The following is a 57671-nucleotide window of genomic DNA, read 5'->3' as shown; positions in this document are numbered from 1 at the left end:
CAGCCGTCTCGACGAACCGCGCATGCAGGAGTTCATAAAGAACTTCGCGGCCTACCGGCTCGACGAGATCATGGGCGACTGGAAGCCCTATGCCGACGTCGTCCACAACGCGCTCGAGCGCGCCTGCAAGCGCAACGGCGTCGCTTTCAGCGCCGAGGACGCCAGAATGGTCTATGAGCGTGTTCCGACCTGGGGGCCTCACGCGGACGTTCCGGCCGGCCTGGCGAAGGTCGCCAAGGAAATCCCGCTGGTCATCCTCTCCAACGCCATGAACGCGCAGATCATGTCCAATGTCGAAAAGCTCGGCGCGCCATTCCACGCCGTCTACACGGCCGAACAAGCGCAGGCCTACAAACCCCGCTTCAGGGCGTTCGAGTATATGTTCGACATGCTGGGCTGCGGCCCGGAAGAGGTGCTTCACTGTTCGTCTTCGTTCCGCTACGACCTGATGTCGGCACACGACCTCGGCATCAAGAACAAGGTCTGGGTCAACCGGGGCCACGAGCCGGCCAACCCGTATTACGGCTATGTCGAGATCGCCGATATTTCGGGTCTTCCGGACGTGGTTAGGCTTTGAGACAGACAGGATGCCGATGAAGTTGGTCTCCTACTGGCACGACACCGCCCCAGTCTTTTCCGGCGGCGCGCAAGGCCCGGTCGAGGGGCACTACGACGCGGCCATCATCGGCGGCGGCTTCACCGGTCTCGCCGCCGCGCGCCATTTGGCGAAGGCCGGCGCGAAGGTGGCGGTGCTGGAAGCGGAGCGGGTGGGCTGGGGCGCATCCGGGCGCAATGGCGGGCACCTAAACAACGGCCTCGCACATAGCTACCTTTCGGCCAAGGCGGAGCTCGGCAGGGAACGGGCGATCGCACTTTACCGCGCGCTGGACAGTTCCATCGACACTATCGAGGCGCTGGTCGCCGAGGAAGGCATCGATTGCAATTTCCGTCGCGCCGGCAAGCTGAAACTCGCCTCCAAGCCGCAGCATTTCGAGGCGATTGCGCGCAACTTCGAAGCCATTCATGCCGAAGTGGATCCGGACACGGCGTTGCTGTCGGCGACCGATCTCAAGTCCGAGATCGGCTCTCCCTTCCATGGCGCGATGCTGTCGAAGAAGAGCGCCATGATGCATATGGGCCGCTATGTGGCCGGTCTCGCCACGGCCGCCGTCCGCCACGGCGCCGTCATCCACGAGAATGCGGTGGTGACTGACCGCAAGCAGGCCGGCAACAGGCATGAGATCACCACCTCCCGTGGCCAGATCAGCGCCGACAATTTGCTGGTGGCGACCGGGGCCTACACCACGCCGAATTTCGGCTATTTCCGCCGCAGGATCATCTCCGTCGGCAGCTTCATCATCGCCACCAGACCGTTGAGCGATGCCGAGATCGCATCGACCATGCCTGGCAACCGGACATGCGTGACCTCGATGAACATCGGCAACTATTTCCGGCTTTCGCCGGACAAGCGCCTGATCTTCGGCGGCCGCGCCCGCTTTTCGGCGACATCCGACCAGCGCTCCGACGCCAAGAGCGGACAGATATTGCAGGCGGGCCTCGCCGCGATTTTCCCGCAACTCGCCAAGGTCGAGATCGACTATTGCTGGGGCGGGCTGGTCGACATGACCAAGGACCGTTTCCCGCGCGCCGGCTACCAGGACGGAGCCTGGTACGCGATGGGCTATTCCGGCCACGGCGCGCAGCTTTCCACCCATCTCGGCATGATCATGGCCGACGCCATGCTCGGCCGCGAGGACCGCAATCCGATGCGGGGGCTCGAGTGGCCTTCTATTCCAGGCTACTCGGGCAAGCCCTGGTTCCTGCCGATGGTCGGGCTCTACTACAAGGCGCTCGACCGGATACGGTAATCGGGGCTGGGTTTAGCCCAGCCCGCCGATGTGAAAACTCTTCATCTCGAGATATTCCTCGATGCCGGCCTGTGCGCCCTCGCGCCCGAGGCCGGACTGCTTGATGCCGCCGAAGGGCGCCACCTCCATCGAGACCGAGCCGGTGTTGAGCCCGACCATGCCGAACTCCAGTGCCTCGCCGACACGCCAGGCGCGTTGCAGGTTTTCGGTGTAGAAGTAGGAGGCAAGCCCATAGGGCGTGCCGTTGGCCAGCGCGATTGCCTCCTCTTCCGTCTCGAAGCGGAAAAGCGGCGCGACCGGACCAAAGGTCTCCTCGCCGGCGAGCTGCATATCCTTTGTGGCGCCCGTCAGCACCAGCGGCGCCACATACTGAGCGCCCTCCGGCAACGCCGGGCTCTTTGTGACGATTGCGGCGCCTTTGGCGAGCGCGTCCTCGACGTGCCGGTTGATCTTCTCGACCGCTGCAATGTTGATCATCGGCCCGATGGCGACGCCGGGCTGTGTGCCTGGCCCGACTGTCATGGCGTTGACGCGGGCGGAAAGCTTCGCGGCGAAAGTTTCGTAGACGCCGGCCTGGACGAGGATGCGGTTGGCGCAAACGCAGGTCTGACCGCCATTGCGGAACTTCGAGGCGAGTGCGCCCTCGACGGCGAGGTCGAGGTCGGCGTCGTCGAAGACGATGAAGGGCGCATTGCCGCCGAGTTCGAGACTGAGCCGCTTCACGCTGTCGGCCGCCCCGCGCATCAGCAGCGAGCCAACTCGCGTCGAGCCGGTGAAGGAGATCTTGCGCACGGTCTCGTTCGCCATGATCTCATTGCCGATCTCGGTCGGCATGCCGGTGACGATATTGATGACGCCGGCGGGAATGCCCGCCCGTTCGGCGAGCACGCCGAGCGCCAACGCCGAATAGGGCGTGAACTCGGACGGTTTGACGACCACCGTGCAGCCGGCGGCGAGCGCCGGCGCGACCTTGCGGGTGATCATCGCGTTGGGAAAATTCCACGGCGTGATGATACCGCACACCCCGACCGGTTCCTTCAGCACGATGATGCGGCGGTCGGATGTTGGCGAAGGGATGGTGTGGCCGTTGATGCGACGCGCTTCCTCGGCGAACCATTTGACGAAGGAGGCGCCATAACGGATCTCGCCCCTGGCCTCATCCAGCGGCTTGCCCTGTTCCGTCGTCAGGATCAGTGCCAGATCGTCCAGATGGACGAGCATCTGGCTGTGCCAGGCCTCCAGCAGGACAGCGCGTTCGGCGTTGGTTTTTTTCCTCCAATCCCGGTAGGCGGAAACCGCGGCATCAATTGCCGCGCGGGTCTCGGAGCCGGCCATGTCGGGCACCGTGCCGATCGCGGTCTGCGTGGCCGGATCGATGACATCGACCGTTCTGCCGGAGCCGGCCCCGACCCATTCGCCACCGATCAGGCCTGCCTGGCGGAAGAGAGTGTTGTCCTTCAAGTTTTTCATCGAAAACGACCTTGCAATCAGGTGAGTGCCGCGATGACGGTGGCCGTGATGGCCTCCGTCCGGTCCTTGCCGGCAATGGTGCCGATGCCTCTGGCGGTCGTCGCCTCGAGCGCCTTGATGACACGGCCGCCCGCAGCCTTTTCGCCGAGATGATCGAGCATCATGGCGCAGGACCAGATGGCGGCGATCGGATTGGCGATGCCGAGATGGGCGATGTCAGGCGCGGAACCGTGCACCGGCTCGAACATGGACGGCGCCGAGCGGTCGGGGTTGATGTTGGCGGAGGCGGCGTAGCCCAGTCCGCCCTGGATCGCAGCGCCGATATCGGTCAGGATGTCACCGAAGAGGTTCGAGGCGACGACCACGTCCAGACTTTCCGGTGCCATGATCATGCGCGCGGCAAGCGCATCGACATGATAGCTGGTCACGGCGACGTCGGAGTATTCCGCGGCGAGCTTTCGCGTGATCTCGTCCCAGAAAACCATAGAATATTTCTGCGCATTGGATTTGGTGACGGAGGCAAGCTTACCCCTCCGTGCCCGTGCCTGCTCGAAGCCGAAGCGAAGGATGCGCTCCACGCCGGCGCGGGTGAAGATCGAGGTCTCCACCGCGACCTCGTCCGCAGTGCCTTGATGCACGCGCCCGCCGGCGCCGGAATATTCGCCTTCGGTGTTCTCGCGGATGCATAGGATGTCAAAGTTTTCCGCCCGTAATGGTCCCCTGACGCCGGGAAGCAGGCGGTGCGGCCGGATGTTGGCGTACTGCACGAATGCCTTGCGGATCGGCAGCAGCAGGCCGTGAAGCGAGACCGAATCCGGTACCTCCGCCGGCCAGCCGACGGCGCCGAGGAGGATGGCGTCGAAGCCGCGCAACGTCTCAATGCCGCCCTCTGGCATCATGCGGCCGGTCTCCTTGTAGAATTTGCAGGACCAGGGGAATTGAGTTGCCGTCAGGGCAAAGCCTGCGTGCTGGGCTGCCGTTTCCAGTACCGCCCAGGCGGCGGCGGTTACATCGTGGCCGATGCCGTCACCGGGGATCAGGGCGATCGAATAGGACTTCATCGGCATCTCTCTAAAGGCTGACCAGGACGCTTTTGGTCCTGCGGTTGGCGAGATAGGCCTCGCGGCCAAGGTCCTTGCCGATGCCGGAGTGCTTGTAGCCGCCGGTCGGCAGGATGTGGTCGCGCGAGCGGCTGTAGCGGTTGACCCAGACGGTGCCAGCTTCGAGCTTGCGCGCGATGCGGATCGTGCGGGACAGGTCGGCGGTGAACAGGCCGGAAGCCAGCCCGTAGGTCGGATGGCTGGACAGCGCCAGGGCCTCTTCCTCGGTCTCGAAGGTCTGGACGGTCAGGACCGGACCGAAAATCTCCTCGACGATTGCGGGATTGGCCTGGTCGACATTGGCGATCAGCGTCGGCTGGTAGAAATAGCCGAAATTGTCCATGGCGGCGCCGCCGGTCAAGCACTCGCCACCGGCCTCGACGGAGGCCCGCACGATGCCATCGACACGTGTCCGCTGCCTGTCTGAGACGATCGGCGAATAGTGTGTCGCCTCGTCCCAGGTAGGGCCCGGGCGCACCGCGTTCATCCGCTCCAGAATCGCGGCCGTCAGCCGGTCGGCCACGCGCTTGTCGACGATCAGGCGCGTGCCGGCGACGCAGGCCTGGCCGGCGTTGAAGATGACGCTACCGGCGATCGCAGTCGCCGACTTGTCGAGATCGGCATCGGCAAAGACGATCTGCGGGCTCTTGCCGCCGAGCTCCAGCGTCATTGGCTTGACGCCGGTGCGCGCGACATTCTCCATGATTGCCGATCCGGCCCGGGTCGAGCCGGTGAAGCTGACCTTGGCGATCTCAGGATGGCCGGTGAGCGCCGTGCCCGTCGTCGGACCATCGCCGAGCACAACGTTTATGAGCCCGGCCGGCAGGCCTGCTTTGACGGCAAGCTGCGCCATGTAGACTGCCGAGAAGGGCGTCATCTCGGAGGGCTTCAGCACGACAGCATTGCCGGCGGCCAGCGCCGGGCCGAGCTTCCAGCCGGCCATGGAAATGGGAAAGTTCCACGGCGTGATCGCGCCGACCACGCCATAGGGCTCGCTCATGATCAGGCCGAGGCTGGTATCGTCGGTCGGCACGAGCTCGCTGCCTTCCTTGTCGGCGAACTCGGCGAAGAAGCGGATCTGCTCAGCGGTGACGGCGATGTCGCCGGCGATGAGCTGTCCCACGGGCCGGGTCGAGCTCACGGCCTCGATCCTGGCGAGCGCTTCGGCTTCCGCCTCGATCAGGTCTGCCCAGGCCTGGAGCGCCTTGGTGCGTTCGCGAGGCCGAACGCCGCCCCAGTTGCTGGACTTCAGTGCGGCTCTGGCGCTCTCTACCGCGCGGGTGACGATGTCGATGCCGGCAATGGGGCAGGCGGTGTATGGCTTGCCGTCAGACGGTCGGCGCATCTCGATCGCACCCTCGGCGGCGATAAGCTCTCCGCCAATGAAATGCCCGACGGGGAAGGGAACTGTATCCGGATCGAAGCTTAGGCTCATGGGCGACCACTTTCCTGCATTGACCGGAGCGTAGCGCGTGCCAGCACGCAGCATGCGCTGTTCGGTGGCCCGTCGCCGCCGAATGTTGCGTGCTGGGCGCGAGGTACGGCAAAATCTTCCGCGCAGGTCGGCGCCTGTCGCGGACGCCCTCTACCCCACGGTTATGTAGATCTTGCGCACCGTTTCAATGGTCTTCCAAACCCCGGTGAAGCCAGGCTTCATCACGAAACTGTCGCCGGCGCGGTAGGTCACCGGCTTGCCGCCGTCGGGGGTGATTTCGATCATGCCGGAGAGGATATGGCAGAACTCGAAGGTCTCCCCCTTGATCGAGCGCGTCTCCCCAGGCGTCGCCTCCCAGACGCCGGTATGGACGAGGTCGTCCTTGGCCACGTCCTGTGCCCAGGTCTTGAAGACGGGATTGCCGGCTATCAGCCGTTCGGGCAATGCCTTGGATTCGCGCGGTGAAAAGGTTGGGTTGGTGTCGACGGTCTTGAGCAGGAGCAAGGAGCGGCCTTTCATGTTGGAAAGTCAATAGCCGCGCGACCGGTCGACGAGCCCGATGGGGTCGAGTCCGGCGCGGTGACGCTTGATGTTGTCGATGACGGCGCGGGCGGCGGTCGCTGGCTGGGTGACACTGGCGACATGCGGAGTGAGGATGATCTTTGGATGCGACCAGAAAGGATGGCTCGCGGGCAGCGGTTCGGGATCGGTGACGTCGATCATTGCGGCCGACAGGCGACCCCTGTCGAGCGTGGCGACAAGCGCTTCGTGATCGAGCTGTGGCCCCCGGCCGGTGTGGACGAGCGCCGCGTCCTTGGGCAACTTCGCAAACAGGCCGGCATCAAGGAAGCCGCGCGTATCCTCGGTCAGCGGCAGCAGGCAGACCAGTATGTCGCTGGCCGCGAGCATCTGTTCCAACCCGAGCTCGCCATGATGACAAGTCACGCCCTCGATCCGTCGCGGCGAGCGGCTCCAGCCGGCAAGCGGGAATCCGAAGGGCTTCAACCTGTCTAGGACGGCCTGGCCAAGCTGTCCGAGGCCGAGCACGCCGACCCTGCGCGACCGGGCCTGCAGTTGCGCGATATCATTCCACTGGCGGGCGCGCTGCTGCGACAGATAGGCCGGCAGGTTGCGATGGAGCGCGAGCACGGCCATAGTCACATATTCTTGCATCATGCGCGCGATGCCTTCCTCGATCATGCGCACGATCTTCACGTTTTGAGGCACCGCATCGAGGCGAAACTGATCGACGCCGGCGCCGATGGAAAACAGGATTTCCAGATTCCTGTAGCGGGCGAGGTCGTCCGGCACGGTCCAGCTGATCAGGTAACGCACGGCGTCTGGATCGACCGCTGCGGCATCGATCGTGAAAGGGATGTCCGGTAATTCTCCCGCGAACGCCTCGGCGAAGACGGCACCGCGGCGCGCATCGGAATTGAACAGGAATGTCATCGCGGTTGCCTCGTCACGACGCGCAGCGCGTGCCCAGCGCCCCGATCAATCGCTGGCAGGCGGCGAGTTCGCTCGCAAGGATGTACTCGTCCGGCTTGTGGGCGCGGCCAATGTCGCCTGGGCCGCAGATGATCGCGTCGAAGCCGGCGGCCTGATAGAGGCCGGCCTCCGTGCCGTAGCTGACGGCGCCGAGCGGCGCTTCGCGGGTCAACTCGCAGAGCAGGGTCGCCAGCGCCGCGTCTCGCGGAAGCGATAGCGCCGGATAGGCGCTGATAAGCGTCCACTCGACCCGGAAGCCGTCGGCCGTAAGAACCTCTGCCAGCGCTTTGACTGACGCGAGCAGGCTGGCCGGATCGACGCCGGGTATGGCGCGCGCCTCCAGGTCCAAAGTGCAGGTGTCTGGAATGATGTTGACTGACTGTCCGCCTGCCACCACGCCCGCCTGGAGCGAGGAGTAGGGCGGCTCGAAGGCAGGGTCGAACGGGCCATGCGTCAACCGCTCGGCTTCGCTCACGGCCTCGCTCAGAGCCGCGGCCATGGCATGGATAGCGTTAAGCCCGAGATCGGGCCGCGAGGAATGGCCGGAGCGCCCGTTGATCGTCACGCGGGCGGCTGCCTTGCCCTTGTGGGCGCACACGGCGCGCATGGCGCTCGGCTCGCCGACGATGACGCCGAGCGGCTCCGCGCAAAGGGCAGGCAGGCGGGCAATCAGATGCGGCACGCCGCGGCACCCGACCTCCTCGTCATAGGAGAAGGCGAGATGGATCGGCCTGGCAAGGCGCAGTCCCGTCAGTGCGGGTACGGCCGCGAGCACCGCGGCAAGAAACCCTTTCATGTCGGTGGTGCCACGTCCGTAGAGCCTTTCGCCCTCCTGGCGCAGCGCGAAAGGGGACGAGGTCCATTGCGGCTCTGCGGCAGGGACGACGTCCATGTGGCCGGATAGTATGTAGCCGGGGACATCAGCAGGGCCGATCGTCGCGAAAAGATTGGAACGATCGCCTTCCGGTCCGGGGAGCACGGTGACCTGCGTTCCGTGCTCCGTGAGATAGGTCTCGATCCAGCCGGCGATATCACCGTTCGGTTTGCCGGCGACCGATGGAAAGGCGACGAGACGGTCGAGGATGTCGAAGACGTCCATTCCAGCCCTCAGGGATTTCGGGTGCGCCGGATGGGTGCCGTCGACCGTATGCTGCAACAAGTCGGAACAGCATGTGCGGCTTCTTTCGCGATTGCGTGCTGAAAGCGGAAATGTTTCAGTCGAATCTTGCGTTGGCGCGCGGCTTTCGAGCAAATCGTATCGACCTGGTTGTCTAGCGTTGGCAGGGGCGGGCGGCCATTGTGTGTCACCCGCTTAGCAATCGTTCTGAGGCAAGAAATTGAAGCCGTCCGGAAGTTTCAAAATCGATGCCTTCTCGATGCGCATCGGCGACATCGAGGGCATCGAACTCGACCGGTTGCACGCGCACTCCCTATCTGTGGGATGGCCGCACCGAGCCGAAGACTGGCAGTTCCTGCGCGAAGTGGGGGAAGGGCTCGTGGCGCTTGATGAGATTGGCCGTGTTCTGGGCTCGGCCATGTGGTTCGCGCATGGCGCCGATTTCGCGACCGTTGGAATGGTCATCACCTCGCCGCGACTGCAGACGCTCGGTGCGGGGCAATGGCTGATGCAGCGGGTCTTCGAGAAGGTCGCCGGGCGCGACCTGCGCCTCAATGCGACCCGGGCGGCAAGGCGGCTCTACCTTTCGCTCGACTTCCAGCCGGAGAAGACCGTCTATCAATGCCAAGGCATCGCCCGCATGCCAACAATGGATAGTCAGCCGGGCGCGCGCGGCGACATCCGGGCTTTGGCGGCAAGCGATATTCCGGCAGGGATCGCGCTCGACGCGGCCGGCTTTGGCGTGAAGCGGACGGCGCTCATTGAAATGCTCTTCGCGCATTCGGCCGGCTATGGGCTTTTCAAGGGCGACAGGCTGAGCGCCTTCGCGCTCTGCCGGCCATTCGGGCGCGGCCATGTGGTGGGACCGGTCGTGGCCGAAAGCGATACCGACGCCGTAGCTATCGTGCGGCCGCACGTCGCCGACCATTCGGGGTCTTTCCTTCGGGTCGACACCCACATGGACAGCGGCGAGTTCGCCGCCTTTCTTTCGCACGCCGGGATGCCGGTCTTCGATACGGTGCTGACCATGTCGTTGGGCAAACGCCTCGCCGATTTCTCCGTCGGCGGCCCGGCTACGCCGAAGACCTATGCTCTGGCGAGCCAAACTCTCGGGTAGGCCGGTGCTCTCGTCGACAAAAAGAGCCGGCCAACATTCAACCGTTGCATGGTTGTTCCCTATGCATCTCCAACTGGACCGGTTCCAGCCCTCAAGCCTTAAGATCTGAACGTCCGGACATGGACATCTCAGGCCAGAAGCCACCAGTCCGGTTTCGTGACCCAAAGCGGTCGAGGAGCTGTCGGTGGGAATGCCTTTGTGGCGGGCAGGCATTAGAAGCTCCTAAAATGTGCAGGGAAACGCTCCCTATTCGTTCGGAACAGTGTCAACCCACCACACGTCCCGGGTGCACACGGGCCGCGCCTGACAGCACACCCGATCACGCCAAAATCAATTGCGGAATTCACACGCCTGTCGCACTGTCCGGGTTTCGTAGCTTTCGAGGAGGAAAGGCTATGTTGTACCCCGGTCAGTGCTTGGGGCCGTGCGAGATCGATATGCTCTCTCGCGTGTGCCGCATTGTATGCAACGAGAACGGCACTCCCCTTGAATCGCAGCAGGCCCAGCGCATCGCGTCCCACCTGCTCAAGCTGTTTATGAACGGCCTGATAACCGAGGAGGAACTGCTGGACGCCGAGAGGAACCGGGCCGGACGGCTAAAGCAGCCGCTCCAGCATCAGCTCCCGTCCCAGAACGTTGTGGCCGACAGCCAGCTGCACGTCGGCTAGGAAGTTGTCCAACTCCCGACCGGCGCCTTGGCGGGCACCGCGGCACCTTCTGAATGGCCCACAGTGGGAAGGCTGAGCAGACGTCCATCAGACCTTGAGGTTGAGCGCTGCATGGCGACTGCGCTCGGTCCCACGCTCAAGATCGGGCGGAGCGCCAGGAACCAAAGAGGGATTTTCGACATGAACGCCATAGTCTAGATCAAGCCGTCGACTGTTTTCCAGTGTCTCGCTGCGACTGCTCTGCATACTCGTCAGTTCGCCGTTTTGGATAGGCGGGCTCGTCCCCTTAGGCTGCGAATGCCTCAAGCCGTCAAGGCTCGGCGCCAACCCTCGATGCAATGCATTCTCGCGGGCATCAAAGCCGAACTGTTAAGCGTTTGGCGGCGACCACGAATAGAAGGATCAGCCCCCAAGCTGTGAGCGCCAGATGAGGGCTTAGCCCGATGATGTTGAAGCCGCTGGCGATGACTTGAAGAATGACCAGTGCGACGAACAGGCCTGCGATCTTTCCAAAACCACCATACGGATCGATCCCGCCCAGGATGGCCGCGAGAACCGTTATCAACAAATAGGATTGTGCGATCTCGGCGCCGGCTGAATTGAACCGGGCCATCATGACAATGGCCGCAAGCCAGCACAGCAGGGCCGACAAGACATAGACCCATATTAGGACTCGGCCCGTGTCGACACCCGAATATCTGGTCGCCTCCGGGTTGGATCCGATCATGTGCATGCGGATACCAAGCGGCGTGCGGGTAAGCAGCACATGAATGATCATCGCCACTATCGTGAACAGCAGGAACGAGGTGGGTACGCCCAGCACGGTTTCGTTGGATACCGCTATCAGAGCCTCGGGAAAGCCCGACACCGTGCGTCCGCGTGTGAAGTATATGCTGGTTCCATGAAGTAGCGTCATCGTGCCGAGCGTGACCAGGATGGGGTGAACGCCGGCGTACGCGACGAGGAAGCCGGTGATCAGCCCGGTCAGTGCGCAGAGCGCCAGCCCTGCCAGCAAGGCAGCCGTCATCCATAGCGCCAGGTCAAGGCCCGCGGCGTCCGGCGGCATCAACGAAGTTAAGATCCAGGCCATCAGCAGACCCGCCAGATTGGCGGTCGCGATGATCGCCAGATTGATGCCGCCCGAAATCAGCGGAATTGCCATCGCCAGCGACAGAAGGCCGAGTTCAGGCAGTTGGAACATCATCGCTTGTAGCGTCGCGCCGCGCAGGAAGGTACCCGGTTCGAGGACCGAAAAGACAGCCATCAATGCCATGAGGAGTGCGAGCAAGCCGCCCCTGCCCATGGCCGGCTGGCGCAAAAGCGCTATCGCGCTATCGAACTGGCTGTTGAGCTGTCGCACCCTTTGCTCCGACATCGGATATCCCCTCAACCGGCCTGGATGCGTTGCCGTCGAGTGGAGCGCTTTTCAGCGTATCCGGTCATCACGATTGAGACCAGGATCGCCAGGCCGGTGACGACGCCGAAGAAATAAGAGGAAATACCGAGAAGATTGAGCCCGTTCTGCAACATGGCCAGGAAGAGCACGCCAAGCAGGACGCCGGCCATCGATCCCTTTCCGCCGACGAGGCTGGCGCCGCCGAGGATGGCTACGGCAAGCACGTTGAGCTCCTGCCCGGCCATTGCGGTCGGAACCGCTTGGTGAACGCGATAGGCCTGGATGAAGCCGCCGACTGCGGCGAGAAAGCCAAGGTAGCCATAGGCAAAGAGCTGGACGCCGAGCACGTTGATGCCAATGCGACTTGCCGCTTCCGGGTTGCCGCCAAAGGCGTAAACCTGTCGGCCGAGTCGTGTGTGCTTCATCAGAAAGTGCGTGAGCAGCACCACCGCCAACATAACGAGGGTGGGCAGGCCGATCTTGACCACGTCGCCCGAGGCAAGGATCGTCCGGTAGACAACGACAGGCTCGGCCCACCAATCGGGCAGATTGTAGATCTCATGCGCATCGGTGATGTAGATCAGGAGCGCGTAGTAGATGCTCGACGTCGCGATAGTGACGATGATCGAGCCGACGCGCAGAAAATGCACGAGCACCGCGTTCAGCGCGCCAAGTGCGGTACCAAAGGCTGCCGCGATCACCAGCGTTGGAATGACCGGCATTTGGTAGGTGGTGGCAAGCGTCGCGGCCAGATATTGGGCGGCCGCCGCCGTGGCCGTGAACGAAATATCGATGCCGCCGCAGACCAGGACGACGAACACGCCGGCGGCGAGGATCGCTATCACCGAATAAGCCTCGACGAGGTTCACAAGATTCGACATCGTCAGGAAGTGGGGAGACGAGGCGGCGAGAATGATCGCCGTCACGAAAATGGCTGCGCCGAGGGCGCGTTCGGGCTGCCCGAAAATGGTCGCCAGCAGTCTAGGCATGCACCGCCTCCGAGAGCCGGGCTTCGGCGACCGAGCCGGGCAGGAACTCGCCGACGATGCGGCCCTGTCGCATGTGAAGAACGCGGTCACTGTTGAAATACACTTCCGGCACCTCGTCCGAGATCAGCAGGATGCTCATTCCCTCCCGCGCCAGCGACCTGATCAGCGAATGAATGCCGGCCTTGTTGCGAATGTCCACGCCGATTGTCGGGCCGTCGAGAATGAGTACCTTCGGGTTGGTTGCCAACCATTTGGCAAGTACCACGCGCTGCTGGTTGCCGCCCGATAGCGTCTGGCTGGCGGCCTCCACGCTTGCCGCGCGTATCTTCAATTGCTCGACCCATGATTTCGCCAAGGCTGCCCGGCGACGGAACGGCACCATGCCGAACCGATCGCTGAGCGATTTCAGCACGGTGATCGCGATGTTGTCGGCTATCGATTGGCGGAGGTTCACCCCCAGTGCGAGCCGGTCTTCCGAGGCATAAGCAATGCCTGCCGATATGGCCGCCTTGTTGGAGCGCAGCCGCACGGGATTTCCACCGACCAGGATCTCGCCGCGATCGAGTTTGGTCATGCCGAAAAGCGAGAGCGCCAGTTCGGTCCGGCCGGCACCCAGAAGGCCGATCAGGCCGAGGATCTCACCTTCGCGGATAGTGAAGGATACGTCCTCAAATTCGTCGACACGGGTCGCGCCCCTTACTTCGAGCACCGGCTTTCTTTCGTCGACGGGGCGCGCCGAAACCTTGTTCTCCAGGCTTTCGCCGGTCATCAGTTCGGCGATGCGGTTGTCGTCGATCTCGCGGGCGGGAAAGGTGCCGACCTTCTTCCCATCGCGCAGCACGGTGATACGCTCGGCGATTTCGGTGACCTCTTCCAGCCGGTGGCTGACGAAAACGATGCTGATGCCCTGCGCCTTCAGCCTGCGGACGGTGGCCAGCAGCAGGTTGACCTCGTGGCGCGTCAGCGAGGCGGTCGGCTCATCCATGAACAGGACGCGCGCGTTGGAAGCGATGCCCCGGCATATCGCCACGATCTGACGCTGCGCGACCGACAGCCTGCCGACCAGCAGATCGAGGGGAAGTTGAGTATCCAGGCGCTCTAGCGCTGCCTTGGCGACCTTTCGTATTTCGGCTCGGGGCGGCAGCTTCAGCGGGGCTGACAATTCCAGCCCGATGCCGATGTTTTCCTCGACCGTGAGGTTCGGAAACAGCGACAGGTCCTGGAATATCACTTGGATGCCGAGCGCCCTCGCTTGCTGCGGAGTCAACCGGGCATGGGCTGTCCCGTCGATGGCGATCGAGCCGCCAGCATCGGGCGCGTGGACGCCAGAGAGGATCTTGATCAAGGTGGACTTGCCCGAGCCGTTCTCGCCGACCAGGCAATGCACCTCGCCGGCGGCGATCGACCAGTCGATCGCGTCGAGCGCCCGCGTTCCGCCGAACTGCTTGCTGATCCTGGACAAGGTGAGGAGGCTTGCATCCCCGGCGGCAGGGCTATTCATCAGCTGACCTTGTTTCGTCCACTGCTGCATTCTCGAAAGCGAAGAACACAACGTCCCATGCCGCGCCGGAACGGGACGTTGCGACTGCCTACCGGATGCCGTGGGTCCGCTCCGACATCTGTCTGGTCAGATCACCTTGGCCCATTCATCGATGGTCTTCGGGTTAAGATCGATCTGCTTGTTGGCCCGGATGACATGGCTCGAGGCGTCGACCTCACAGGGCCCCATGCCCGGGATGTCGACACCGGTCTTGATCTCCGTGCCGGCCGCGACCGTCTTGCCGAGCGCGACCATTGCATAGCCTGAATCGACCGGGTTCCAAAGGAAGCCGCGGGTGATGGCGCCGGACTTCATCAGCTTCTGGCCCTGGCTCGGGATGAATGGCCCTACGACGATGACCTTGCCTATCTGGTCGCGGTCGCTGACGGCATTGCCCGCGCCGATCGGCCCGTTTGCACCGAAGATGAGGAACCCCTTCAGATCGGGATTTGCCTGCATCTGGTCCATGGCGGTCTTGTAACTGTCGTCGACGCTATTCGAGACACCAAAGCGGTCGCCGACCTGTTGCATCTTAGGATATTTCTGCTTCTGAAGCTCGAGCGCGAAATCAGCCCACAGATTGTGCTGCACCACAGTCAGGCCGCCGACGAAGACAACATACTTGCCCTCGCCACCGATCGCCCCGGCAAAGGCTTCTAGGTGCGCCTCACCAAAAGCCTTATCCTGGATGAGTTCGATGTCCCAGTCGGCGTTCTTCTGGCCGGGCGATTCATTCATGATGACTTTGATGCCCGCGTCCTGCGCCCGCTTGAGGACGGGCTCGAGCGCCTTTCCGTCATTCGGCACAACGCCGATCACGTCCACCTTCTTGGCGATCAGATCCTCGATGGCCCGCACCTGCTCGGCGGGATCATCAGTCGTCGGATTGATGATCGACGCGTCGACGCCAAGGTCCTTGCCAGCCTTGAGAACGCCTTTCTCGACGTTGTCGAACCAGGGGATCTTTACCTTGCCTACGATGCCTATCTTGGCCGGTTCGCCGGCTGCCCGGGCCGCCGCAGGTGCTAGGGCCGAAATCAAGCCTAAAGCCGTCGCGCTCTTCATGAACGTGCGGCGGGAAATGTCGCGCATGGAAAGTTCCTCCCATTCCAAAGTGGACAGACCACTTTTAACTTGAGCCACCTGCAAACGCAAGCGCCCACGTGTTTGAGTCAGCGTCGCAGCGCCGATATGCGTGAAAGTGCGGCGACATCGGACTCGATCATCGCGCGGGTGCTTTCCTCGATATGGTCGAGATGCGCCGACATCGCCTCGGCCGCGCCCGTGCTGTCGTGATCGGCGATGGCGCGAACGATCCTTTTATGTTCGCCAAGGCTGCGGCGGATGAGGGCAACGTCCTCGGTGGCGCGGCGGCGCACATCGAGCCCCATGTTGTAGAGCCCGTAGGCTATGCGATCGAGAACCGTGTTGCCGGACATTTGCCAAAGCCTGGCATGAAACTGCGCGTCGAGAATTCTGAAACCCACGGGGTCAGCCAACACGTTCTCATGCGCCACCAGCATGCCGTTGAGCGCTTCGACATCGGTGGCGCTTGCATTGACTGCCGCCTTGCGCGCGATTTCGACCTCGATGATGCGGCGGCTTTCGAAAACATCCGCCAGGTTCGAAGGCGTCAGCGACAGGAAGAAGTCGAGCGGCGCAAGCAGGGTTCGCGCATCGAGGCTGGTGATGTAGGCGCCGCCGCCATGGCGGCTGTCCACAACGCCTAGCGTCGACAGGGCTCGTATCGCCTCGCGCAGACTCGGCCGGCTGATATTGAGGATCTCGATCAGCTCGCGCTCGGAAGGCAGCCGGTCTCCGGATCGCAACATGCCAGTTCGCACTAGGTCGAGGATTCGGTTGACGACCGCCTGGGCAACGCCGGTGTTGGCGGCCTGCAGCGTCTCAGCTATTGGGTGCAGCTTCGTGCCTGCCCGCTTCGACGGCCTGTCGGAACGTTGTGTCATGAGCTTTCCCATGCCTCCGCGGGTTTGAATTCGCCCCAGCTCGGTATGGGCAGTTGTAGCCCGTTTTTGATCCAGAGGAATCGCCCGTTTATGTGGGCGGCGTTTTCGCCCATCAGCCTTTCGATGAGCTCGCTCGCCTTTTCGGGATCATCGCCACCCGTCCGCTCGACCCAGGCCGCCCACTCGCGATAGCGTTCGGCGACAGGTCCGAGATCCGACACGCCATCGCGGATATCGGCCCACATCTCCGTCTTCACGTCGCCCGGATGGATCACATTCGCCGTTACGCCGGTGCCTTCGAGCTCTGCGGCGAGATGGCGCGTGAACTGATTGAGCGCGGCCTTGCTCGTGCCATAGGCGCTGTTGATCGGCCCCGGCTCATGCAGGGCAGCGGCGGAGGTAATGTTGACGATGCGCCCCCAGCGCTTGCGGACCATGTCTTCGACGAAGGCGCGGCTTGTCAGATAAGGGCCGATCGTATTGATCATTACCGTGTTGATCCAGGCCGCCGGATCGGTTTTCCAGACCATCTGTATAGGGCCAAACATGCCGGCCGCGTTGATCAGGATCGAAGGCGGGCCAAGGCGGGCTTCGACCTCGCTCTTGATCGAGGCGACGGACTCGGCGGATGCCACATCGCCAGGGATGACAATGCCGGATCCGCCCCTGGCTTCAATTTGTTCCAGCGTGTCATTGAGCTGGTCCGCGCTTCGCGAAACCAGCGCGACCCTTGTGCCGTGCCCGGCCAGCCGCAACGCGGCCAGCCGCCCAATGCCCCGGCCGGCGCCGGTGATCAACGCAACTCTACCCGCCAAGCCTTCCATATTTTCCTCCAGCGATCATAAGGAAAAGGGATAGCGAAATCGAAGTGGTCTGTCCACTTTGACATTTCGTATCCTTTACTCGGATTTGGAAGGCTGCTTTACTTGCAACGTCGCTTGGGGTTCGATTGAATGGGAAGAAAGTTGGGGCGGCCACGGGCGACGAATACAGGTCCGCTTCTGATAATCTCAGCCTCGAACCGGCCAGCTTCCGGCCCCATTCCTGATGTTCGATGCGCGTGCGGGTGGTCGGCAGTTTTGCGGGGCGAGCACGAGTCCGGCGACCTAGCCGAGGCACTGCTCAAGCTTCTGTCCCATACCCCGACTGCGCCCCTTGCAGGTGTGGCAGCCAAGCTCGATGCCATCGTCAGAGAAGGGCAGCCGTCAAAGACGATGCTGAGTTCCCTTGGCCCCAAATCCGACCGGCTCTGCAAGCCACATAGGCAAGATAGGAGGAGACCGCACCGTTTCATGGGAGCGGGCACTCTCGTTCGGCAACTAGCCTTCAAGCGTGAGGGTCCATAAATCGAGCCCCCTCACTCTTTTGCCCCGCCCTTAAGAATTCGACACCTGCTTTTATCAAAGCCGCCTCAATGGCCTGCAAGGTGCTGATCCGGGAATCCACCTTCCCACTTTCCAATCGGGCCAACGGCTACTCCTTGCATCTATGTTGAACGTAAATTACGTTATGTTCAACATCGGAGGTCGGCATGAGTGCTCAAATTCATACTGCAGCAGACAGCGAAGCAACGGTCGCACTGACCCGCAACAAACTCGTGCTCGAACAAGCGAGGGCCGTCGGTCTCCTTGGCTCCGCTAAGAATACGCGCCTCTCGGGGCGCGTATCGTCAGAGCTGATCGATGCGGCCAAGAAGCGCGCGCACGTCAGGTCGGACACCGAGTTATTGGAGCTTGCGCTGTCGCGGCTGGCGCTGGAGGATGACTTCGGGGCCCGTCTCGTGAAGCGCAAAGGCAGCATTCACTCGGATATCGACCTTGGGATTTGATCTCGCCGACACCCTCCGATCATTCAAACCTCAGAAGCGCCAGGGAACACTCGCGCGCCGGGCCGATGACGATCTGCCATGGGTCGACGACGAACCTGTCATTGGCGGTCCATTATTTCTGGATGCTACCGTGTATCTGGATGTCCTGCAGGGCCGATCGCCGGTAGAGGTGGATAGGCTTCTGACGTACAGGCTATGCCATCACTCGGCCGTATGCCTTTCCGAGCTGACACGCGCATTCGGCCGATTGGATCCGAAGCACACATCGACGAAGACCGTGCTGGAAGCGATCCGGGCAACGGTCGCGGATATACCAGAGCACCGACTTCACACTCCCGACGCTGCCATCTGGGGGCAAGCCGGCATCCTCGCCGGTCTTCTGTTCCGAATGAGCAATTTGCCGAAGGGTGAAGGCCATGAGCGCAAGTTCGTCAACGACGCCTTGTTGTTCCTGCAGGCGCGGCAGCTGGGTGCAAGTGTGCTCACGGAAAACATTCGGGACTTCGACTTTCTTTCCCAACTCGTACCGACCGGGCGAATTGTCGGGTACCGAATACCAGACGCGTCGTGATTCGCATGACTTGGGCGGCCTCAGAGCGTCGCGTCGTCTTCCGCCAAAATTCGGTTCACTCTTAAAACCTGGATGCGGTTGAACCTTTCGCCGCATCATTGGCCACTGAGTATGACAACCTCGTCAGTCTTCATTGTCCACCATCAGCGCGCGACCTCTTCGACTGACGCGATGCCGCAGTTGAGACGCCGAAGGTTGCAATGACAATGAGGTTGAAGGCGTCGCTCAAGCGCCAGAGTTCGGGCTCGGTCTCATGGGTGCCGGTAGGCGCCGCCATGTGCCCTCCCCGATCATCAGCGGAGACTTCATATGTCGCACCACGATCTCCTGGGCCTCTCTGGCAGCGGAAACTCCTTCACCTGGATTGTCTAATCGACAGCGTTGAGCGGATGGCCTTCTAGATACGCTTCGGCGGGTCCAACGAGGTGGTGGCACTAATAATGTTAGCCTTTAGCCCTCCTGAAGGCGGCGACGGTGCGCCACAGACGTGGGGCTGCGGCGCAAAAAAATGCACATGGCGTTCGGCAACTCCGTGGTAACGCGAAAGCTCGGACTGCTCCGATCTGTGATCGGCCATCCACGACCTTCCCTGTCGTGCCGACCAACATGCCCGGTCGTGGAACCTGTTCTTCATTCGGAACATTCTTCCGTGAGAGGGACCTTGCCCTCAATCCGAGGAACCGATGGCGACCGACAAGCTCTCAAGGTATAAGGCCAAACGCGACTTCGAACTCTCGCAGGAACCGAGCGGCCAGGAAGCGATCAAACCTGCTAACCGTCGGCGCTTCGTGATCCAGAAGCATGATGCCACGCGGCTGCACTATGATCTGAGACTGGAGCTCGACGGCGTCTTCAAATCCTGGGCCGTCACCCGAGGCCCCTCGCTCAATCCGCACGACAAGCGTCTTGCCGTGGAGGTGGAGGATCACCCACTCGACTATGGCGATTTCGAAGGGACTATTCCAAAGGGGCAGTATGGCGGCGGAACGGTGATGCTCTGGGACCGCGGTTATTGGGAGCCGGAGGGAAAGAAGACCCCCGAGCAGGCGCTGGCGAAGGGAGATTTCAAATTCACGCTCGACGGAGAGCGGCTGCATGGCGGTTTTGTTCTGGTCCGGATGGCCAACGACCGGGAGCGGAGCAAACGCACCAACTGGCTGCTGATCAAGCATCGCGATGAATTCGCTGTCGAGGACAACGGCGGCGCGGTTCTGGAAGAGAACGAGACCTCTGTCGCCTCCGGCCGCAGCATGGAGGCGATTGCTTCCGGCAAAGGCCGCAAGCCCAAGCCGTTCATGCTGCAGGCCAGCAAGGTGGAGGCCGATGCCGTCTGGGACAGTCGCAAAGGGCTTGCGGCCGAGGAGCGGAAAGCGAAAGGTCGCGGAAAAAGGAAGCCGGATACGGCCAGCGCTGCCGATCTGCCCGATTTCATCGCACCACAGCTTTGCGAGACGCTTGCGCGGCCGCCCTCCGGAAGCGGCTGGCTGCACGAGATCAAATTCGACGGTTACCGCATCCAGATGCGCGTGCTGAACGGCGAAGCCACGTTGAAGACCCGCAAGGGTCTCGACTGGACGGCCAAATATGCTGCCATTGCGCGTTCGGCCGGCGAGCTCCCGGACGCGATCATAGATGGCGAGATCTGCGCGCTTGACGAGAACGGCGCCCCCGACTTTGCCGCCCTGCAGGCTGCCCTTTCCGAAGGGAAGACAAATGCGCTGGTTTATTTCGCGTTTGATTTTTTATTCAAAGGCGGTGAGGACCTGCGCATTTTGCCCCTGAGTGAACGCAAGGCGCGATTGCAGCAATTTCTTTCCGATGCTGGCGAGGATGATCGCATCCGTTTCGTGGAGCACTTCGAGACGGGTGGCGAGGCAGTTCTGCGCTCGGCCTGTCGCTTGTCGCTCGAAGGGATAATCTCGAAACGCGCCGACGCGCCCTACGTTTCCGGCCGCACGGAGGCCTGGGCAAAATCGAAGTGCCGTGCCGGCCACGAGGTGGTGATCGGAGGCTATTCGACGACCAACGGCACCTTCCGGTCACTTCTGGTCGGGGTCAACCGCGGTGACCACTTCGTCTATGTCGGTCGCGTCGGCACTGGCTACGGCGCCGAAAAGGTCAAAACCCTGTTGCCAAAGCTGAAGGCAGTCGAGGCCACGAAGTCACCGTTTACCGGGATCGGCGCGCCGAAGAAGGAGGCTGGCGTCGTCTGGCTCAAGCCGGAACTCGTCGCGGAAATCGAGTTCGCCGGCTGGACCTCGGACGGGCTCGTTCGTCAGGCGGCATTCAAGGGGTTGCGTGAGGACAAACCCGCCGCCGAGGTCGAGGCCGAGAATGCCGCGTCGCCGGCAAAGACGGAGGTGCCGGAACCGGCCGCGCCAACGACGTCGAAATCTCCCCATCGCGGCGGCAAGGTCAACGTCATGGGCGTGCTGATCTCGAACCCGGACAAACCGCTGTGGCCCGATGCCGACGATGGCCGGCCCGTGACCAAGGAAGACCTTGCCCGCTATTATGAGGCCGTCGGCCCCTGGCTGATCGAGCACATCCGCGGACGGCCGTGCTCGATTATTCGGGCGCCCGATGGAATCGGCGGCGAGCAGTTCTTCCAGCGCCATGCCATGCCGGGGACCTCCAACCTCCTGGAACTGGTGCAAGTGTTCGGCGATAAGAAGCCTTACCTGCAGATCGACCGGGTCGAAGGTTTGGCCGCCGTGGCACAGATCGGCGCACTTGAGCTGCACCCTTGGAATTGCGAGCCGCAGCATCCGGAGGTCCCGGGTCGGCTGGTCTTCGATCTCGATCCGGGTCCAGACGTTCCGTTTTCGACTGTCGTACAAGCGGCGAGGGAAATGCGAGAGCGCCTGGACAATCTGGGGCTCGTTAGCTTCTGCAAGACGACCGGCGGAAAGGGACTGCATGTCGTGACGCCGCTGGCGGTCGCCAAGCGCAGTAAGCTCACCTGGCCGCAGGCAAAGGGCTTTGCGCATGACGTCTGCCTGGGCATGGCGCGCGACAATCCGGACCTGTATCTGATCAAGATGGCGAAGAGCCATCGCCACGGTCGCATCTTTCTTGACTATCTGCGCAACGATCGCATGGCGACGGCGGTTGCCCCGCTTTCACCTCGCGCGCGGTCTGGCGCGACCGTGTCTATGCCGCTCACCTGGACCCAGGTCAAAACCGATCTTGACCCGAAGCGCTTTACGCTGCGGACCGTGCCTGCGTTGCTCTCGAAAAGCGCGGCGTGGAAGGATTATGAAAACGGGCATCGCTCGCTGGAGGCCGCGATCAAGCAGCTCGCACGCACGATGAAGCAGGCGGCCTGATCAGATTTTGCGATCGCTCACCTCCAAACCGCGGCATTGTCCTGGAGCTCGCGCAGTCCTTATACGAGCCGTGACGCAGTTTGCCATCCTTGCTCGAGCCGCGAATTCGATCTCGGCGATCAGCGTTGGCTGAGCGAAAACAAGGTTCCTGCCCTTTAACGGCACGGCTGGCGTCCGCGTCCGCGGTTTGTCAAACGCGTCCTCCAGATTGAAGCCGGTCCCGACAGAGCCGACGTGGACCCAGGCATGTGCCTTCGGTCACGTTGGTGTTCACGACGTGACCGGATCGCCGGGTCAGCTGGCGCGCGAGCAGCGGGGCGGCCGGTTTGCACGATCGCCCGCTTTAGCGTTTGGGCGGACGGTTCTCGGCCTCGACGGACTTGCGCAGGGCGTCCATGATGTTGATGACGTTATTGGGCGTGGCCTTCGGCTCGGCGCCTTTGGTCTTTGCCGGCCGTTTTGTTTTCTTGCGCTTGGACTCGATGATTTCCAGCAATTTGTTCTGAACGGGATCCGACACCAGCTTGCTGTCCCAATGGCGTGTCTGTTTCTCGATGAACTGCTGGATGAGCGGCATCATCTGGGAATCGGATTTCGCATTGTCGATATCGCCGAAATATGCGTTTTCGTCGCGGACCTCATCGCCGTAGCGCAGCGTCCACAACACGATCCCTTTGTCACGCGGTTCGAGCATGACCGCGCGTTCGCGACGTGAGATCACCAGCCTGGAGATGCCGACCATGTCTTCCGCAGCCATGGCATCACGGATGACCGAGAACGCTTCCTCACCAACCGCATCGTTGGGCGACAGATAGTAAGGGGTATCGAGCCAGATCCATTCGATGGAATCGCGCGGGGAAAAGACGTCGATATCGATGGTCTTGGTGCTGTCGAGGGCGACATTTTCGAGTTCCTCGTCTTCGAGGATGATGTAGTCGTTCTCGCCGCGCTGGTAGCCTTTGACCTCGTCTTCCTCCCTGACTTCCTTGCCGGTGACGGCATCGACGTAGTGGCTCACGACGCGATTATTGGTTTTGCGGTTGAGCGTATGGAAGCGGACTTTCTCGCTTTCCGAGGTCGCCGGCATCATCTGCACGGGGCAGGTAACTAGCGAGAGCTTCAGGTAGCCTTTCCAATAGGGACGCACCGCCATGTCGTTCTCCTCCGATCAGGCTGCGCGTTTCGAGCTGGCCGCGCGCTTCGGCGGCTTCGCGCCGGCGTTGCTCTTCGCGGGGGCGCGTTTCGGCTTCTCGCTCGATCCCAAACCGGCGCTCTGACGCAGGGCCTGCAGAAGATCGCTCGGCTTTGATGGCGCCGGCGCCTTTTTCTTCGGCAATGCCTTGCCCTCGATCTTCGCCTTGACGAGTTCGGCGACCGCTGCGTCATAACGGTCATCGAAGCTCTTCGCGTCGAACGAACCCTTCTTGGTGTTGATGATGTGCTTGGCGAGATCGAGCATCTCGCCCTCGATCTTCATTTCCGGGATGTCGTCGAAGGCTTCCTTTGCCGAGCGTACCTCATAATCGAAGTTCAAAGTCGTGCCGATCAGGCCATTGCCGTGCGGGCGGATCAACACGGTGCGCAGCCGCCGGAACAGAACGGTTCGTGCCAGCGCGGCGACCTTCGCCTGCCGCATGCCGTCGCGCAGCAGCCGGAAGGCGTCGGCGCCCATTCTGTCCGGCGCAAGGTAGTACGGCCTGTCGAAATAGACGTCGTCGATCTCGTCGCAGGGAACGAACGCTTCGACCTTGAGGGTTTTGTCGCTCTCGGGGACCGCCGCCGCGATTTCCTCCGGTTCAAGCACGACGTAGTCGCCGTTCTCGATCTCGTATCCCTTGACCTGATCGTCCCGCCCGACCGGATCGCCGGTCTCGCTGTCGACGAATTCGCGGCGAACGCGATTGCCGGTCGCACGATTGAGTGTGTTGAAGGCGATGCGCTCGGAAGAGGATGCGGCCGTGTACAACGCTACCGCACAGGCGACTTCTCCGAACTTGATGAAACCCTTCCAGTTTGCTCGCGCCGCAACCATCGTACTCGCGCTCCGACACAACCTACGCGAGTCAGTAAAGCGACTGCCGTGCCAATTGTTCCGGCTTGAAAAAGAATCTGTTTCAAGGGGTTAGGCGCGGCCCGATGCATTGGCCCATCTGACACAAACGCGCCCCCCGCTGAGGGTTCTTATGGCAGGGCACCGGAAAGACGTCTGCGCCGATGCTGCCGTGTTGACCCGTTCAGGATCTTGGCCAATTAAAAGGCTCACCGTCAATCGCAGCGCATGCCGCTGATCGGCGGCAAGTTTTTGGCCTCGGCGTTGGCCGCGGCAGAAAGCATCGCCAGAAGCGACTTCGACTGAATGCCCGGTGTTCCACCCCCCGCACGATGTCGAACGAGCAGAGCTTGAGATCGAGACAATACCGCCGGGCCGGACAGTCGGACGGACCTACCGGGGTCCCTATCCCGATCCCCTCGGCCACGGAAAGTCGGTAAGCCGTTTCAGCGATTCAGACTCGATCCAATCAATCCATCAAATGCCGGGACTAAACACCTAGGCTTGGATCTACAGAGCCTTCCTGGCGAACGCCCAGACCATCAGCGGGTATTCCTCGTCGTTGCTTAGATCGCGCCACAGGCCGTAGGCGCGTACGGGGCCGCCTATATGGGCCCTGGCGCAAGCCTTGTTGCCCCAGCCATCGACCTTGACGTTGGCTTCGGGGAAGCCGCCTTCGACCATCAGCTGCTTCAGGCCGGCGGGGGTCCATCTGCTGTAGTCGTGGGGCCTGGCGTGCACCCGGAACAGGAAGGGTGTCGCCACCATCGCCCAGCCGCCGGGTCTGGTCATGGCGTGGATATTTTGTGCCGCCGCCAGCGGCCGCCGCACATGTTCCAGCACCTGGTCGGCGATGACGATGGAATATTGCTCCTCGGTGCGGTCCTTGCAGATGTCGAAATCGGGGAAATCGACCGACCGGTAGTTCGGACACATCGCTCGCCAGTATCGGTTCCAGCCGGGCGAAATCTCAATAACGTCCGAGGCCTTGCGGTTTGCCGCTTCAAGGAAGAGCGTGAAGGCCTCGATCTGGCGGATACGCAGCCAGTTGCGGGAATCATAACCAAGCAGACGCTTTGCAAGATGTTTGCTTCGGCTCGCTAAGGCGCCGGCAAGGCTCATCGTGGTCATTTCGACCCTCCTTTGCCCGCCGTATCAGCCCTATAGCACCGTCAAATGCGCAAAAGATGACATCGCCCCTTCTCCCGCAACAAGGGAGAAGGGAAAACCGGTGGTGTCGTCTCGCTCAATAATTGCCGTTGTAGTAGCGGTCGTCACAGGGCGCGGTGTAGATGCGGCCGTAGCGGTCCTGGTAGCGGCAGAGTTGCTGACCGCGCGGCTCCTGCGGGGTGGTGGCCGAGCCGACGACAGCGCCGAGCAAGGCACCGCTAGCTGCGCCGATCACCGTGCTCTTGGTGTTGCCGCCGATCGCCTGGCCGACGAGCGCGCCGCCGGCGCCACCGAGCAGGGCACCGGTGGTGGCCCGCTGCTGGCCTTCGGTCTGCGACTGGCAGCCGGCGACGGCCGCGGCCAGAAGCACGGCGGCTATGGCTTTGTAAAAGGTCATGTGAAGTCTCCCTTAAAGGTCTGAAATCCCTATGGATCGTCCCGTGCGGCCGCAATACGGCGGAACGGGGGCGTGTTTCGTCACGATATAAGACATGGTTTCTCGCTGGTTGAATGTTTCGTCCCGAGCCGCTTATCGTCGTCACAACAACCCATTCGATACAAACTGTCGGGTTGTCCGTAACCTGACGGCAGGTTGAAGCTGGTCATATATTACAGACCGACGTCGCTGCGGGCACGAGAAACTATGGGTAAAGATGCGAGCGTTCCGAAGGCCTCCGCATTCAAGCCGAAAACCCGCGCGGCGCAGTACGTACGCATGTCAACCGACCTGCAGACCTATTCTATTGCGAACCAGAAAGACGCGATCGATGCATATGCCGAGATCATGGGCTACGACATCGTCGCCACCTATGAGGACGCCGGCAAAAGCGGCTTAAGGATTGGGGGGCGAGTCGGGTTACAGCGCCTCCTGGCCGACATTGAAACAGGAGGCGCGGATTTCAAAACCGTCATTGTCTACGACGTCAGCCGCTGGGGCCGGTTTCAAAACATCGATGAAAGCGCTTCCTATGAATATCGCTGCCAGATGGCAGGCGTGCGGATCGAATATTGCGCGGAGCAGTTCGTCAATGACGGCAGCATCGGCTCCGATGTGCTCAAGGCCATCAAGCGCAGCATAGCGGCCGAGCAAAGCCGTATGCTCTCGCAGAAAGTTTTCATTGGCCAATGCAGGTTGGTTCGGATGGGTTTTTGGCAGGGCGGAATTCCCGGCCTTGGCCTCAGACGCCTGCTGCTGGATAAAGCGGGGCAGCCAAAGGCCATCCTTGCGCGCCACGAATATAAGAGCCTACAGACGGACCGGGTCATCCTGGTGCCTGGACCACCAGAAGAGATCGCTATCGTGCGGTCGATATTCAACCAATTCGTGAAGGCACGCAAGACACAGCTAGAGATCGCGAGGCTGTTCAACAAGCGTGGAGTTTTGACGGACCTGCGCAGGGCCTGGACACGGGAATCGGTACACCACATCATCACCTTCGAGAAGTACATCGGCCACAACGTCTGGGGCCGAGGCGGCGGGCGAGAGCAGACGCTCGCTCGCCGCGGAGAGGTTGCGGGGTGGCCTAAATGTGAGCTTTCAGGAGGTTGTCCATTCGGACCAGACCGAGGAAACTGGAGTTACCACGCTTCAGCATCCATCGGAGGGTCCGAATGAACATCCACAAGAATGCCCGTCTGACGCCGCTGCGTCGAGAGGAGATGGCGCTGTCGGTCATCGAAGGCCATCTTTCCAAAGCCCATGCGGCGCGGACGTATAGTGTGTCGGCGAAGATCGTGGCACGCTGGGTCGAGCGCTATAGGGCCGAAGGGCGGGCCGGCATGGTCGACCGGTCCTCGCGGCCTGCCCATATGCCACAGGCCACAACTTCGTCGATCGCCGAGCGCATCGTGGCGCTGCGGCGGCAACGTTGGACCGGCAAGCACATCGCCCATGAGGTCGGCGTCTCGCCCGCCACCGTCAGCCGGGTTCTCAAGCGTGCCGGACTGTCGCGGCTGAGCGATATCGAGCCGGCCGAACCGGTCAGGCGGAGTGCGGATGACCGGTATGTGCATCCGTCACGCAAGCCTGCGCGGCACGACAAGCGCTTGCGATAGTCAGTTTCCGCATGAGAAAGTTGCACGTGGCCGTTGAGGCCGATGACAAAAGTTGCGGGTATGGGAAGCTCCAGCTACCATCGCCGTTGATCACGGCCAGGTCGACGCCGCAAGGGGTGGCGCTTTTGAGATCGTCGGGCAGTTGGTAAACCAGACCAAACCTCCGTGCGACTGCGTTGCCGGCGTCCTGAGAACATCGAACGTGAGGTTGTTTTTTTCGGTCATCGACAAGGAGCCGTCTGGTTTCTGCGGTGAAATAGCGATGAGGCACCCACCGGCCTCAGCAATCTCGGCAGGGCGCGCTCATAAGCTGCAAGCTGGATGTTACAGTAGGGGGCACCAGGCGCCCCGATAAAAGGTGAGGACGACCGGACCACCGGCAAGCGTTTCGAGCAACGATATGGTTTCACCTGTAACGCCTGGACGCGAGAATTCCGGTGCCAAGTCGCCAGCCTTGGGCATCTTATCAAACGGCAAACGAGCCGTCAGTGCCTCGATCTTGGAATCAAGAAATGCCGCCGCGCCGGGCGGCGCGCCAATTAGCACCGTCGGCTGTCATAAAGCGCGGAAATATTCGGTGTCGTATTCTTCAACCATGTTGTAGGAGACGCAACTCCGATCAAAGATCCGCTCCTCGTCCTCTCGGAATACCGCCGCCACAACTGGGTCGGGAGTGCCGCCGAACGCGGCGTCGAAAGAGGCCTTGTCCTCGAACCACAATTCCATAACGACGTCGAAACCCGAGTCGCTTGTCCGATCGGTGAGCCAGTCTGGTATGGGATTCAGGTAGCGCCGCATGTAACGGACAATGCCGGAGCGATCGAGGTACTTCTCAGCCAGCTTGCAGTGCACCGTCTCGTAGTAGTCGATGAATTCCTGGCGTGTCATGCCAATCCTCCGCTTGAAGAACGCTACGATCTTGACCGCTCCCATACCATTTTCTCCCCACTCGGGCTTTCGTGTGACGGCCGCCTCGCCGACGCGCCAGCCGCAGGCTAACGCAACGCGCTTGGCATGCCAATGAAATTATCGGCCGATAACTAAATGGTCCGAGACGCCTGTCTGGACCTTTCAATTATCGCGTTGAATGGCCCTGTCTCAGACCCCGTTGACGGGCAAATTCGTATAAGTTATCGTTCGATAATTATCGGGAATTCGCCAAGTCATCTGCCTTAGCGCCGGCGAAGGACCGCTGGTTGATTTATCCTGGCACGGCGAGGAGAAAACGTGCTGTCGCGCGAAAGGGAGGATGGTTATGTTCCACAACACAGGAAAAAAGCACGATCGCATCGTTTTGTGGGCGATGCCCATTTCGGCTTGGTCAGGGAAGATGCGCTCATATCTGACCAAGAAAGGCGTCAAGTTCGAGGAGCGCTTTCCTGGAGACCCGCGCTATCACACTGACATTTTGCCCGGCATCGGTTATTTCGTTGTGCCGGTGGTGGAGATGCCGGACGGCACGGTGATGCAGGACTCCACCGAGACGATGATGCACTTCGAGGAGAACAACATCGGCACTCCGATGTTGCCGAAAGAGAAGCGGATGGCGACGTTGGCCTGGCTGCTTAACTTTTTTTTGGCTCGGACCTATTTCTGAAACCCGGCATGCACTATCGCTGGAACTTCCTGTCAACGCACGAGGAGTCGCTTCGCAAAGGCTTTGTGCAGAACACCTCCAAGGACTTGCCGATGGAGGAACGCTATCGTCTCGGTGCCGATTTCTTCAATCAAGCCAAAAACTACACGATCGAGTTTGGTGTGACGCCTGACAGCATCCCAGCGGTGGAAGAATCGATTGCAGAGGCCTTCCAGATACTCGACGAGCATTTCCGGCACTATCCATACCTGCTCGGCGGCCGGCCCTCCATCGCCGACAGCGGGCTGATGACGATGTTCTATGCGCATCTGTCCCGAGACCTGCATCCCAGCGTCATTATGCAGAAGACAGCGATGAATGTGTTTAACTGGACCGAGCGCATGAATCGCGGGCAAGCAATCTATGGCGACTATCCCGGCATCGAGGAGGAGTATTTCGATTTCGACCTCTTGCCTGACACGCTGACGGAGTTCATCCAGTTCATCTTCCGCGACTGCAGCGCAGAGCTGAAGGCGACAATAGAAACCTTCAACAAATATGTGGAGGACCATCCGTCCTTGGAAAGCGGGGATGAACTGGAGGGTTTCGGCGCGCCGCGCTCGGCGCACCCGATGTTCGCCAAGGTCCATTACGAACTCCGCGGTCGGCCTGTCGTGAAACGCGGTATGGTGGACACGGTCTACCAATACCAATACGTCACGAAGCTGCTGGAAGAGCTTAAGGGCGGGGCCCGAGATGACGTTTATGCGCTGCTCGAAGATACGGGTGGTGGCTGGATGCTCAAGACGCGTGCGTACACGCCGATCAAGTACGAAATGTACGCCTATACGATCGCCTGACCGAAACGCCGGCCGCGCTCTCGAGCGCCAAGAAACTGGCAGGCGCCGAGTGAGACAGAACGTTGGGGCCGCCCTTAGCCCCACCGGCTTCCAGGTGAAAACAGCTGACGACGTGCAGGACGTGTCGCACTTGCCACGCGATAGGGGTTAGGCAATCAAACCGAGCACATGCCACCATCGACCAGCAGCTCGCTGCCGGCAACAAAGCTTGCGTCATCGGAGGCCAGAAACAGCATCGCGGCTGCGATCTCCTCCGGTCGGGCCATGCGGCCGAGGGGGATGTTGGCCGCGTGCTTTGCGCGAACCGCCGCAGCCGCTTCAGGCGAGCTTTCCTGGGCATCGATAAGCGGAGTGTCGCAAGGACCAGGGGTAATCACGTTGACACGGATGCCGCGCCCTTTCAGCTCGGTTGTCCAGGTCCGCGCATAAGAACGCAGGGCAGCTTTAGACGCCGCATAGGCGGTGCGGCCGGGAAAGCCGCGCAGCGACGCGATCGTGCCGGTCAGAATGACGGAGGCGCCATCCTTGAGGAGCGGCAGTGCCTTTTGAACGGTGAACAGGACGCCGCGGGTGTTGACATCGAAGTTATGATTGAAGCTGTCGACCGTGACGTCCTCAAGCTTCACGCTATTGACGGCGCCGACGTTGGCGACGACGATATCGAGCTTGCGTCCATCTTTCGCGATTTGCGTATAGAGGCGCTCTAGGTCTTCGACGTTGCTCACATCGCCTTGGACACCGGCCGCGTTCCCACGCAGCGAGGCCACAGTTTTGTCGAGCTCGTCCTTGCGGCGTGCAAGAATGTATACGAACGCACCTTCGGCCACAAAGCGCTGGGCGGTCGCAAGGCCAATGCCACTTGTGCCGCCTGTTATCACGGCGACCTTATTTTGAAGTCTCGACATCAGATCGTTCCTCGTTGGTTGGAGCGGAGGCGACGCATGGAACGGCACCGACGGTCCCTGAATGCCTAACGTCCAATTGAGGGGGTAGAAGCCCAAACCGAATAGCGATTATTCCCGAATGGAATGTAGTCGGCTGGTCAGGGCAAACCGAGCGATTGTTCTACGGACCTTTGGTCCCGCAGATCAATTTCGCCATCTCAGTTATTCGGCTGCAATGGTTTCTTCGTCGCTAATCGACTCGCCAGAAATACAGCCTTCTATGAAAGTGGCGAAGGCGCGCGCCTTGGCGCTCGCCTGCCGCCCTGTAGGAAAGACAGCCCAGAGATCCATCGCCGGCAGGCTCCAGTCCTCAAGCACGGCAAGAACCCCGCAAGACCGCAATTCAGGCGAGAACATCCACTCTGAGGAGACGGTTAGACCAAGGCCGCCGAGGACGGCCTCGCGAACACCCTCGGCCGCGGTGACGCGAACGCGTCCCTTGAGTGTGATGGCAATTTCGGCCGCCCCTTGCCGAAAGGTCCACGCCGTGCCGCCACCGCGCTGATCGTAGATAATTGACTCGTGGTCGGCCAGATCGGAGGGCGTCTTTGGCGTCCCTGCCTCCTTGAAGTAGGCTGGGGTGCCGATCACCAGTCGGCGAGCTTGGCCGATCTTGCGCGCTGTCAGGGAGGAATCCGTAAGAGATCCCATGCGCAAAGCGACATCTATGCCGGCCTCGACAAGGTCCACATTCCTGTCATCAAGGACAACGTCAACTTCGAGGGCAGGATGTTGGTCAAGGAACGCCTTGAGCCGCGGTATCACGTGTAAGCGGGCAAAGGTAACCGCGGCACAGACACGCAGGCGACCTGATAGCGCAGCACCGGCACCGCGGGCGGCCAGTTCAGCCTCCTCAGCCTCCTCGATCGCCCGTTTGGCATGATCATAGAAGCTTTGACCGGATTCGGTCGGCGTTAGGCCATGCGTAGTGCGCAGCAAAAGCCGCACCCCCAGTCTGTCCTCAATCTGTGCCACCGCCTTGGAAACCGCAGGTTGGCCAATGCGCAGTTGCCTGGCCGCGCCCGAAAACGAGCCGGTCTCCATCACACGAACGAACGCCTCCATGGCCGAAAGTCGATTCACATCCATTCTCCCTTGGAATGAACGATATCACGTTACGAGGAGTACCACAAAGAAACAGGAATGATCAAACTCTTGGCCTATGTCGTTTCCCATTCCTTCTCCCACCAATAGCGCAAGGTCGCTGAATGGTCGCCTGAAGGCCTTTCGTCAGGCCTTCGAGGCGACCGCTGACCCAAGGGTGGTCTCCGCCTTCGCGCGTGCGCAGAGTGCTCTCGAAAGCGCGGGCATTATGAACGAGGCCGTTAAGGCCGGCCAGTTCATGCCCGAGTTTACACGCGCTGGATTGGGCGGGCGGCCGTTGGCGCCTACAACTCTGCTCAAGCGCGGACCGGTCGTGGTCAGCTTCCATCGCGGCGACTGGTGCGACTACTGCACAATGGAATTAGCTGGAATGTCGGCGGCGTTCCAGGACATCGCGGGTCTTGGCGCAAGTCTGATCGCCATTTCACCGCAACCGCCCGATGCGCGTCTGAGGGCGGATGTATTGCGCTTCCCGCTCTTGGTGGATGTCGATGCTCATGTGGCGCGACGCTGCGGCATTGCCTATTCGGTGCCCGACGAAATTCGGCCAATCTACACGATGGCCGGGCGCAAGCCCCCGGTCGGTCAGCCGGACAGTTGGCTGCGGCCACTTCCCGCGACTTATGTCGTTGATTGGACGGGAGAGATTGCCCTTTCCTACGTGAACATCGACTACACGAGCCGCCTTGAGCCGCTCGACATTATTGCATGTCTGAAGATGCTGACGCGTTTGGAGCGCCGCCAGCATCCATCCCGACCAGTCCACGAGCGGCTGCCGACACGCTGGCACGGTCGGCCAGCTATCACCCATCAACGATCTTCGAAGAGGAATCCATGATAAAGCTTTTTGCCTTCTCAACACCGAACAGTGTGCGGGTGCCGATCGCGTTGGAAGAGCTTGACCTGCCCTACGAAATCGAGGCGGTCAACGTGCGCAAGGGGGAGCAGAAGCAACCCGGCTATTTGGCGATCAATCCCAACGGGAAGGTCCCGGTTTTGGTCGATCCCGACGGGCCGGACGGCGCGCCTTTCACCCTCAGTGAATCTGGCGCGATCTTGATCTATTTGGCTGAGAAGACCAGTCGATTGTTGCCCCTGGATCGCTTCGGTCGTGCGCGCGTATTCGAGCAGATGCTCTTTCACCTTACGGGAATCGGACCGGCCTTAGGTCAGCTTGGCTTCTTCAAGCGGCAGGCTTCGGAGCAAATTCCCTTTGCCATAGCCCGCTTTCAGACAGAGTCAGAACGTGTCCTTGCGGTATTGGAAGCGGCGCTGGCCAAATCGGAGTTTGTTGCCGGTCCCGATTTCAGCATCGCCGACATCACGCATTTCGGTTGGCTTTGGCGGCGCGAGTTTGCCGGCATTGATTTTGCAAATACGCCGAACATTGCGCATTGGTACGAAAAGGTTGCTGGTCGGCCCGCTGTTAGGCGCGCCATTGAACGGGTAACGGCGCTAGTGCCGCCGGCCTGATCAGGTCGGCGACGTTCTGATTTTCGTACCAATCGCGTTGGCGCGATCGGCCTATGCGCCGAGACCATTTGCTCTTCCATTGTCTGCAAACGGGGGGCAGGGGCCAGACTAAGCTTCGGCCATTCCCTAACGGAATAGTCATAATGCCAGCCTCCTCCCTACAGTTACCAAGTGGGCGGTCTTAGTCTCAATCCCGATCGGTTCGCCGCCCTGTTCGAACCGTGACATCACGCGGCGGCGATCCGGCCAAATTCATCAACACGAAAGGACCTCAATCCATGACACTTCAGGCAAAGCTCGACGCCTTCAAAGCCGATTTCGAGGCCGGTAAGCCGCCTTACAATGTTCCCTACTCGGTCATCGAAGTGATGCACCGTGCGACGGCGGAGCTCAAGGCGAACGGCCAGGCCGAGCGCGCCAAGGGCGTCGGCGACAAGGCTCCGGTATTCACCCTCAACGATCCTGACGGCAATCCTGTCTCCTCCAAGGAGCTGCTGAAGAAGGGACCGCTGATCCTCAGCTTCTATCGTGGCGTGTGGTGCCCGTACTGCAACATGGAGCTGCAGGCTCTCCAGGAAGCGCTGCCGGAATTCCAGAAGCTCAGCGCCAGCCTCGTCGCCATCTCGCCGCAGACGGCGCCCAACAGCCGCAAGTCTACGCGCCAGAACAACCTGACCTTCCCGATCCTGTCGGATGAAAAGGGCAAGGTCGGCGAGGCTTTTGGTCTCAAGTTCAAGCTGCCCGACTATCTGGTCGACCTCTACAAGAACCTGAAGAACGACCTGCCGAGCTTCAACGATGATCCGGAATGGACCCTGCCAATGCCGGCGCGGTACGTCATCGGCCAGGACGGTACGATCCTGTACGCCGAGGTCAATCCTGACTACACCCGTCGTCCCGAGCCGGAGGACATGCTGCCCGCTCTCAAGAGGGCTAAGATCGCGGCCTGACGTGTATCGTCCGGAGTCGCGCCAAATGGTTCGGCTCCGGACGTTTACTCTCCTATCGGCCCGGCCGATGCGCGGGCGGCGCCTCGCATTCGCATCTGATCCGGCGACGGGATCTGGGAAGGGTGAGCCTTCCTAACCATGGCGACACAACACGTTCATCGTCCGGTCTAAGTGGCGCGTGAGCTAAGCCTCCCATAAGAATGCCGCCTCAATCTCAGCGATCACCCGGCGGCAAAGTTCGCGAAGGCCCGTGCGGAGGGTTTAGCCGACCTCCCCGCAGGCAAGATGACGCTAATGTATCCTGACCCCATTGCCCAATGAGGCAGGACGCGCACCAGATCGCGAGACGCAAGTTCCCTCTGCACGCTTCTCTGGCCAGTCGACAGGATGCCGAGGCCCGCCACGGCGGCAGCGGCCGCCGCCTCAATCGCGTAGACGAAAAAGGCGGCCGACCCCTGCAGTTTTGACTTTGCCTTCTTTCCGGAACGTCCACGCTTCGTGGCCGCGTCCAGCAGGTGCCATGATGATGCTGTGCCGGATCAGATATTTGGGGCGCGAGCGGTGCACCCTGCAATCTTGAGGTAAGTCGGCGATGCCACCAAGACATGATGCGCTGTCTCCGATCTTCCGCGCGACGATGGAGCTGTCGCTCAGTTGACCAGTCCCGATTGCAACGTCGACGGAATCGCCAACGAGGTCGTGCTGCGCATCCGCCAACATGAATTCGATACGCAACTTTGGATGCTGGTTAACGAAGTCTCGGTATCAAAAGTCCTGTCGGCCATGCTGTGGGAAGCTGCTATCCGCGCCGCGAAGTTCTCCCGTGCCGCGCGCAGTGTGCTCCGCGCTCATCGAGCGCCGCAAGGATCATTTCACAGCGAGCAAGATATTCGGCGCCCGCTTCCGTAAGTGCGACGGCACGAGTGCTACGCAAACTAATTGACAGCATATCCACTTTAGGTTATCGATCGATAACTAGTGGCTCGACGAGGATACGAGCCGCTGCGCACAAGACCGTCGTAGCAGGGCATCTCGGATGCCGGGACAGTCGCCACTCTTGGTGGCGGCTCTGGCGCGCTTGTCGCAAGCGATTTGTGCCGCCTTGGTTGCCAAGGTTTCGAGGAGCGCACCCCAAGCGGGTGGAAAGAGGAAGATGGCAATGCGATGCGCTGCAAGCTTGCCTGCGGCGACACGGGAACGCTTTGCCCTAAGCGGAGGATGCGAATTGGCGATCGTCGTCAGGGAGAATTGGCTCTCCACAACGGCTGAGGAGATCATCGATCCGATGCGGCGGGTCATCGACCCGCATCAGCACTTCTTCGTGCCCGATCAGCCCTTTCCCTACTATGATCTCGATGATCTGTGGCGCGACACGACAGGTCACGGAGTCGAAAAAACCGTCTTCTTGCAATGCTGGCAAGGCTACCGCACTGACGGGCCCGAAGAATTGCGGTCTGTAGGGGAGACCGAATGGGTCGACAGGATCGCAAGCGCCGCCCGTGCTGACGTTAGCAAAGCCCATGTCTGCGGAATTGTATCCGCTGCCGAGCTGCGACTGGGCGCCCGCGTGCGCGATGTCATCGAGGCCCACGCAGCCGCGAGCAAGCTCTTCAAAGGCATCCGCCAGATGGCGCCCTGGGACGCCGCAGCGGAAGTCATGTCGATGGACGGCGTTGAGGAGGGGACACTCTACCTCAACCCCAAGTTCCAGGAAGGCGTTCGCGTCCTGCAGGACATGGACTTTGTTTACGAGACTTGGCTCTACCATCCTCACATCAAGCACCTGACGGCGTTAGCGCGCGCCGTTCCGGGGGCTCGGATCATCCTCGACCATATGGGTTCGCCTCTTGGCGTTGGACCCTATGCCGGCCGGCGAGAGGAAGTCTTCCGAGACTGGGCCCGGGACATGGCCGAACTCGCCACATGTCCAAACGTGACGGTCAAGCTCGGCGGACTCTTGATGCCTTGGCAGGGGTTCGGCTTCGAAGGGTCCAACGAGGCCCCAACGTCGGATCAGATCGTGGCAGCGCAGAGCCGCTACTACGACCACGTCATCGGTGCCTTCGGTACGAAGCGCTGCATGTTCGAGAGCAACTTCCCAGTGGAGAAAAACGCGATCTCCTACGATGTGCTCTGGAACGCCTTCAAAAAAATCGCGGCCCGTTACTCAGATGACGAGCAGGATGACCTCTTCTACGGCACCGCTGAAGCCTTCTACCGACTCTGACCCAATCGTGCCGTCTGACACCTGTCAGCGGGCAACTTCAACAATGCACCATGGGGAGTTTCATGGCGACCATCCAGCAGCAGAACACAATCAGCGATGCCGGCATCGGGGGGAAAACCGACCTTGATGTCATAGTCGTGGGAGCGGGTTTCGCAGGACTGTACCAGCTCCATCACCTGCGAAAGCTCGGCTTGTCCGTACGCGTCGTCGATGCCGGGCAGGACATTGGCGGTATTTGGCACTGGAACTGCTACCCTGGCGCGCGCGTAGACACCCATGTTCCGATCTATGAATACTCCGATCCGGAATTGTGGCGGGATTGGAACTGGAGCCAGCAATATCCAGGTTGGGCAGAGTTGCGGACCTATTTCGACTACGTTGACAAGAAGTGGAACCTCAAGAAGGACGTCAAGCTCGGCTCATGGGTCCGCGCAGTGACCTACAACGAGGACGGCAATTACTGGACACTGAAGCTCCAGGATGGTGAGACGATGACCGCACGTTACGTCATCCTCGCCACAGGCACCAGCTCGCCGCCTTACACACCAAAATATGAAGGAGTCGAGCGCTTCAAGGGACACGCGCACCACACCGCCCTGTGGCCCCAGGAAGGACTGAGTTTCAAAGGCAAGCGTGTGGCAGTGATTGGGACAGGCGCCACGGGGGTCCAGGTGGCTCAGGAGGCGGCCAAGGAAGCCAGCGAAGTGGTGGTCTTCCAGCGCACGCCAAACACCTGCCTGCCGATGGACCAGGTGCAGTACACAGTCGAGATGCAGGACGAGCTGAAGAAGGATTATCCTGCACGCTTCGAGCGGCGCGCCCATACCTTTGGCGGCTTTGATTTCGGCTTGATAGAGACGGCGGGCGCCGACGCAACTCCCGAAGAGCGGCAGGCAACTTGGGAGAAGCTGTGGAACAGCGAAGGGTTCACATTCTGGCTTGGCAATTACTATGACATCTTCTCCGACGAGAAAATCAATACGGAAGCCTACAACTTCTGGCGCGACAAGGTCCGCAAGCGGGTGAAGGATCCGAAGATCGCGGAGATGCTTGCGCCGACCAACCCAGTGCATCCCTTCGGCGTCAAGCGCTGCTCCCTGGAAAATGGCTATTTCGAGATCTTCAATCGTGACAATGCCACGTTGGTCGACACACGACAGACTCCGATCCTGCGCATCACGGAAAACAGCATCGTCACCACCGAAGGCGAATTCGAAGTCGACATCATCGCCTATGCGACCGGCTTTGATGCTGTATCGGGTGCCATCAGAAATATGACAATCACCGGCAGGGATGGGCTGACCATGAATGAGTACTGGAAGGACGGCATCCGTACCCAGCTTGGTATCTCGGCGGCCGGGTTCCCGAACTTCTTCTGGCTTTATGGTCCCCAGAGCCCGGCCGGGTTTTGGAACGGCCCGAGCTCAGCGGAGTACCAGGGTGAAATCCTGGTCAACCTCTTCAAGCATATACTGGCAAACGGCTATACGCACTGCGAGTCGACACTCGAGGCTGACGCGGCCTGGGCGCAATTCGTCGATGACACGGTCCAGCAAAGCCTGATCCCCAAGGCCGACTCCTGGTACATGGGCGCCAATATCCCAGGCAAGCGGCGTGAGAGCCTGAATTTTACGGGCGGCGTTCCCCTTTATCTCGAAAAGTGCAGGGATGCAGCAGAGAGTAACTATGCCGGCTTCGCCTTCGAGCGCGAGGCCGAGAGGCCGCGGCTCGCCGGCTGATCGCTGCAGCAGTTCGCTAGAAGCGATGGGGAGGCGTGATGCGCCCCCCCGTTTTCCCACACAATCATCCCTGTGTGCGGGACGCGCGGTATCGCGCTTTGCCCTGTGTCGTTGCCCTGGAGTTTGAACGTTGACCATCCATAATAACTTCATCGCGGGTGAATGGCTTGCCGGCCGCTCGAGCGCCGATAACGTAAACCCAAGCGACCTGTCCGATGTCGTCGGAAATTATACACTGGCAGGCCAGGATGCCGTCGAACAAGCGACCGATGCCGCCTCGGCCGCTTTTGAGGGTTGGGCACGCGTTAGTCCTGAGGTGCGTGCGGACGCGCTCGACAAAATCGGGACAGAGATCCTGGCCCGTCGGGAGGAACTCGGCGCGCTGCTTTCACGTGAGGAAGGCAAAATCCTGGCTGATGGAATTGGTGAAGTCATCCGCGCCGGTCGTGTCTTCAAGTTCTTCGCCGCAGAGGCGCTTCGCCTTAACGGAGAGAAAGTGACTTCGGTGCGTCCTGGAGTAGAGGTCGAGGTCACGCGTGAGCCGGAAGGTGTGGTCGGCATTATCACGCCGTGGAACTTCCCAATCGCCATTCCGGCTTGGAAAATCGCGCCAGCTTTGGCCTACGGCAACACGGTCGTATTCAAGCCGGCCGGTATCGTTCCGGCTTCGGCCTGGGCGCTCGCGGATATCATTTCCCGCGCCGGCCTGCCCGAGGGTGTTTTCAACCTGGTGATGGGCAGCGGATCGGAAATCGGTGGTGCGATCGTAGCATCGCCCAAGGTTAGGGCCGTCACTTTCACAGGCTCGGTTGCTACTGGTCGACGGATCGCGCTTGACTGTGTCCGAACCGGCAAGAAGGTTCAGCTCGAACTTGGAGGCAAAAACCCTCTGATCGTGCTCGACGACGCCGATCTCGACGTTGCCGTGTCGGTCGCGGTGAACGGCGCCTACTTTGCCACCGGCCAGCGATGCACGGCCTCTAGCCGGCTGATCGTACAGAACGGTATTCATGACAGGTTCGTCGCAGCGGTGATCGACCGCATTGGCCACCTCAAAATTGGGCACGCGCTCGACCCGGGCAGCGAGATAGGACCGGTGGTGAGCTCTGATCAGCTGGAGCAGGACATCAGCTATATCGAGGTCGGCAAGAATGGTGGCGCCCACCTCGCACTTGGCGGAGAAAAGCTCAAGCGCGATCGCGACGGTTATTACATGTCGCCCGCGCTGTTCACTGAGACCACGAACGACATGCGCATCAATCGCGAGGAGATCTTCGGCCCGGTGGCCAGCGTTATACGCGCGAGCACCTACGAGGAAGCTGTCCAGATCGCGAACGACACACCGTTCGGCCTCTCGTCCGGCATATGCACGACGTCACTCAAATATGCGCATGACTTCAAGCGGCGTTCCGCTGCCGGCATGGTGATGGTCAATGTACCGACGGCTGGCGTCGACTACCACGTCGCCTTTGGCGGCCGCAAAGAGTCCTCCTATGGGCCGCGGGAGCAAGGCGCCTACGCACGCGAATTCTACACGGTGATCAAGACCGCCTACACGCTGCCCTGACGGGTTTGGGGATCGCGTGGTCAAGTAACGCGTCGGCGACGTTGCCGCTTTGCTGGCAAGAACACCCAATTTCAGAACTGCGTGGGTTGTAAGCCGGCGGTCACCTCTTTCCAGCACGAGCTGACCCGACAGAGGTGGATCATCGTTGACATTTTTTGCGCATTAAGTTATCAATCGATAATTAATGGAGCGTACCAGGCGGGAGGCATACCGTGCAGGGAACGGCACCTAGAGAATAGCGAGACGCGGCGGCGGTGCCGTAGCGCGAAAGACTTGCACCACCGTGGAACTCTTCGACTCACGCGCGGGCGAGGGGCGTGGCCGTGCGCCAAAAGCCGCGGCCGTCGGTGGCCGAACCGTTTCAATGCGCCGAAACGGGCGGGCATCAGGCTTGGGGCGCAGGCTAAAAAACAGCAAAAGGGAGAGACGAATATGATCGGTAGATTGGTGTCAATTCTGGCCAAGGGCGCTGTCGCAGCGCTGATCGGCCTTGGTGGTACCGCGTTGATGGCCCAAGGAGCCGAGGCGAAGGGACCGCCCTACAAAATCTTCCTCAGCATGAGCTACGTCGGTAATGACTGGCAGACGGAATCCGGCAACATCGTCGCTGCGATGGCCAAGTTCTATTCCGACAAGGTTGAGTTCGCTACTCAAGTCGCAGGCACGAATGCGCAGGCTCAAATCCAGCAGATCAACGCAATGGTCCAGTCCGGCGCTGACGCCATCGTGATGTTCCCGATATCGCCGACCGCTCTGAACGCGACGATCAAGGCTGCCTGCGCCAAGGGCGTAAAGATTTTCACTTACGAAGCAGCGGTCACCGAACCCTGTGCCTACAATCTGACCATTGACGAAGCCGAGATGGGCACCAAGACAGCTGAATGGTTGGTCAAGGAGATCGGCGGCAAAGGCAATATAGTGATGGTCACCGGCGTGCCTGGAACATCTACGGATACGATCCGTAACCAATCCGCCATGAAGGTGTTCGCCCAACATCCCGACGTCAAGATCATCGCCACCGTCAACGGCATGTGGAGCCAGGCGACTGCTCGCTCGGAACTCTCCAAGGTCATCGCAACGCATCCTTGGAGCGAGATCAATGGCGTGTGGGCCCAAGTTGGCTGCATGGCCGCCGCGATGATGCAGGATGAGGCAGGCATAGCCGACAAGGACAAGGTGCCGTGCACGGACGAGGCTTTCAACGGTGTGCGTATCCAGATGTTGCCGGCGAGCACTGAGGTCGAAGGCGCGTCGGGCGCCTATCGCGCGATGGGGCTGCGCGCGATGTCATACGGTGCACCGCTCTACCAGGGTGGTCTGCAGCTGAAGCGTGCTCTTGAACTGCTGGAGAACGGCAAAGAGCCGCCTCACGACGCATTCGTTCCGCTGCCGATCGTCACGCCCGAGAATGTGAAGCTGTGCAAGGGCGGTTCTTGGCAGGAACTAGCCGACGGTTGCAACACCTTTACGCCCAAGCAGGTAAGCAATCCGGCGTGGTTCACGGAAATCTACTCGGCCGAGACGCCTGAGATCGGCTTCAACGCGGCCGTGGATGGCACACCCGAACAGAAAAAGTAGAATCCTCCGGGGCTGCGCCGGCACTCCGGTGCGGCCCCGACAGCGCGTGCTGGCCTAAGGTGCATGCCTAGCGACGTTCGCTCCCGCCGGCCCCGCGCTGCTCGGCAGGCGACCTTCAACAAATACTGGTCCAACCAATGACCGTTTCTACCGAAGTTCTTGCGCGCACGGCGCCGCTCTATGAGCGCGTGCGCAGTGTGATACCGGCCATTGAATGGCCTGCTTTCGCCGACGATATCGACGCAATCTTGCGCCTTAAGCGCGAACGCGACGCGGTCATCCTGGCGCACAACTATCAGACGCCCGAGATATTCCATTGCGTTGCCGACTTTGTCGGCGACAGCCTTGCCTTGGCACGTCATGCCAGGTCGGTACAAGCAGGCACTATTGTGCTGGCCGGCGTTGTGTTCATGGCGGAGACCGCCAAGATCCTGGCGCCAGAAAAGACGGTGCTCATTCCCGATGTCCAGGCTGGATGCTCGCTGGCCGAGTCTATCACGGCCGCCGACGTGCGCCTGCTGCGACAATCACACCCTGGCGTGCCGATCATCGCCTATGTCAACACTTCAGCCGCAGTTAAGGCGGAGGTCGATATTTGCTGTACATCTGGCAATGCGAAGTCGGTTGTGGAGTCGCTCGGCGCGCCGCGCGTTATCATGCTGCCTGACGAATATCTTGCTCGCAACGTCGCCGCTGAGACCAACGTCGAGGTTCTTTCGTGGGCAGGACACTGTGAGGTCCACGAGCTTTTCACCGCGGCCGAGGTCCGCCAACTCCGAGAGGACTACCCCGGCGTTGTCGTTCTCGCACATCCAGAATGTCCCCCTGACGTTGTCGCCGCTGCCGATTTCACGGGCTCGACTGCAGCCATGTCTGGCTATGTTGAAATGCACAGCCCGCCTCGTGTCGTGCTTCTAACCGAATGTTCGATGAGCGATAATGTGGCGGTCGAGCATCCGTCGATCGATTTCATTCGACCCTGCAACCTATGTCCGCACATGAAGCGGATCACGCTCTCCAACATTAGGGCGGCGCTTGAGCGAAACCAGCACATTGTTGAGGTCGAGACATCTGTCGCGGAGCGCGCGAGGCTCGCGGTCGAGAGAATGCTGGCGCTATGATCGCCCAATTTGCTGCTTATGCCGATCGAACGGTAATCATCGGAGGCGGAGCAGCCGGCCTGGCAACCGCGCTGGCGTTGGCTCCGATGCCCGTGCTTTTGATCTCGAAGGCGCCGCTCGGAACCGCGGCCTCGAGCGCCTTGGCACAAGGCGGCATAGCTGCAAGTCTGGCTGTCGATGACGATCCGGTCCTTCACTTTCAGGATACGATCGCGGCGGGCGATGGTCTGGTTGACCCAGACGTTGCTCGCCTTGTGACCGAAGCGGGTCCTGGTGCCATCCGCGCACTGGTCGATCTCGGCGCTGAATTCGACCGAGATGGCGATGGGCACTTTCGGCTCGGTCTTGAAGCGGCACATCAACGCCAACGCATCGTCCATGCCGACGGCGATCGTACCGGCCGGGAGCTCATGCGGACCCTCGTGAAAGCCGTTCAATCCACGCCTTCGATCACGACGCTGGTACCCTACGAAGCGCGCCGCTTAATCGTGGAGGAGAATGTTGTCCAAGGGGTCGTAATTGCCGGTCCGAACGGGGCGGCGACTGTTCGCTCCTCGCGCGTCATTTTAGCAACCGGCGGGGTGGGCGGGTTATTTGAAGCGACAACGAATCCGCTCGAGTGTTTTGGTCAAGGACTAGCGCTAGCCGCGCATGCTGGGGCGGTGCTCGCCGACCTCGAATTCATCCAATATCATCCGACGGCGCTTGCTACCTCGACGCGACCATTACCCCTAATAAGTGAGGCAGTTCGGGGTGAGGGGGCCTCGCTCATCGACGACCTTGGCGTCCATTTCATGGCAAGCATTCCGGGAGGCGAACTGGCGCCACGGGACGTCGTGGCGCGAGCTGTTTGGCAACGTGCGAGCCGGGGCCGTCGCACCTTCCTCGATGGCCGGCGCAGGCCGGGCTCTAGTTTTAGCCGGAAGTTTCCCGAAATCTTCGCCGCCTGTCAGGCTGCCGGTATCGATCCAGAGAACGAGCCGATCCCGGTCCGACCAGCCGTCCACTATCATATGGGCGGCGTGGCTGTGGATATAGAAGGTCGTTCGTCGGTGCGCGGTCTTTGGGCCTGCGGCGAAGTAGCCTGCACCGGATTGCATGGGGCCAACCGTTTGGCCAGCAATTCGCTACTTGAACTTATCGTTTTCGCGCAGATCGTGGCCCGGGGGGTGGCAGGCGAGGATTTACCGGCGGCGCGACCTAGCACACAGCGCTTCTACTCGCCGTTCCCTTCCGACCCCGCGTTGGCGCGCCCAATCCTATCGCAGGCGCTTGGGCTAGAGCGCGACCGTTCTGGTCTTGTTGAAGCAGTTTCCGACCTGCTGCCTCTGGCCCTAGCGGGGGGGCCGGCCGCGGATCCAGCCATGGTCGGGCTCATGATCGCTGTCTCGGCGCTCAACCGCATGGAGAGTCGCGGGGCGCATTTCCGAAGCGATTTTCCGCTACGCGGAGAACCGAGCCTCCGGTCTTCTCTTGATTGGGCGGCGACGCTTGCGATGGCTCATGAGGTAGCGGCTGCACAACCAATTGCGAGGCGCGTGTGAGTGCACGATTGGTTCCTTTATCGGCCCTGCTGATCGAACCGATCGTAAGGTCGGCACTCCTGGAAGATCTCGGCCGAGGCGGTGATATCACCACTGGGGCAGTCATTGCTTCGAGTGCCTAGCCGCGATGCGCATGGTTGCCCGCGAGCCGGGTGTGGTCGCTGGTGTGGATCTCGCGGCGATGGCGTTCCGCCTGCTGGATCCTCGCTTGGACTTTTCCGTTGTCGTGCCCGATGGCAGTGCAGTTGAATGGGGATCTGTGATTGCAATCGTGGAGGGTCCTGCGGCGCCTATGCTGCGGGCGGAACGGGTCGCACTAAATCTTCTGTGCCGGCTCAGTGGTATTGCGAGCGCGACGGCGGAGCTGGTCGAGGCTGTCGCTGAGCACAAGGCGCAGATTGCATGCACCCGCAAGACAACACCCGGGCTCCGCACGATAGAAAGGTACGCGGTACGCGCGGGGGCGGCGTCAATCACCCCCTTCGGTCTCGACGACGCCATCCTGATCAAGGACAACCACATCGCTCTCGCAGGGGGCGTTGGGCCGGCTCTGAGGCGTGCACGCGCGGCGGCAGCGCACTTGGTGAAGATAGATATAGACAGCCTTGATCAGCTGGAGGAAGCGCTCAGTGTGGGCGTAGATGCCATCCTGCTGGACAACATGCACACGGAGGATCTCCGGAGGGCGGTCGCACTGGTGGCGAGACGGGCGATAACCGAAGCTTCAGGGCGCATAACGACCGAGACCGCACCCGCCATTGCCGCCGCGGGCGTAGACCTCATTTCCATTGGTTGGATCACCCATAGTGCACCAGCGCTAGACGTAGGCCTCGACTTCGCCAGCGTTATGGGTTGATCCGGGTTCGTGCGCTCAGTCGCTAAACGGCGGTAAACCCGCCGTCGACTATCAGATCTGATCCAGTCATGAAGGACGATGCGGGCGAAGCCATGAAAACCACGGCTTCGGCGATCTCGTCGATCTCAGCTGCACGCCCGAGCAGGGTGCTGCCAAGCAGTTGCCGCCTGGCCTCCGGATCATCAAGGAGCTTCGCCGACATCGGCGTTTTGACAACACCAGGGTGAACAGCGTTGACGCGGATTCCATCCTTGGCCAGATCCGCGGCCAACCCCTTCGTCAGCATCTGTACAGCGCCCTTGGTGGCGCTGTAGGCGCTTACGCCGGATGTGTAAGCCACGAAGCTGGCGATGGAACCCACGTTGACGATTGTTCCGCCGCCGCCGGACCGCATGGCGGGGACGACCGTCTTGCAACCAAGAAAGACGCCGCGCACATTGATTGCGAAGAGGCGATCGAACTGCTCGACAGTCGTCTCGTCGAGCGACGCACGCAGGTAAATCCCGGCATTGTTGACCAGCGTATCGACCCGACCGTGCTTCGACAATGTAAACTCAAGGGCCGCGCCCCAGCTGTCGGCGTCACCAACGTTGAGCTGAACGAAATCGGCAGCATGGCCGCCGGCCCGAATGCGGGTCACGGCGTCCTCGCCGGCATCGGCGGACATATCTGCTATGATCACACGAGCACCGCGGCCGGCAAGCATCCTGGCCTGACCCTCGCCCATGCCTTGTGCAGCCCCGGTGACAATGGCGACAGTGCCATCCATGATACCCATGCCCATCTCCTGGTGCTGTCTAACCAATTACCGGTTAGCGACATTAAACAAACGCTATTCGGCTTAGGGTTGGTCAGAGGCCTTCGACCAGGAAGGCGCGGTACTTCGCGGCCGCATGCCGATGTTTGACGGCCGTCTGGTAGGCCGGGCTATTGTACCAAGCCGTGGCAGCTTCCATCGTCGGGAATTCTAGGATAACGGCCCCCTCGATCGAAGGTCCTTCCAGCGTCACGTGCTGGCCGTACACAGCGAGCGGCTTGAGCGGATGCCCAACATTCGCGTCCGGAACCATCTCACTGTAGGTGTCGAATTCGGCTTGGTTCGTCATTTCGTCACGGGCGAACACGGCGTAGACAGTCATCGTCGTTTCCTCTCTTGTTTGGCGGCGGCCACCCTGAGCTGCCCGACCAGGGCCGCAATTCGATATCGGGCTCCAGGCCCGCCCATTGATCCGCCAGCCGATCAGTTTGCTAGCTACCAACTTTGCATTTCGCTTATTCCCCCACGGAATGGCCGCCGGCGAAATATGCCTTGGTCGTCAACTCGTCCCAAGCTCGGAAGGTCTTTGCTTATCGTTCGATAAATAAATTAGTTATCAATCGATAATTAGCCTTGACTCTGGTCACCGGCTGGCGTTTCCATAACTGCGGAACTGTGTGGCCAGGGAGGATGAGATGGCTCGTGAGGAGAAACTGTTGGCCGCCGGCATGGGTCTCAAGGAGCCGATGAGCCGACGGGTTCCTCGCCGGCAAATTATACTGACCTGGAAAGCTAAAGACGGCGCGAGCCATGTTGCTGAACTCCCTGCGAACAGATACTGACCCGATCGCGCTGTTAGAAAGCAATGCCTTGCGGCCGCCGCACGCATGCGTGCCGTTGGCAGGGGATCGGCGCTCTCAGTTTAGCTGCAGACAAGCCCAGAACACCGACCTCTTGGGCGGCACCTCTAAGGGACAGACATCGGTTTCAACACCGCAATGCCGGTTGCGGTACACGCGGGGGCGCGCGCTCCAAGCTGATCGCAATTGGCAGTCCCCGGACCAGGGACCGAACCCCAGCCGCCCCGGCGGCGGAGACGCGCACGTCATTCCGGTCGCGATCGAAACGCCGCACAGGATATTCATCGGCCGTAAGCACGACGGCGCCCCTCGCCCGGATGCGTCTTTGGACGAGATCTTCGATACCGTACAGCGACAGACGCTCCGATATTTCTGGGAGTTTGGCCATCCGACGAGCGGCCTCGCCCGAGAGCGGAGCAACGCGACACCACATGTCGTCACGACCGGCGGTTCCGGCTTCGGCATCATGGCGGTTCTTGCTGGCGTCGAGCGCGGATGGATCGGCCGGCAAGCCGCCCTCGATCGCCTGATTACAATGGTGTGCTTTCTCGGCGAGGCCGAACGCCACCATGGCGCCTTTCCCCACTGGATGGACGGCGACAGCGGCCAAACCATACCCTTCAGTCGTCTCGACGACGGCGGCGACATTGTCGAGACGGCATATCTGATGGTGGGGCTTCTTTCGGCACGGCAATATTTTCGGGGGTCGGACGCCAAGGAACGCGCCTTACGCAACCTCATTGACACTCTGTGGTCGGAAGTCGAATGGGACTGGTACAACCACGGCTCCGATACGCTCCTTTGGCATTGGAGCCCGGTGCACGAATGGGCGATGGACCTCCCAATCCACGGCTGGAACGAGTGCCTGATTACATTCATCCTCGCCGCATCGGCTCCACGGCATCCGATTGAGCCGAGTGTCTATCACCACGGTTGGACGGCGGGTCGATCCTTCGCCAACGGCCGCTGTTTTGATGGCATACCGCTGCCCCTCGGGCCGGATCATGGCGGCCCCCTTTTTTTCTCGCACTATTCCTTCCTTGGCCTCGACCCGAGGGGTCTTCGGGACCGCTATGCCGACTATTGGCATCAGAACGTCGCCTATGCGCGCGTCAACCAGGCGCACTGCATCCGCAATCCCGAGAAGTTCGACGGCTATAGTGCCGAATGCTGGGGGCTAACCGCGAGCGACAGTATCGAAGGGTATGTCGCGCATGCTCCGGACTGCGACCATGGCGTGATTACTCCGTCCGGCGCCCTTAGCTCCTTTCCTTATGCCCCGGTGGAATGCCAGCGGGCGCTTCGCCACTTCGCTTCGCGGGGCAACCGGCTCTGGGGCGAGTATGGCTTCAGGGACGCATTCAGCCCGGCGATGGATTGGTACGCGGACTCCTATCTCGCGATCGATCAGGGGCCGATCGTGGCCATGATCGAGAACTACCGGAGCGGGCTCCTGTGGCGTCTCTTCATGAGTTGTCCGGAACTCCGGGTCGGGCTCGCGAAGCTGGGTTTCTCCCAGCGGGCGAAAGCCACGACGGCAATGTCATGAGGATGATGTGTTCCTCACCGAAGGGGAGGCGCGCCACTCGTCACTGAGGCAGCCATGCCGAATGGTTTAAAAGCTCAGTGTCGGCTGCTTATCGTTCGATAAATTATTTAGTTATCGATCGATAATTAATCTTGACTCTGATCGCTGCCTGGCGTTTCCATGCTCACGGAACTGTGTGGCCAGGGAGGATGACATGGCTCGAATTTCTGATGAGGAGAAACTATTGGCAGCCGGCATGGGTCTTAAGGATCCACTGAGCCGGCGCGTCTTTTTACAGCTCGCCGCAACCGCTGGCGTAGCGATCCCGATGGGCGCCGCCGACTTCGGCTTTGCCACCACTGCAAAGGCCGGCGTACCCGGCAAGGCGGCCGCGAACTTCGCCGGCCTGCAGATCAGCTTCTGGGCGGCTTTCGCGGCCGGCTACAAGTCGTCTACGAACGCCTTCGGCCTCGAGGATCCCGTGGATCTCATTCACAACAACGACGCCGTCCGCGAAATGGCTCAGGTCCGGGGTCTGCCCACGCAAGGCGTCAACATGCTGGTCAGCACCGTGGTGTCGGCGGGTGAAACTCCGCTGGTCGCCAAGCTCTGCCAAGAAAACAAGATCTACTATCAGTGCTGCTGGGAAATCCCGGACTGGTTTACGCCGTCCGACGTCGGCGATTATTTCATCGCCTACGAGACACCGGACTCGGTGGAGGCGGCCTACCAGTCGGCCAAGGTGCTGTTCAAGTCGATCGGCGGTGAAGGCAAGGTCGTCCACATCAAGGGGCTCGCGACGCCGACCGATGTTGCGCGCAGCGCCGGCCTGATGAAGGCAGCAGCCGAGTTCCCCGGTATCCAGATCGCTGGAGGTCTGCGGGGGGACTGGGAACGTGAAAAGTCGCGCCAGGTCATGCTTTCCATGGTCACGGCTCATCCGGATATGAAGGGCGTTTTCGCCCAGAACGACGACGAGGCGATCGGCGTTCTTAGCGTCATTCAAGAGCGCAAGGATCTGTCGCACATCAAGGTCGCCAGCGTGGACGGGATTCCGCAGGCTGTCGAGGAGGTTGCCAAGGGCGGCAATCTCGTCGCTACCAACCTTGCCCTGCCGCCTTTCATGGCCGGCACGGCCGCGACCATGCTGTTCGACGCCTTCAACGGCTGGAAACCTAGCCTGCCGGAACGTTTGATCTATACCGGCTCGCCAACCGCCACCGCCGAAAATGCCGGCAAGATTTATCAGGACATCTACAAGGCTGCGGAACTCCCCTTCGATTGGAAGAAGATGAGCAAAACCTTGTCGCCCAATGATTGGGATCCGCAGAACAAGATCGTGCCGATCGATCCGAAGGTGCATTGGAACGGCGCGAAGGGCGAGGCGAAGCTCAACGCTGCCTACAATGCTCCGGACTGGCCTGATCAGCTTGCCAAGGCCACCAAGATGTATGCGGATCACTACAAATCCGGGCCCTTCTATGCAGCTTGAAGCGACCGTTGCCAGCCGTCCGGGGATCACCCCGGCCGGCCGGGTCGCGCCGCCCGCATTGGAACTGCGCGACATCAGCAAGTCCTATCCGGGGACCAAGGCGCTGTCTTCCGTCAGCTTCACGCTGGAGCGCTTTGGTATCTTGGGTCTTGTCGGCGAAAACGGCGCCGGCAAGTCGACATTGCTGTCCATCATCAACGGGACGGTGAAACCAGACCATGGCTCGATCGCCATCAACGGCGAACATGTCGGTTTCGGGCATCCTTCGGACGCGGCACGGCACGGCATTGCGACGGTATTCCAGGAGCAGGGGCTGATTGCGGGCCTTTCCGTCTACGAGAACATCTTCCTCGGTCGCGAGGGCAAGTATTCGGCAGCTGGCTTTCTAAATCAGCGCACCATGATCAAAATCGCCCGGGAAGTCTTGGACGAGCTCGAGATTGATGTCAGTGCCACCGTGCTCACTGGCGGCCTGTCGTTTGGACAGCGCCAGCTGGTCGAAATCGCAAAGGCCTTCGCGTTGGGACGCGTCTATCCCGTTGAGCCCATTATTCTGCTGGACGAGCCGACCAGCGCACTGTCCGACAAGGAAGCGGCGAAACTGTTCGATGGGATGAAGCGCTGGCGCTCCAAGAGCTCCTTTGTGCTTGTGTCCCATAGGCTAGGCGACGTCTTCAGCATGTGCGGGGAGGTCGTCGCGCTAAAGGACGGTTCGGTCGTGCTGCAGCGTCCCGTTGCCGACGTCGACGAGAAAGCGCTTCACCAGGCGATCGTCGGTCGCGAACGCAACGCCCAATATTACCGCGAGGCGATCCAAACCGAGCCGCTGGACCGGGTCGCGGTTTCGGTCAGCGACGTCAAGAAAGAGGGTCAGCTGCGCGGCGTGTCTTTCGACCTGCGCGCCGGTGAGATTTTGGGTGTGGCGGGCGTGCTCGGCTCCGGAAAATCGACACTCGCCAAGATTATGGCCGGGTCGGAGGCACAGGATTCGGGAACGGTCACGATTGCCGGGGCTCCTCTGGCGCCAGGCTCTCGCTCCAACGCGATGCGCCACGGCGTGGGCTATGTGCCGGCTGAACGGTCAACAGCGGGTATCATCGGCACCGACACCATCGAAAACAATATGACTTTGCCAAACCTGCGGCAGGTGTCGCGCCGGTTTCTGGCGATGATCTCGCCTTTGCGCAGCCGTGCACTCGCCGAAAGCTGGATCGGTCGGCTTCGCATCCGAGCGACCGACCCGACCAATATGTGCCGAACGCTTTCTGGCGGCAACCAGCAGAAGATCGTCTTCGCGAAGTGGCTGGCGCACAACGTCAAGGTCTTAGTCTGCGACGACCCGGGACGCGGCCTCGACGTAGGCGCGAAGGAAGACATCTACCAGCTCCTGCGTGACCTAGCCAAAGACGGGGCCGCCGTCGTTTTGGTCTCGGACAATCTGCCGGAGCTAATCGGCCTGTCGAACCGCATCATCGTCCTGCGCAATGGCCTTGTGTCAGGCGTAGTCGAAACACCCAAGAATGCCAAACCCCGGGAGGTCGATATCCTCCCTGCAATGCTCTAGGAGCCCAGCGATGCACGCAGTCGCAAACGACGCGAGACCGGTCCGCCTCGGTCTAAATGGCGGTCAAATCCGCTCTTTTGGCCCAGCCACTGTCGCGATCATCGTCCTGATCGCCTACTTCTCCTTCGTAAATCCTCTCTTTCTTTCAACGGCAAATGCCGGCAACATCGGACGCCAGTCGGCAGTGTTGTTGATGGTCGCGCTGGCCGAGACGGTCGTGATCCTGGTTGGGTCAATCGATCTGTCAATTGGCGCTTTGGTCACGGTGGCCGGCTTGGTGTCGGCACTGGCCGTCGACCAGGTGGGCGCCTTCGGCGCGATCTTGGTCGGCATAGCGTTCGGTGGCCTTGTTGGTTTGGCCAACGGCATCATGATCACGGCGCTGCGTGTGCCATCCTTTTTGGTCACCCTGGGCATGTTGTCGATTCTCACGGGTGTGGGCAACCAGCTGTCGCAGGGCCAGTCTATCCTCTATGACGACCAGACCCTTCCCAACGTCGTCAATGGCATAACTGTCTTCGGCGTGCCGAATATTGTCTGGTTCGCCATCCTCTTGACCATCCTGTTTACGGTCGTGGCCTTCCGCACGAGGCTGGGTCGATATCTCTACGCCCTTGGGGGCGGCGAGATGGTGGCCGCCAATGCCGGCGTCCCTGTCACGTTCTATAAGATCCTGGCCTTCATTCTATGCGGGGCCACTTGCGGTCTTGCGGGGGTGATGCTCACCGGCCAGGTAGCGGCGGGAACGCCGGCGGCCGGCAACAGCCTGCTTCTCAACTCGATTGCCGCGGTCGTCATGGGTGGCACTGCCTTATCTGGAGGCGTGGGCGGTCCTCACAGGACCTTCCTTGGTGTGCTGGTCATCGCAATCCTGACCAATGGTATGGACGTAACCCAGGTTGATCCCTTCATGCAGGACATCGTCAAGGGCATCGTCATCATCCTCGCCGTCGCGCTGACGATCGACAGATCGAAATACGCGTTCATCAAATGACGGCCACCCTTTGCCGCGCGCGTCCCACGGCGCGGCTAGGGAAATCCGCCGGGCAGTGGGTTGAGCTTAGCCGTGCCTGGAAGCGCGGCGCGGGATGGTTCCCGCGCGGAAATCGATTCGCAACAACGGTCAAAAAGGGAGTGAGCCATGTCTGACCAATTGAGAGGCAAGAACATTATCGTCACCGGCGCCGGCAGCGCTACCGGCATCGGTGCCGGCCTAGCTTACGGACTCGGCGAACGCGGTGCCAACATTGCAGTGGCCGACATCAATGAAGAGGCGGCAAAGAAGGTGGCGAGTGACATCGCCAGCAAGCACGGGGTCAAGACCATCGCTATCAAGGTCAATGTGACCGACCGCGCCGAAGTCCAGGCGATGATCAAGAAGACGGTGGCGACGTTTGGTCAGCTCGACGTGCTGTTCAACAATGCCGGCATCATTGAGCACGCGACATTCCTTGAGATGACGGAGCAGGGCTGGCGCAAGATTATGGACGTCAACGGCATGGGTGTCATGATCGGCATTCAGGAAGCTGCCAAGCAGATGATCGCGCAGGGCAAGGGCGGGAAGATCATCAACACCAGCTCCATCGCCTCCAAGCAGAGCTATCCGGCATTCGCGCACTACTGCGCCTCAAAGTGGGCCGTAGCCGCACTCAGCCAAGCCGCCGCCCGGCAGTTCGCCGAGCACAAGATCAACGTCAACTGCATGGGCCCTGGTGTCGTTAAGACGACAATGTGGGACCAACTCGACCGTGAGTTCATCGACAAAGGGCTGACGCAGAAGGCCGACCAGGCCATCAACGAGTTCAGCGTAGGCATCCCCCTCGGCCGCTATTCGGTGCCGGCAGATCTCGTCGGCACCGCGGCGTTCCTAGCCTCTTCGGACTCCGACTACATGACCGGCCAGAACATCCTGTGCGATGGCGGCATGGTGATGATGTAGGAGATGCGGCGGAACGGCCTGTCGCCTTATCGACGACGGGCGTTCTCTTGTCACCTCCTATCCAATTGAGCAAATCGGTTATTTCGAGGCACGGCGTGGTCGCAGACGGACAGGGCGCGATAGAACGCGAAAGCATGGAATTCGACGTGGTCATCGTCGGTGCCGGGCCGGCCGGCCTTGCCGCGGCCATCCGCCTCAAGCAGGTCAATCCCGAGCTTTCCGTCGTCGTGCTGGAAAAGGGCGGCGAGGTCGGCGCCCATATCCTCTCCGGCGCCGTCGTCGATCCGATCGGCATCGACCGGCTGCTGCCCGGTTGGCGCGAAGAGGAAGGCCACCCTTTCAAGACGCCCGTCACTGCGGATCATTTCCTGGTGCTCGGCCCGGCCGGCTCGTTCCGCCTGCCCAATTTCCTAATGCCGCCGCTGATGAACAACCACGGCAACTACATCGTCTCGCTCGGCAATGTCTGCCGCTGGCTGGCGACCAGGGCCGAGGCGCTTGGCGTCGAGATCTATCCGGGCTTTGCCGCCGCCGGGCTGCTCTATAATGAAGATGGCGCCGTCACCGGCGTCGTCACCGGCGATATGGGCATCGAGAAGGACGGCACGCACGGCCCAGGCTTCGCGCCGGGCATGGCGCTGATGGGCAAATATGTGCTGATCGGCGAAGGTGCGCGCGGCTCGCTCGCCAAGCAGTTGATCGCCAGATACAAGCTTTCCGATGGCCGCGAGCCCGGCAAGTATGGCATCGGCCTCAAGGAACTCTGGCAGGTCAAGCCGGAGAACCACCGGCCGGGCCTGGTGCAGCATTCCTTCGGTTGGCCGCTCGACATGAAGACCGGCGGCGGCTCGTTCCTCTACCATCTGGAGGACAACCAGGTAGCCGTCGGCTTTGTCGTCCACCTCAACTACAAGAACCCTTATCTGTCGCCCTTCGAGGAATTTCAGCGCTTCAAGACCCATCCGGCGATCGCGGGGACGTTCGAAGGCGCAAAGCGGCTCGGCTACGGCGCGCGCGCCATCACCGAAGGCGGTTGGCAATCGGTGCCGAAATTGTCCTTCCCTGGCGGTGTGCTGATGGGCTGTGCGGCGGGCTTCGTCAACGTGCCGCGCATCAAGGGCTCCCACAATGCTGTGCTGTCGGGGATGCTCGCGGCCGAGCATGTCGCCGAGGCGATCGGCGCCGGCCGTGCCAATGACGAGCCTTCCTCCTACGAGGCGGCGTGGCGCGCGACCGACATCGGCAAGGATCTGAAGAAGGTGCGCAACGTCAAGCCGCTCTGGTCGCGCTTCGGCACCATCGTCGGCGTCAGCCTAGGCGGCCTCGACATGTGGCTGAACAGCTTGTTCGGTTTCTCGCCCTTCGGCACGCTGAAGCATGGCAAGGCCGACTATGCCACACTCGAGCCCGCCGCCCAGCACAAGAAGATCGCCTATCCGAAGCCGGATGGCGTGCTGACATTCGACCGCCTGTCCTCGGTGTTCCTGTCCAACACCAATCACGAAGAAAACGAGCCGGTGCACCTCATCGTCGGCGACATGGCGCTGCAGCAGCGCTCCGAGCACGATGTCTTCGCCGGGCCGTCCACACGCTATTGCCCGGCCGGTGTCTACGAATGGGTCGACAAGGACGGCAACGCCGCCGCCGATCCCCCGGCCAAGGACGTGCGCTTCGTCATCAACGCGCAGAACTGCGTCCACTGCAAGACTTGCGATATCAAGGACCCGAACCAGAACATCAACTGGGTGCCGCCACAGGGCGGAGAAGGCCCGGTCTACCAGAACATGTGAGTGGCTCGTCAGAAATTCCAAGGCGTTATTCTTCCCAGGAATGAACGATATGAACACCGAGCGGCTAGCGGCATTGAGTAAGGCGGGAATATCGATGCCTGAGCGGGTCGAGAATCGGAACCGCACAATGAACGGCAAGGCAGTGACAGCATGACCATCGAGATACGGGTACCGACATTGGGCGAGTCGGTGACGGAAGCGACAATCGGACGGTGGTTGAAAGCACCCGGTGACGCAGTCGCAGCGGACGAGCCGCTGGTGGAACTTGAGACGGACAAGGTGACGCTGGAGGTGCCGTCGCCAATTACAGGCACCTTGGCGGAAGTATTGGCGGGCGAAGGTGAAACAGTTGGTCCGGATGCCTTGCTCGGCAAGGTTACCGCAGGCTCGTCCCCTGCTGCCAGCGATGCGGGTGTTGTCGGAAAAGCCGACAGCGTGGCGGTACAGCCGGCTGAGATGCCGAAGGCGGCGCCCGCTCCGATCGCGGTGCGTGCGCCGTCGTCGGGTGACGACGCTGTCCGCGAGGAGCGCGTGCGCATGACCAAGCTGCGCCAGACCATCGCGCGCCGGCTCAAGGAAGCGCAGTCGACCGCCGCCATGCTGACCACCTTCAACGAGGTTGACATGTCAGCGGTGATGGCGCTCAGGACCAAGTACAAGGATGTGTTCGAGAAGAAGCACGGCGTGAAGCTTGGTCTCATGGGCTTCTTCACCAAGGCCGTCACCCACGCGCTGAAGGAAATCCCGGCGGTCAACGCCGAGATCGACGGCACCGACATCATCTACAAGAATTTCGCCCATGTCGGCGTCGCCGTCGGCACCGAGAAGGGCCTTGTCGTGCCGGTGGTGCGTGATGCCGACCAGATGTCGATCGCCGAGATCGAGAAGGAGATCGGCCGGCTGGGTATCGCCGCGCGCGACGGCAAGCTGTCGGTCGCGGACATGCAGGGCGGCACGTTCACCATTTCCAACGGTGGCGTCTACGGGTCGCTGATGTCGACGCCGATCCTCAATGCGCCGCAGTCGGGCATCCTCGGTATGCACAAGATCCAGGACCGGCCGGTCGTGGTCGGCGGCCAGATCGTGATCCGGCCGATGATGTATCTGGCGCTCAGCTATGATCACCGCATCGTCGACGGCAAGGAAGCGGTGACCTTCCTGGTGCGGGTCAAGGACGTTCTTGAAGATCCTAAGAGGCTCGTGTTGGGCCTGTGAAAACGTTGGCGATGGTCGCAAGCCTCTTGCCTATTTGGGATCGGCTCTGAGAGAGAGCACTGCGCTAGGGGAGTTCCTAGGGGAACTGTAGACATGAATATTCTGTTGAAGCGCATTCTCGACCGCCTGGTGCGATCGGGCAATCTCAAGGTAACCGGGCCCAAAGGCTCGACGGTTGTTTTCGGCGACGGCAGCGGCGAGCCGGTGCACATGCACATCAAGACCAGGCACGCCGAACGCGCCATCACTTTCGATCCGATGCTGGCGGTGCCTGAATCCTACATGGACGGGGAGCTCGACATTCTCGAGGGCGGTGTACTTGGATTGATGCGCATTGCCTTCCAGAACATGGGCAGCGGCGGCATCGACGCGACCTGGTCGAAAGCCATCGAGGGCCTGCGCCACGCCTTCCGCCGGCTGCAGCAGATCAACACCACCTCGCGCTCGCGCCGCAACGTGCAGCGCCACTACGATCTTTCGGGCGAGCTCTACCGGCTCTTCCTCGACGAGGACATGCAGTATTCCTGCGCCTATTTCGAGCAGCCGGACATGACGCTGGACGAGGCCCAGGCGGCCAAGAAACGGCATATCGCCGCCAAACTCAGGCTGAAGGCCGGCCAGACCGTGCTCGACATCGGCTCCGGCTGGGGTGGGCTCGGCCTCTACCTCGCCAAAGCCTTTGATGTCGACGTGCAGGGCGTGACGCTGTCGACCGAGCAGCATGGCGTCGCCACCGACCGCGCGCACGCGCAAGGGCTCAAGAACCACGTCCATTTCGAACTCAAGGATTACCGCGCGCTCAAGGAGCGCTTTGACCGTATCGTTTCCGTCGGTATGTTTGAACATGTCGGGCTCAACCACTTCCGCACGTTTTTCGACAAGGCGGCCACGCTTTTGAAGCCCGATGGCGTGATGCTGCTGCACACGATCGGCCGCTCCGGCGTGCCGTGGGCAACCAGCGCCTTCATCCGCAAATACATCTTCCCGGGCGGCTATATCCCATCGCTATCGGAAGTGATGCCGGCGATCGAGAAGTCGGGACTGGTTGTCACCGACGTCGAGATCCTGCGGCTCCATTATGCCGATACGCTGAAGCACTGGGGCCAGCGCTTCGCCGCGAACCGCGACAAGGCCAAGGCGATCTATGACGAGCGTTTCTGCCGCATGTGGGAATTCTATCTCGCCGCCTCGGAAGCCGCCTTCCGCTGGCAGGATCTGGTGATCTTCCAGATCCAGCTGTCGAAGAAGAACGACACGCTGCCGGTGGCGCGCGATTACATGGCCAAATGTGAGAAGGCGCTGGAGGTGCGAGACATGGGCCACGAAGACAACATGGGCACGCGCGAGGTTTACGAAAACAGGCCATTTCGAAAGAGTTACGACCAACCGCGTCAAGCGAGTGAAGGCACTAGGCTGGAGCGGAAAGGTTCCGGCGAACGGGGCTGGACCGAGGATCAGGCTTGACGTCAGGTGTCTTGAATGGCTGGCTTTTGAGCACGGGTTGGAGGCGCTTTCGATTTCCTGCCGAGTTTTCCGTATGTTTCCCGCCGACGGGTGGAGAATGCGCGTCGCCCATGCGTCTGACTTCGCCATAGGTGGTTGCGCCGAGCAGGCAAAACAGTGCTAAGAGCGCCGCCGCCAATCCGCCGTCAAGAAAACCTTGACGCATTTTATCCGTCCCCCCTTGGCCAGTGGAGTCTTTACTGACGTAAACATCCATCGCGCCACGGCCGAGCATCGAGCAGGGCTTCAGTGATCCATGGCCTTGACGATTTCCTCGGTCATCTTCTTGGCGTCGCCGAGCAGCATCATGGTGCCGTCCTTGT

The 57671-nt window shown here is 61.1% G+C and carries 48 protein-coding genes and 6 pseudogenes (1 of these 54 running past the window's edge); 29 read left to right on the top strand and 25 right to left on the bottom strand.

What is annotated here, in order from left to right; all coding sequences use genetic code 11:
- On the top strand, nt 1-577 hold the 3' portion of the coding sequence (locus FJ958_RS23070; protein WP_140745748.1) for a haloacid dehalogenase type II. It extends 92 nt beyond the left edge of the window; the window shows 577 of its 669 coding nt (coding positions 93-669); its start codon lies beyond the left edge, outside the window; the stop codon is at nt 575-577.
- Between the two features lie 16 nt (nt 578-593).
- Entirely contained in the window at nt 594-1868 is a 1275-nt protein-coding gene (locus tag FJ958_RS23065) for an FAD-binding oxidoreductase (RefSeq protein WP_140745746.1), read from the top strand.
- A gap of 12 nt (nt 1869-1880) precedes the next feature.
- Here the strand turns inward: FJ958_RS23065 and FJ958_RS23060 are convergent, their stop codons facing one another.
- The 6 genes from FJ958_RS23060 to argE all read right to left on the bottom strand — a co-directional run bounded on the left by FJ958_RS23060 (nt 1881) and on the right by argE (nt 8463).
- Nucleotides 1881-3338, bottom strand: a complete 1458-nt coding sequence (locus FJ958_RS23060; RefSeq protein WP_140745744.1) for an NAD-dependent succinate-semialdehyde dehydrogenase — start codon at nt 3336-3338, stop codon at nt 1881-1883.
- 17 nt (nt 3339-3355) lie between these two features.
- Complete coding sequence (locus FJ958_RS23055; RefSeq protein ID WP_140745742.1) at nt 3356-4399, bottom strand: tartrate dehydrogenase; 1044 nt, start codon at nt 4397-4399, stop codon at nt 3356-3358.
- Nucleotides 4400-4409: 10 nt separating this feature from the next.
- Entirely contained in the window at nt 4410-5873 is a 1464-nt protein-coding gene (locus FJ958_RS23050; protein WP_140745740.1) for an aldehyde dehydrogenase, read from the bottom strand.
- A gap of 150 nt (nt 5874-6023) precedes the next feature.
- Entirely contained in the window at nt 6024-6377 is a 354-nt protein-coding gene (locus tag FJ958_RS23045) for a cupin domain-containing protein (RefSeq protein ID WP_181176486.1), read from the bottom strand.
- Between the two features lie 24 nt (nt 6378-6401).
- Entirely contained in the window at nt 6402-7325 is a 924-nt protein-coding gene (locus FJ958_RS23040) for a glyoxylate/hydroxypyruvate reductase A (protein WP_140745736.1), read from the bottom strand.
- Nucleotides 7326-7338: 13 nt separating this feature from the next.
- Nucleotides 7339-8463: an acetylornithine deacetylase gene (argE, locus tag FJ958_RS23035; protein ID WP_140745734.1), complete on the bottom strand. Its 1125-nt coding sequence runs from the start codon at nt 8461-8463 to the stop codon at nt 7339-7341.
- Between the two features lie 277 nt (nt 8464-8740).
- On the opposite strand from argE, the gene FJ958_RS23030 reads away from it, so the two are divergent.
- Nucleotides 8741-9598 carry a GNAT family N-acetyltransferase gene (locus FJ958_RS23030; protein WP_140745796.1) on the top strand — a complete coding sequence of 286 codons (858 nt, stop codon included), beginning with the start codon at nt 8741-8743 and terminating at the stop codon, nt 9596-9598.
- A gap of 437 nt (nt 9599-10035) precedes the next feature.
- Nucleotides 10036-10266, top strand: a complete 231-nt coding sequence (locus FJ958_RS23025) for a hypothetical protein (protein WP_246679712.1) — start codon at nt 10036-10038, stop codon at nt 10264-10266.
- Nucleotides 10267-10621: 355 nt separating this feature from the next.
- Here FJ958_RS23025 and FJ958_RS23020 read toward each other — a convergent pair whose 3' ends face one another.
- The 6 genes from FJ958_RS23020 to FJ958_RS22995 form a co-directional block, all read right to left on the bottom strand.
- A complete protein-coding gene (locus tag FJ958_RS23020) occupies nt 10622-11626 on the bottom strand; it encodes an ABC transporter permease (RefSeq protein WP_181176484.1) in 1005 nt (334 codons plus the stop codon).
- 26 nt (nt 11627-11652) lie between these two features.
- Nucleotides 11653-12651 (bottom strand): ABC transporter permease, encoded by a 999-nt coding sequence (locus FJ958_RS23015; RefSeq protein WP_140745728.1) that lies wholly within the window; start codon nt 12649-12651, stop codon nt 11653-11655.
- Nucleotides 12644-14152, bottom strand: coding sequence for a sugar ABC transporter ATP-binding protein (locus tag FJ958_RS23010; protein ID WP_140745726.1), 1509 nt, complete (start codon nt 14150-14152; stop codon nt 12644-12646). Before FJ958_RS23010 ends, FJ958_RS23015 begins: the two co-directional genes overlap by 8 nt.
- 126 nt (nt 14153-14278) lie before the next feature.
- Nucleotides 14279-15283: a substrate-binding domain-containing protein gene (locus FJ958_RS23005; protein ID WP_246679711.1), complete on the bottom strand. Its 1005-nt coding sequence runs from the start codon at nt 15281-15283 to the stop codon at nt 14279-14281.
- An 80-nt stretch (nt 15284-15363) separates the two neighbouring features.
- Nucleotides 15364-16158 carry a FadR/GntR family transcriptional regulator gene (locus FJ958_RS23000; protein WP_181176483.1) on the bottom strand — a complete coding sequence of 265 codons (795 nt, stop codon included), beginning with the start codon at nt 16156-16158 and terminating at the stop codon, nt 15364-15366.
- Entirely contained in the window at nt 16155-16982 is an 828-nt protein-coding gene (locus FJ958_RS22995) for an SDR family oxidoreductase (RefSeq protein ID WP_140745723.1), read from the bottom strand. Before FJ958_RS22995 ends, FJ958_RS23000 begins: the two co-directional genes overlap by 4 nt.
- Nucleotides 16983-17689: 707 nt before the next feature.
- On the opposite strand from FJ958_RS22995, the gene FJ958_RS22985 reads away from it, so the two are divergent.
- Nucleotides 17690-17986 (top strand): hypothetical protein, encoded by a 297-nt coding sequence (locus tag FJ958_RS22985; RefSeq protein WP_140745722.1) that lies wholly within the window; start codon nt 17690-17692, stop codon nt 17984-17986.
- Nucleotides 17976-18557, top strand: coding sequence for a hypothetical protein (locus FJ958_RS22980; protein ID WP_140745720.1), 582 nt, complete (start codon nt 17976-17978; stop codon nt 18555-18557). The genes FJ958_RS22985 and FJ958_RS22980 overlap by 11 nt, the downstream gene beginning before the upstream one ends.
- 149 nt (nt 18558-18706) lie before the next feature.
- Here FJ958_RS22980 and FJ958_RS32150 read toward each other — a convergent pair.
- A pseudogene (locus FJ958_RS32150) lies at nt 18707-18905 on the bottom strand (DUF1173 family protein); the annotation flags it as partial.
- Between the two features lie 335 nt (nt 18906-19240).
- On the opposite strand from FJ958_RS32150, the gene ligD reads away from it, so the two are divergent.
- Nucleotides 19241-21886 (top strand): DNA ligase D, encoded by a 2646-nt coding sequence (ligD, locus tag FJ958_RS22970; RefSeq protein WP_140745719.1) that lies wholly within the window; start codon nt 19241-19243, stop codon nt 21884-21886.
- Nucleotides 21887-21903: 17 nt separating this feature from the next.
- On the opposite strand, the pseudogene FJ958_RS32145 reads toward ligD, so the two are convergent.
- The 5 genes and pseudogenes from FJ958_RS32145 to FJ958_RS22945 form a co-directional block, all read right to left on the bottom strand.
- Nucleotides 21904-22141: pseudogene (locus tag FJ958_RS32145) on the bottom strand (ATP-dependent DNA ligase); the annotation flags it as partial.
- 88 nt (nt 22142-22229) lie between these two features.
- Nucleotides 22230-23039 carry a Ku protein gene (locus FJ958_RS22960; RefSeq protein ID WP_140745718.1) on the bottom strand — a complete coding sequence of 270 codons (810 nt, stop codon included), beginning with the start codon at nt 23037-23039 and terminating at the stop codon, nt 22230-22232.
- Nucleotides 23040-23054: 15 nt separating this feature from the next.
- Nucleotides 23055-23918, bottom strand: coding sequence for a Ku protein (locus FJ958_RS22955; RefSeq protein ID WP_140745716.1), 864 nt, complete (start codon nt 23916-23918; stop codon nt 23055-23057).
- Nucleotides 23919-24446: 528 nt separating this feature from the next.
- Nucleotides 24447-25067: a methyltransferase domain-containing protein gene (locus FJ958_RS22950; RefSeq protein ID WP_140745714.1), complete on the bottom strand. Its 621-nt coding sequence runs from the start codon at nt 25065-25067 to the stop codon at nt 24447-24449.
- Nucleotides 25068-25182: 115 nt separating this feature from the next.
- Nucleotides 25183-25503, bottom strand: coding sequence for a YMGG-like glycine zipper-containing protein (locus FJ958_RS22945; RefSeq protein WP_140745712.1), 321 nt, complete (start codon nt 25501-25503; stop codon nt 25183-25185).
- 246 nt (nt 25504-25749) lie between these two features.
- Here FJ958_RS22945 and FJ958_RS22940 point away from each other — a divergent pair, with 246 nt between their 5' ends.
- Both FJ958_RS22940 and FJ958_RS22935 read left to right on the top strand, forming a co-directional pair.
- The gene (locus FJ958_RS22940; protein ID WP_348642217.1) at nt 25750-26721 is read left to right on the top strand and encodes a recombinase family protein; all 972 of its coding nucleotides are present in this window, start codon (nt 25750-25752) and stop codon (nt 26719-26721) included.
- Nucleotides 26718-27092, top strand: a pseudogene (locus FJ958_RS22935) (leucine zipper domain-containing protein); the annotation flags it as partial. The gene FJ958_RS22940 and the pseudogene FJ958_RS22935, both read left to right, overlap by 4 nt.
- Before the next feature lie 624 nt (nt 27093-27716).
- Here the strand turns inward: FJ958_RS22935 and FJ958_RS22925 are convergent.
- A complete protein-coding gene (locus tag FJ958_RS22925; RefSeq protein ID WP_140745710.1) occupies nt 27717-28094 on the bottom strand; it encodes an EthD domain-containing protein in 378 nt (125 codons plus the stop codon).
- Between the two features lie 322 nt (nt 28095-28416).
- Between FJ958_RS22925 and FJ958_RS22920 the strand changes: the two genes are divergently transcribed.
- Together FJ958_RS22920 and FJ958_RS22915 are read left to right on the top strand one after the other, a co-directional pair.
- Nucleotides 28417-28758: a glutathione S-transferase N-terminal domain-containing protein gene (locus FJ958_RS22920; RefSeq protein WP_140745708.1), complete on the top strand. Its 342-nt coding sequence runs from the start codon at nt 28417-28419 to the stop codon at nt 28756-28758.
- A gap of 8 nt (nt 28759-28766) precedes the next feature.
- On the top strand, nt 28767-29597 hold the full coding sequence (locus tag FJ958_RS22915) for a glutathione binding-like protein (RefSeq protein WP_140745706.1): 831 nt from the start codon (nt 28767-28769) through the stop codon (nt 29595-29597).
- Nucleotides 29598-29752: 155 nt separating this feature from the next.
- Here FJ958_RS22915 and FJ958_RS22910 read toward each other — a convergent pair whose 3' ends face one another.
- Nucleotides 29753-30502 carry an SDR family oxidoreductase gene (locus tag FJ958_RS22910; protein WP_140745704.1) on the bottom strand — a complete coding sequence of 250 codons (750 nt, stop codon included), beginning with the start codon at nt 30500-30502 and terminating at the stop codon, nt 29753-29755.
- A gap of 201 nt (nt 30503-30703) precedes the next feature.
- Complete coding sequence (locus tag FJ958_RS22905; RefSeq protein ID WP_140745702.1) at nt 30704-31624, bottom strand: LysR family transcriptional regulator; 921 nt, start codon at nt 31622-31624, stop codon at nt 30704-30706.
- Nucleotides 31625-31703: 79 nt separating this feature from the next.
- On the opposite strand from FJ958_RS22905, the gene FJ958_RS22900 reads away from it, so the two are divergent.
- From FJ958_RS22900 to FJ958_RS22890, 3 genes are all read left to right on the top strand, one after another.
- Nucleotides 31704-32483 carry a peroxiredoxin-like family protein gene (locus FJ958_RS22900; RefSeq protein ID WP_140745701.1) on the top strand — a complete coding sequence of 260 codons (780 nt, stop codon included), beginning with the start codon at nt 31704-31706 and terminating at the stop codon, nt 32481-32483.
- The gene (locus FJ958_RS22895; RefSeq protein ID WP_140745699.1) at nt 32480-33118 is read left to right on the top strand and encodes a glutathione S-transferase family protein; all 639 of its coding nucleotides are present in this window, start codon (nt 32480-32482) and stop codon (nt 33116-33118) included. Before FJ958_RS22900 ends, FJ958_RS22895 begins: the two co-directional genes overlap by 4 nt.
- A gap of 278 nt (nt 33119-33396) precedes the next feature.
- Nucleotides 33397-34068: a peroxiredoxin-like family protein gene (locus FJ958_RS22890; RefSeq protein WP_140745697.1), complete on the top strand. Its 672-nt coding sequence runs from the start codon at nt 33397-33399 to the stop codon at nt 34066-34068.
- Between the two features lie 423 nt (nt 34069-34491).
- Here FJ958_RS22890 and FJ958_RS22880 read toward each other — a convergent pair.
- Nucleotides 34492-34818 (bottom strand): annotated as a pseudogene (locus FJ958_RS22880) (LysR substrate-binding domain-containing protein); the annotation flags it as partial.
- Between the two features lie 475 nt (nt 34819-35293).
- Here FJ958_RS22880 and FJ958_RS22875 point away from each other — a divergent pair.
- The 7 genes and pseudogenes from FJ958_RS22875 to nadC all read left to right on the top strand — a co-directional run bounded on the left by FJ958_RS22875 (nt 35294) and on the right by nadC (nt 44700).
- Entirely contained in the window at nt 35294-36295 is a 1002-nt protein-coding gene (locus FJ958_RS22875) for an amidohydrolase family protein (protein ID WP_181176482.1), read from the top strand.
- A 62-nt stretch (nt 36296-36357) separates the two neighbouring features.
- Entirely contained in the window at nt 36358-38034 is a 1677-nt protein-coding gene (locus FJ958_RS22870) for an NAD(P)/FAD-dependent oxidoreductase (protein WP_246679709.1), read from the top strand.
- 130 nt (nt 38035-38164) lie between these two features.
- Entirely contained in the window at nt 38165-39601 is a 1437-nt protein-coding gene (locus tag FJ958_RS22865; RefSeq protein ID WP_140745689.1) for an aldehyde dehydrogenase family protein, read from the top strand.
- Nucleotides 39602-40048: 447 nt separating this feature from the next.
- A complete protein-coding gene (locus FJ958_RS22860; RefSeq protein WP_246679708.1) occupies nt 40049-41179 on the top strand; it encodes a sugar ABC transporter substrate-binding protein in 1131 nt (376 codons plus the stop codon).
- 137 nt (nt 41180-41316) lie between these two features.
- Nucleotides 41317-42300: a quinolinate synthase NadA gene (nadA, locus tag FJ958_RS22855; protein WP_140745687.1), complete on the top strand. Its 984-nt coding sequence runs from the start codon at nt 41317-41319 to the stop codon at nt 42298-42300.
- Nucleotides 42297-43844, top strand: a complete 1548-nt coding sequence (locus FJ958_RS22850) for an L-aspartate oxidase (protein WP_140745685.1) — start codon at nt 42297-42299, stop codon at nt 43842-43844. The genes nadA and FJ958_RS22850 overlap by 4 nt, the downstream gene beginning before the upstream one ends.
- Nucleotides 43841-44700: pseudogene (nadC, locus tag FJ958_RS22845) on the top strand (carboxylating nicotinate-nucleotide diphosphorylase). Before FJ958_RS22850 ends, nadC begins: the two are co-directional and overlap by 4 nt.
- 22 nt (nt 44701-44722) lie before the next feature.
- Here the strand turns inward: nadC and FJ958_RS22840 are convergent.
- Both FJ958_RS22840 and FJ958_RS22835 read right to left on the bottom strand, forming a co-directional pair.
- The gene (locus FJ958_RS22840) at nt 44723-45478 is read right to left on the bottom strand and encodes a glucose 1-dehydrogenase (protein ID WP_140745683.1); all 756 of its coding nucleotides are present in this window, start codon (nt 45476-45478) and stop codon (nt 44723-44725) included.
- 73 nt (nt 45479-45551) lie between these two features.
- Entirely contained in the window at nt 45552-45839 is a 288-nt protein-coding gene (locus FJ958_RS22835) for a DUF1330 domain-containing protein (protein WP_140745681.1), read from the bottom strand.
- A gap of 428 nt (nt 45840-46267) precedes the next feature.
- Here FJ958_RS22835 and FJ958_RS22830 point away from each other — a divergent pair, with 428 nt between their 5' ends.
- From FJ958_RS22830 to FJ958_RS22795, 8 genes are all read left to right on the top strand, one after another.
- Complete coding sequence (locus tag FJ958_RS22830) at nt 46268-47866, top strand: glucoamylase family protein (RefSeq protein WP_140745679.1); 1599 nt, start codon at nt 46268-46270, stop codon at nt 47864-47866.
- A gap of 193 nt (nt 47867-48059) precedes the next feature.
- Nucleotides 48060-49337: a sugar ABC transporter substrate-binding protein gene (locus tag FJ958_RS22825; protein ID WP_140745677.1), complete on the top strand. Its 1278-nt coding sequence runs from the start codon at nt 48060-48062 to the stop codon at nt 49335-49337.
- Complete coding sequence (locus FJ958_RS22820; RefSeq protein ID WP_181176481.1) at nt 49327-50901, top strand: sugar ABC transporter ATP-binding protein; 1575 nt, start codon at nt 49327-49329, stop codon at nt 50899-50901. The genes FJ958_RS22825 and FJ958_RS22820 overlap by 11 nt, the downstream gene beginning before the upstream one ends.
- Nucleotides 50858-51895 (top strand): ABC transporter permease, encoded by a 1038-nt coding sequence (locus tag FJ958_RS22815; protein ID WP_348642216.1) that lies wholly within the window; start codon nt 50858-50860, stop codon nt 51893-51895. Before FJ958_RS22820 ends, FJ958_RS22815 begins: the two co-directional genes overlap by 44 nt.
- Nucleotides 51896-52042: 147 nt before the next feature.
- Nucleotides 52043-52840, top strand: coding sequence for a glucose 1-dehydrogenase (locus tag FJ958_RS22810; protein WP_140745673.1), 798 nt, complete (start codon nt 52043-52045; stop codon nt 52838-52840).
- 134 nt (nt 52841-52974) lie between these two features.
- Nucleotides 52975-54630: an electron transfer flavoprotein-ubiquinone oxidoreductase gene (locus tag FJ958_RS22805; protein WP_140745671.1), complete on the top strand. Its 1656-nt coding sequence runs from the start codon at nt 52975-52977 to the stop codon at nt 54628-54630.
- A 150-nt stretch (nt 54631-54780) separates the two neighbouring features.
- Entirely contained in the window at nt 54781-55845 is a 1065-nt protein-coding gene (gene odhB, locus FJ958_RS22800; RefSeq protein WP_140745670.1) for a 2-oxoglutarate dehydrogenase complex dihydrolipoyllysine-residue succinyltransferase, read from the top strand.
- 93 nt (nt 55846-55938) lie between these two features.
- Nucleotides 55939-57309 (top strand): cyclopropane-fatty-acyl-phospholipid synthase family protein, encoded by a 1371-nt coding sequence (locus FJ958_RS22795; RefSeq protein WP_246679707.1) that lies wholly within the window; start codon nt 55939-55941, stop codon nt 57307-57309.
- On the opposite strand, the pseudogene FJ958_RS31835 reads toward FJ958_RS22795, so the two are convergent.
- Nucleotides 57254-57671: pseudogene (locus FJ958_RS31835) on the bottom strand (hypothetical protein); the annotation flags it as partial. The gene FJ958_RS22795 and the pseudogene FJ958_RS31835 overlap by 56 nt on opposite strands.

Source organism: Mesorhizobium sp. B2-3-5, assembly GCF_006442395.1.
In the GTDB taxonomy this organism is placed as follows: domain Bacteria; phylum Pseudomonadota; class Alphaproteobacteria; order Rhizobiales; family Rhizobiaceae; genus Mesorhizobium.
This window is presented reverse-complemented; position numbering and strand designations above follow the sequence as displayed.

Coding starts and splice junctions, on each gene's coding strand:
- FJ958_RS23065 (WP_140745746.1), top strand. CDS start 594: ATGAAGTTGGTCTCCTACTGGCACGACACCGCCCCAGTCTTTTCCGGC.
- FJ958_RS23060 (WP_140745744.1), bottom strand. CDS start 3,338: ATGAAAAACTTGAAGGACAACACTCTCTTCCGCCAGGCAGGCCTGATC.
- FJ958_RS23055 (WP_140745742.1), bottom strand. CDS start 4,399: ATGAAGTCCTATTCGATCGCCCTGATCCCCGGTGACGGCATCGGCCAC.
- FJ958_RS23050 (WP_140745740.1), bottom strand. CDS start 5,873: ATGAGCCTAAGCTTCGATCCGGATACAGTTCCCTTCCCCGTCGGGCAT.
- FJ958_RS23040 (WP_140745736.1), bottom strand. CDS start 7,325: ATGACATTCCTGTTCAATTCCGATGCGCGCCGCGGTGCCGTCTTCGCC.
- argE (WP_140745734.1), bottom strand. CDS start 8,463: ATGGACGTCTTCGACATCCTCGACCGTCTCGTCGCCTTTCCATCGGTC.
- FJ958_RS23030 (WP_140745796.1), top strand. CDS start 8,741: ATGCGCATCGGCGACATCGAGGGCATCGAACTCGACCGGTTGCACGCG.
- FJ958_RS23025 (WP_246679712.1), top strand. CDS start 10,036: ATGCTCTCTCGCGTGTGCCGCATTGTATGCAACGAGAACGGCACTCCC.
- FJ958_RS23015 (WP_140745728.1), bottom strand. CDS start 12,651: ATGCCTAGACTGCTGGCGACCATTTTCGGGCAGCCCGAACGCGCCCTC.
- FJ958_RS23010 (WP_140745726.1), bottom strand. CDS start 14,152: ATGAATAGCCCTGCCGCCGGGGATGCAAGCCTCCTCACCTTGTCCAGG.
- FJ958_RS23005 (WP_246679711.1), bottom strand. CDS start 15,283: ATGCGCGACATTTCCCGCCGCACGTTCATGAAGAGCGCGACGGCTTTA.
- FJ958_RS23000 (WP_181176483.1), bottom strand. CDS start 16,158: ATGACACAACGTTCCGACAGGCCGTCGAAGCGGGCAGGCACGAAGCTG.
- FJ958_RS22995 (WP_140745723.1), bottom strand. CDS start 16,982: ATGGAAGGCTTGGCGGGTAGAGTTGCGTTGATCACCGGCGCCGGCCGG.
- FJ958_RS22985 (WP_140745722.1), top strand. CDS start 17,690: ATGAGTGCTCAAATTCATACTGCAGCAGACAGCGAAGCAACGGTCGCA.
- ligD (WP_140745719.1), top strand. CDS start 19,241: ATGGCGACCGACAAGCTCTCAAGGTATAAGGCCAAACGCGACTTCGAA.
- FJ958_RS22960 (WP_140745718.1), bottom strand. CDS start 23,039: ATGGCGGTGCGTCCCTATTGGAAAGGCTACCTGAAGCTCTCGCTAGTT.
- FJ958_RS22955 (WP_140745716.1), bottom strand. CDS start 23,918: ATGGTTGCGGCGCGAGCAAACTGGAAGGGTTTCATCAAGTTCGGAGAA.
- FJ958_RS22950 (WP_140745714.1), bottom strand. CDS start 25,067: ATGACCACGATGAGCCTTGCCGGCGCCTTAGCGAGCCGAAGCAAACAT.
- FJ958_RS22945 (WP_140745712.1), bottom strand. CDS start 25,503: ATGACCTTTTACAAAGCCATAGCCGCCGTGCTTCTGGCCGCGGCCGTC.
- FJ958_RS22940 (WP_348642217.1), top strand. CDS start 25,750: ATGGGTAAAGATGCGAGCGTTCCGAAGGCCTCCGCATTCAAGCCGAAA.
- FJ958_RS22925 (WP_140745710.1), bottom strand. CDS start 28,094: ATGGGAGCGGTCAAGATCGTAGCGTTCTTCAAGCGGAGGATTGGCATG.
- FJ958_RS22920 (WP_140745708.1), top strand. CDS start 28,417: ATGTTCCACAACACAGGAAAAAAGCACGATCGCATCGTTTTGTGGGCG.
- FJ958_RS22915 (WP_140745706.1), top strand. CDS start 28,767: ATGCACTATCGCTGGAACTTCCTGTCAACGCACGAGGAGTCGCTTCGC.
- FJ958_RS22910 (WP_140745704.1), bottom strand. CDS start 30,502: ATGTCGAGACTTCAAAATAAGGTCGCCGTGATAACAGGCGGCACAAGT.
- FJ958_RS22900 (WP_140745701.1), top strand. CDS start 31,704: ATGTCGTTTCCCATTCCTTCTCCCACCAATAGCGCAAGGTCGCTGAAT.
- FJ958_RS22895 (WP_140745699.1), top strand. CDS start 32,480: ATGATAAAGCTTTTTGCCTTCTCAACACCGAACAGTGTGCGGGTGCCG.
- FJ958_RS22890 (WP_140745697.1), top strand. CDS start 33,397: ATGACACTTCAGGCAAAGCTCGACGCCTTCAAAGCCGATTTCGAGGCC.
- FJ958_RS22870 (WP_246679709.1), top strand. CDS start 36,358: ATGGCGACCATCCAGCAGCAGAACACAATCAGCGATGCCGGCATCGGG.
- nadA (WP_140745687.1), top strand. CDS start 41,317: ATGACCGTTTCTACCGAAGTTCTTGCGCGCACGGCGCCGCTCTATGAG.
- FJ958_RS22850 (WP_140745685.1), top strand. CDS start 42,297: ATGATCGCCCAATTTGCTGCTTATGCCGATCGAACGGTAATCATCGGA.
- FJ958_RS22840 (WP_140745683.1), bottom strand. CDS start 45,478: ATGGGTATCATGGATGGCACTGTCGCCATTGTCACCGGGGCTGCACAA.
- FJ958_RS22835 (WP_140745681.1), bottom strand. CDS start 45,839: ATGACTGTCTACGCCGTGTTCGCCCGTGACGAAATGACGAACCAAGCC.
- FJ958_RS22830 (WP_140745679.1), top strand. CDS start 46,268: ATGTTGCTGAACTCCCTGCGAACAGATACTGACCCGATCGCGCTGTTA.
- FJ958_RS22825 (WP_140745677.1), top strand. CDS start 48,060: ATGGCTCGAATTTCTGATGAGGAGAAACTATTGGCAGCCGGCATGGGT.
- FJ958_RS22820 (WP_181176481.1), top strand. CDS start 49,327: ATGCAGCTTGAAGCGACCGTTGCCAGCCGTCCGGGGATCACCCCGGCC.
- FJ958_RS22815 (WP_348642216.1), top strand. CDS start 50,858: ATGCCAAACCCCGGGAGGTCGATATCCTCCCTGCAATGCTCTAGGAGC.
- FJ958_RS22810 (WP_140745673.1), top strand. CDS start 52,043: ATGTCTGACCAATTGAGAGGCAAGAACATTATCGTCACCGGCGCCGGC.
- FJ958_RS22805 (WP_140745671.1), top strand. CDS start 52,975: ATGGAATTCGACGTGGTCATCGTCGGTGCCGGGCCGGCCGGCCTTGCC.
- odhB (WP_140745670.1), top strand. CDS start 54,781: ATGACCATCGAGATACGGGTACCGACATTGGGCGAGTCGGTGACGGAA.
- FJ958_RS22795 (WP_246679707.1), top strand. CDS start 55,939: ATGAATATTCTGTTGAAGCGCATTCTCGACCGCCTGGTGCGATCGGGC.